The sequence below is a fragment of the Roseateles sp. FW301-B2 genome (assembly GCF_058788955.1).
The window spans coordinates 93,998-139,159 of sequence record NZ_JBYTBE010000012.1; the positions used below are offsets into that span (position 1 = coordinate 93,998).

The 45,162-nt window shown below is 68.6% G+C and carries 46 protein-coding genes and 1 riboswitch (1 of these 47 running past the window's edge); of the genes, 20 read left to right on the forward strand and 26 right to left on the reverse strand.

Annotation, left to right across the window (positions count from 1 at the left end):
* A protein-coding gene (locus tag AC3WQY_RS10650) for a GspE/PulE family protein (RefSeq protein ID WP_492708156.1) crosses the window boundary here: on the reverse strand, positions 1-766 show its 5' end (the start). The gene continues 1,766 nt to the left of window position 1, outside the view; the window shows 766 of its 2,532 coding nt (coding positions 1-766); it begins with the start codon at positions 764-766; its stop codon lies off the left edge, out of view.
* Between the two features lie 230 nt (positions 767-996).
* Here AC3WQY_RS10650 and AC3WQY_RS10655 point away from each other — a divergent pair, with 230 nt between their 5' ends.
* Genes AC3WQY_RS10655 through pcp form a run of 3 tightly spaced genes read left to right on the forward strand, consistent with a single transcriptional unit; the run spans position 997 to position 5,830 of the window.
* Complete coding sequence (locus AC3WQY_RS10655; protein ID WP_492708158.1) at positions 997-1,530, forward strand: winged helix DNA-binding protein; 534 nt, start codon at positions 997-999, stop codon at positions 1,528-1,530.
* Complete coding sequence (locus AC3WQY_RS10660) at positions 1,527-5,186, forward strand: hydantoinase B/oxoprolinase family protein (protein WP_492708160.1); 3,660 nt, start codon at positions 1,527-1,529, stop codon at positions 5,184-5,186. Before AC3WQY_RS10655 ends, AC3WQY_RS10660 begins: the two co-directional genes overlap by 4 nt.
* Positions 5,183-5,830, forward strand: a complete 648-nt coding sequence (pcp, locus tag AC3WQY_RS10665) for a pyroglutamyl-peptidase I (RefSeq protein ID WP_492708162.1) — start codon at positions 5,183-5,185, stop codon at positions 5,828-5,830. Before AC3WQY_RS10660 ends, pcp begins: the two co-directional genes overlap by 4 nt.
* A 7-nt stretch (positions 5,831-5,837) precedes the next feature.
* Here pcp and AC3WQY_RS10670 read toward each other — a convergent pair whose 3' ends face one another.
* Together AC3WQY_RS10670 and AC3WQY_RS10675 are read right to left on the reverse strand one after the other, a co-directional pair.
* Positions 5,838-6,035: an anti-sigma factor family protein gene (locus AC3WQY_RS10670; protein WP_285232074.1), complete on the reverse strand. Its 198-nt coding sequence runs from the start codon at positions 6,033-6,035 to the stop codon at positions 5,838-5,840.
* Entirely contained in the window at positions 6,035-6,601 is a 567-nt protein-coding gene (locus tag AC3WQY_RS10675; protein WP_285232075.1) for a sigma-70 family RNA polymerase sigma factor, read from the reverse strand. Before AC3WQY_RS10675 ends, AC3WQY_RS10670 begins: the two co-directional genes overlap by 1 nt.
* 128 nt (positions 6,602-6,729) lie before the next feature.
* Here AC3WQY_RS10675 and AC3WQY_RS10680 point away from each other — a divergent pair, with 128 nt between their 5' ends.
* The 4 genes from AC3WQY_RS10680 to AC3WQY_RS10695 are packed head-to-tail and all read left to right on the forward strand — an operon-like array spanning position 6,730 to position 9,082.
* Positions 6,730-7,011: a BufA1 family periplasmic bufferin-type metallophore gene (locus tag AC3WQY_RS10680; protein WP_285232076.1), complete on the forward strand. Its 282-nt coding sequence runs from the start codon at positions 6,730-6,732 to the stop codon at positions 7,009-7,011.
* 21 nt (positions 7,012-7,032) lie between these two features.
* Positions 7,033-7,884, forward strand: a complete 852-nt coding sequence (locus AC3WQY_RS10685; protein WP_492708167.1) for an MbnB/TglH/ChrH family RiPP precursor modification enzyme — start codon at positions 7,033-7,035, stop codon at positions 7,882-7,884.
* Complete coding sequence (locus AC3WQY_RS10690) at positions 7,884-8,594, forward strand: HvfC/BufC family peptide modification chaperone (protein ID WP_492708169.1); 711 nt, start codon at positions 7,884-7,886, stop codon at positions 8,592-8,594. The genes AC3WQY_RS10685 and AC3WQY_RS10690 overlap by 1 nt, the downstream gene beginning before the upstream one ends.
* A complete protein-coding gene (locus AC3WQY_RS10695) occupies positions 8,591-9,082 on the forward strand; it encodes a DoxX family protein (RefSeq protein WP_492708171.1) in 492 nt (163 codons plus the stop codon). The genes AC3WQY_RS10690 and AC3WQY_RS10695 overlap by 4 nt, the downstream gene beginning before the upstream one ends.
* A gap of 3 nt (positions 9,083-9,085) precedes the next feature.
* Here the strand turns inward: AC3WQY_RS10695 and tolA are convergent, their stop codons facing one another.
* The 18 genes from tolA to AC3WQY_RS10785 all read right to left on the reverse strand — a co-directional run bounded on the left by tolA (position 9,086) and on the right by AC3WQY_RS10785 (position 23,845).
* A complete protein-coding gene (tolA, locus tag AC3WQY_RS10700) occupies positions 9,086-9,988 on the reverse strand; it encodes a cell envelope integrity protein TolA (protein ID WP_492708174.1) in 903 nt (300 codons plus the stop codon).
* 21 nt (positions 9,989-10,009) lie between these two features.
* Positions 10,010-10,456: a protein TolR gene (tolR, locus tag AC3WQY_RS10705; RefSeq protein ID WP_492708176.1), complete on the reverse strand. Its 447-nt coding sequence runs from the start codon at positions 10,454-10,456 to the stop codon at positions 10,010-10,012.
* A gap of 18 nt (positions 10,457-10,474) precedes the next feature.
* The gene (gene tolQ / locus AC3WQY_RS10710; protein ID WP_285232082.1) at positions 10,475-11,179 is read right to left on the reverse strand and encodes a protein TolQ; all 705 of its coding nucleotides are present in this window, start codon (positions 11,177-11,179) and stop codon (positions 10,475-10,477) included.
* 16 nt (positions 11,180-11,195) lie between these two features.
* On the reverse strand, positions 11,196-11,615 hold the full coding sequence (ybgC, locus tag AC3WQY_RS10715) for a tol-pal system-associated acyl-CoA thioesterase (RefSeq protein ID WP_492708180.1): 420 nt from the start codon (positions 11,613-11,615) through the stop codon (positions 11,196-11,198).
* On the reverse strand, positions 11,612-12,802 hold the full coding sequence (locus AC3WQY_RS10720; protein ID WP_492708182.1) for a pyridoxal phosphate-dependent aminotransferase: 1,191 nt from the start codon (positions 12,800-12,802) through the stop codon (positions 11,612-11,614). Before AC3WQY_RS10720 ends, ybgC begins: the two co-directional genes overlap by 4 nt.
* A 20-nt stretch (positions 12,803-12,822) precedes the next feature.
* Positions 12,823-13,317: a transcription antitermination factor NusB gene (gene nusB / locus AC3WQY_RS10725; protein ID WP_285232088.1), complete on the reverse strand. Its 495-nt coding sequence runs from the start codon at positions 13,315-13,317 to the stop codon at positions 12,823-12,825.
* A complete protein-coding gene (ribH, locus tag AC3WQY_RS10730) occupies positions 13,314-13,778 on the reverse strand; it encodes a 6,7-dimethyl-8-ribityllumazine synthase (RefSeq protein WP_285232089.1) in 465 nt (154 codons plus the stop codon). The genes nusB and ribH overlap by 4 nt, the downstream gene beginning before the upstream one ends.
* A 13-nt stretch (positions 13,779-13,791) precedes the next feature.
* Positions 13,792-14,889: a bifunctional 3,4-dihydroxy-2-butanone-4-phosphate synthase/GTP cyclohydrolase II gene (ribBA, locus tag AC3WQY_RS10735; protein WP_492708185.1), complete on the reverse strand. Its 1,098-nt coding sequence runs from the start codon at positions 14,887-14,889 to the stop codon at positions 13,792-13,794.
* Between the two features lie 59 nt (positions 14,890-14,948).
* Positions 14,949-16,085: a bifunctional diaminohydroxyphosphoribosylaminopyrimidine deaminase/5-amino-6-(5-phosphoribosylamino)uracil reductase RibD gene (gene ribD, locus AC3WQY_RS10740; protein ID WP_492708187.1), complete on the reverse strand. Its 1,137-nt coding sequence runs from the start codon at positions 16,083-16,085 to the stop codon at positions 14,949-14,951.
* Positions 16,086-16,138: 53 nt separating this feature from the next.
* Entirely contained in the window at positions 16,139-17,311 is a 1,173-nt protein-coding gene (locus AC3WQY_RS10745) for a prepilin-type N-terminal cleavage/methylation domain-containing protein (protein ID WP_492708189.1), read from the reverse strand.
* A gap of 5 nt (positions 17,312-17,316) precedes the next feature.
* Entirely contained in the window at positions 17,317-18,594 is a 1,278-nt protein-coding gene (locus AC3WQY_RS10750) for a pilus assembly PilX family protein (protein ID WP_492708191.1), read from the reverse strand.
* Positions 18,595-18,598: 4 nt separating this feature from the next.
* Positions 18,599-19,303: a PilW family protein gene (locus tag AC3WQY_RS10755; protein ID WP_492708193.1), complete on the reverse strand. Its 705-nt coding sequence runs from the start codon at positions 19,301-19,303 to the stop codon at positions 18,599-18,601.
* A complete protein-coding gene (locus tag AC3WQY_RS10760) occupies positions 19,294-19,842 on the reverse strand; it encodes a prepilin-type N-terminal cleavage/methylation domain-containing protein (RefSeq protein WP_492708195.1) in 549 nt (182 codons plus the stop codon). The genes AC3WQY_RS10755 and AC3WQY_RS10760 overlap by 10 nt, the downstream gene beginning before the upstream one ends.
* On the reverse strand, positions 19,839-20,309 hold the full coding sequence (locus AC3WQY_RS10765; protein ID WP_492708197.1) for a type IV pilin protein: 471 nt from the start codon (positions 20,307-20,309) through the stop codon (positions 19,839-19,841). Before AC3WQY_RS10765 ends, AC3WQY_RS10760 begins: the two co-directional genes overlap by 4 nt.
* Before the next feature lie 104 nt (positions 20,310-20,413).
* On the reverse strand, positions 20,414-20,974 hold the full coding sequence (locus AC3WQY_RS10770) for a GspH/FimT family pseudopilin (protein WP_492708199.1): 561 nt from the start codon (positions 20,972-20,974) through the stop codon (positions 20,414-20,416).
* A gap of 93 nt (positions 20,975-21,067) precedes the next feature.
* Positions 21,068-21,511 (reverse strand): transcriptional regulator NrdR, encoded by a 444-nt coding sequence (gene nrdR / locus AC3WQY_RS10775; protein WP_285232098.1) that lies wholly within the window; start codon positions 21,509-21,511, stop codon positions 21,068-21,070.
* 21 nt (positions 21,512-21,532) lie between these two features.
* Positions 21,533-22,780, reverse strand: coding sequence for a serine hydroxymethyltransferase (gene glyA / locus AC3WQY_RS10780; RefSeq protein WP_492708202.1), 1,248 nt, complete (start codon positions 22,778-22,780; stop codon positions 21,533-21,535).
* A gap of 57 nt (positions 22,781-22,837) precedes the next feature.
* A riboswitch (ZMP/ZTP riboswitch) is annotated at positions 22,838-22,972 on the reverse strand.
* A 54-nt stretch (positions 22,973-23,026) separates the two neighbouring features.
* Positions 23,027-23,845, reverse strand: coding sequence for a lytic transglycosylase domain-containing protein (locus tag AC3WQY_RS10785; RefSeq protein WP_492708204.1), 819 nt, complete (start codon positions 23,843-23,845; stop codon positions 23,027-23,029).
* A gap of 265 nt (positions 23,846-24,110) precedes the next feature.
* Here AC3WQY_RS10785 and AC3WQY_RS10790 point away from each other — a divergent pair, with 265 nt between their 5' ends.
* A complete protein-coding gene (locus AC3WQY_RS10790) occupies positions 24,111-25,682 on the forward strand; it encodes a UbiD family decarboxylase (protein ID WP_492708206.1) in 1,572 nt (523 codons plus the stop codon).
* Between the two features lie 203 nt (positions 25,683-25,885).
* On the opposite strand, the gene AC3WQY_RS10795 is transcribed toward AC3WQY_RS10790, so the two are convergent.
* Positions 25,886-26,692 (reverse strand): YdcF family protein, encoded by an 807-nt coding sequence (locus tag AC3WQY_RS10795; RefSeq protein WP_492708208.1) that lies wholly within the window; start codon positions 26,690-26,692, stop codon positions 25,886-25,888.
* A 68-nt stretch (positions 26,693-26,760) separates the two neighbouring features.
* Between AC3WQY_RS10795 and AC3WQY_RS10800 the strand changes: the two genes are divergently transcribed.
* From AC3WQY_RS10800 to AC3WQY_RS10830, 7 genes are all read left to right on the forward strand, one after another.
* A complete protein-coding gene (locus AC3WQY_RS10800) occupies positions 26,761-30,519 on the forward strand; it encodes a DUF748 domain-containing protein (protein ID WP_492708210.1) in 3,759 nt (1,252 codons plus the stop codon).
* A 72-nt stretch (positions 30,520-30,591) separates the two neighbouring features.
* The gene (msrA, locus tag AC3WQY_RS10805) at positions 30,592-31,137 is read left to right on the forward strand and encodes a peptide-methionine (S)-S-oxide reductase MsrA (protein WP_285232104.1); all 546 of its coding nucleotides are present in this window, start codon (positions 30,592-30,594) and stop codon (positions 31,135-31,137) included.
* Positions 31,138-31,150: 13 nt separating this feature from the next.
* Positions 31,151-31,807, forward strand: a complete 657-nt coding sequence (locus tag AC3WQY_RS10810) for an ATP-binding cassette domain-containing protein (RefSeq protein ID WP_285235638.1) — start codon at positions 31,151-31,153, stop codon at positions 31,805-31,807.
* Positions 31,804-33,000 carry an ABC transporter permease gene (locus AC3WQY_RS10815; protein WP_285232105.1) on the forward strand — a complete coding sequence of 399 codons (1,197 nt, stop codon included), beginning with the start codon at positions 31,804-31,806 and terminating at the stop codon, positions 32,998-33,000. The genes AC3WQY_RS10810 and AC3WQY_RS10815 overlap by 4 nt, the downstream gene beginning before the upstream one ends.
* Positions 33,001-33,078: 78 nt before the next feature.
* Positions 33,079-33,594, forward strand: coding sequence for a DUF3299 domain-containing protein (locus AC3WQY_RS10820; RefSeq protein ID WP_285232106.1), 516 nt, complete (start codon positions 33,079-33,081; stop codon positions 33,592-33,594).
* A gap of 5 nt (positions 33,595-33,599) precedes the next feature.
* Positions 33,600-33,968 (forward strand): hypothetical protein, encoded by a 369-nt coding sequence (locus AC3WQY_RS10825; protein ID WP_285232107.1) that lies wholly within the window; start codon positions 33,600-33,602, stop codon positions 33,966-33,968.
* 98 nt (positions 33,969-34,066) lie between these two features.
* Positions 34,067-36,094 (forward strand): TonB-dependent receptor, encoded by a 2,028-nt coding sequence (locus tag AC3WQY_RS10830; RefSeq protein ID WP_492708213.1) that lies wholly within the window; start codon positions 34,067-34,069, stop codon positions 36,092-36,094.
* Positions 36,095-36,112: 18 nt separating this feature from the next.
* Here AC3WQY_RS10830 and pdxH read toward each other — a convergent pair whose 3' ends face one another.
* Positions 36,113-36,754, reverse strand: coding sequence for a pyridoxamine 5'-phosphate oxidase (pdxH, locus tag AC3WQY_RS10835; protein WP_285232109.1), 642 nt, complete (start codon positions 36,752-36,754; stop codon positions 36,113-36,115).
* 222 nt (positions 36,755-36,976) lie between these two features.
* On the opposite strand from pdxH, the gene AC3WQY_RS10840 reads away from it, so the two are divergent.
* Positions 36,977-37,555 carry a nucleotidyltransferase family protein gene (locus AC3WQY_RS10840; RefSeq protein WP_285232110.1) on the forward strand — a complete coding sequence of 193 codons (579 nt, stop codon included), beginning with the start codon at positions 36,977-36,979 and terminating at the stop codon, positions 37,553-37,555.
* A 71-nt stretch (positions 37,556-37,626) separates the two neighbouring features.
* Here the strand turns inward: AC3WQY_RS10840 and AC3WQY_RS10845 are convergent, their stop codons facing one another.
* Positions 37,627-38,277: a gamma-glutamylcyclotransferase gene (locus tag AC3WQY_RS10845; RefSeq protein ID WP_492708216.1), complete on the reverse strand. Its 651-nt coding sequence runs from the start codon at positions 38,275-38,277 to the stop codon at positions 37,627-37,629.
* Positions 38,278-38,385: 108 nt separating this feature from the next.
* On the opposite strand from AC3WQY_RS10845, the gene AC3WQY_RS10850 reads away from it, so the two are divergent.
* Entirely contained in the window at positions 38,386-39,318 is a 933-nt protein-coding gene (locus tag AC3WQY_RS10850) for an amino acid ABC transporter substrate-binding protein (RefSeq protein ID WP_492708218.1), read from the forward strand.
* Here the strand turns inward: AC3WQY_RS10850 and AC3WQY_RS10855 are convergent.
* Both AC3WQY_RS10855 and AC3WQY_RS10860 read right to left on the reverse strand, forming a co-directional pair.
* On the reverse strand, positions 39,315-40,658 hold the full coding sequence (locus AC3WQY_RS10855; protein ID WP_492708220.1) for a sigma-54-dependent transcriptional regulator: 1,344 nt from the start codon (positions 40,656-40,658) through the stop codon (positions 39,315-39,317). The two genes, AC3WQY_RS10850 and AC3WQY_RS10855, sit on opposite strands and share 4 nt — an antisense overlap.
* Positions 40,651-42,558: a sensor histidine kinase gene (locus AC3WQY_RS10860; RefSeq protein ID WP_492708222.1), complete on the reverse strand. Its 1,908-nt coding sequence runs from the start codon at positions 42,556-42,558 to the stop codon at positions 40,651-40,653. The genes AC3WQY_RS10855 and AC3WQY_RS10860 overlap by 8 nt, the downstream gene beginning before the upstream one ends.
* Before the next feature lie 292 nt (positions 42,559-42,850).
* On the opposite strand from AC3WQY_RS10860, the gene AC3WQY_RS10865 reads away from it, so the two are divergent.
* From AC3WQY_RS10865 to AC3WQY_RS10875, 3 genes are all read left to right on the forward strand, one after another.
* Positions 42,851-43,774: a branched-chain amino acid ABC transporter permease gene (locus AC3WQY_RS10865; protein WP_285232115.1), complete on the forward strand. Its 924-nt coding sequence runs from the start codon at positions 42,851-42,853 to the stop codon at positions 43,772-43,774.
* A 10-nt stretch (positions 43,775-43,784) separates the two neighbouring features.
* The gene (locus AC3WQY_RS10870) at positions 43,785-44,870 is read left to right on the forward strand and encodes an ABC transporter permease subunit (RefSeq protein WP_285232116.1); all 1,086 of its coding nucleotides are present in this window, start codon (positions 43,785-43,787) and stop codon (positions 44,868-44,870) included.
* 19 nt (positions 44,871-44,889) lie between these two features.
* The coding region (locus AC3WQY_RS10875) for an ATP-binding cassette domain-containing protein (RefSeq protein WP_492708225.1) at positions 44,890-45,162 on the forward strand (273 nt) is incomplete at its 3' end.

A 45,162-nucleotide genomic window follows, 5' to 3' on the forward strand; every position in this document is an offset into this window, starting at 1 on the left:
GCTGCTGCGACACCAGGTCCAGCGCCAGCAGGGCCTCGCCGATGCGCACCATGGGCATGCGGGCCTGCTGCTCGATCGCCTGCAGCAGCTGATCGGCGGTGACGATCTGCTGCGCCACCAGGATGTCGCCGACGCGGCGGCTGCGCAGCTGCAGCTGCTCGCGTGCGGCTTCCTCCACCTGCTCCTCGGTGGCCAGGGCGTCCTGCACCAGCACCTCGCCGATGCGCTCACCGAGCTCGAAGTTGCCCAGCACCTCGCGCGGTATGAAGATGCAGCGCACCGCATCGTTGCCCTCGCTCAGCGGCGGGAACAGGAACAGGCCGTTGTGGTCGTGGCAATGGCCGATGGTGCTGCCGCTGATCTCGCCGCCGCCGTTGAAATGCACCTTGAAGCTGCTGCGCGGACGCTGGTCCAGGCTCAGGCGCACATCGGGCTGGTCGGTCTCGCGCGGCGCGGCCGGGATCACCCGCATCAGCTTGAGCGCGCGGATCTGCCCGAACTTCACCATCATGGCGTTGCGCGCCGGCGGTACGTTCACCTGCAGGGTGCGTTCGGCCGCCGAGATCTGCAGCACCGAGCCGACCGTGCGGCTGTTGTTGATGCCGATGATCTCGCAGGCCTCCGGGCCCAGATGCGGGCTGGGCTCGGGGTAGGCGGCAAAGGGCGGGGTGGGCCAGTGGAACTGCGCGTCGGGCGCCGCGTCGGAGCCGCTGTCTGGCTTGGGCGCATAGGGCCAGCTCAGTGGGGCGGACAGATCTGCGGACATCGCGTGGCTCCTGCGGGAAATCGTTGGGCTGGACGGGCAGGGCGATGCAAGCGCCACGGCACCTCGTGCCCGCATGCTAAGGCCTGGGCGGCCCTTTCATCGGCGGATTTGGCGCGCAGCGCCCACTCATTTCGGCGGTCACCCGGTAACAACCCGCATGGGTCGGTGGGCAGGTTTTGGCATGATGTTCACAAATTATCGATAAATCGCAATCTTTGCCCGCCCCCCTCATGCCCGCCTCCAAACTCAAAGCCGCGGGCCGCCAGAGCGCCGGCGGCATCGTCTCCTCCTCGCATCTGGTGTCGCCGCGCAGCCTCGAGCTGAGCGAGTTCGAGTTCGGCCTGATCGTGGCCTGGAACGCCTTCTCGCGCTGGGCCATGCGCTGCATGGCGGCGGCCGGCCGCGGCGATCTGGCCATCACCGATGTGCTGGTGCTGCACCATGTGAACCACCGGGCGCGCAACAAGAAGCTGGCTGACATCTGCTTCGTGCTCAATTACGAGGACACCCATGTGGTGGCCTATGCGCTGAAGAAGCTGCTGGCGGCCGGCCTGGTGGCCGCCGAGAAGCAGGGCAAGGAGGTGTTCTACACCCCTACCGCCGACGGCGAGGCCCTGGTGGAGCGCTACCGCGAGGTGCGCGAGACCTGCCTGATGGACAATTTCGAGCAGGAGCTGAACCACGACATCGGCGCCAACGCGCGCCTGCTGCGCAGCATGTCGGGCATGTATGACCAGGCGGCGCGTGCCGCCAGCTCGCTGTGAGCGCGCCGGCGCCGCCGGCCGGGCGCTGGCAGTTCTGGGTCGACCGCGGCGGCACCTTCACCGACCTGGTGGGGCGTGCGCCGGATGGCCGGCTGCACACCCTCAAGCTGCTGTCGGAAAACCCCGAGCAATACCGCGACGCCGCGGTGGAGGGCATACGCCGCCTGCTTGGCCTGCGGGCGCACGAGACCATCTCGCCCGCCCAGGTGGAATGCGTGAAGATGGGCACCACGGTGGCCACCAATGCGCTGCTGGAGCGCAAGGGCGAGCCCACCGTGCTGGTCATCACCCAGGGCTTTCGCGATGCGCTGCGCATCGCCTACCAGGCGCGGCCGCGCCTCTTCGATCGGCATATCCAGCTGCCCGAGCTGCTCTACGAGCGGGTCATCGAGGCGCGCGAGCGCGTCGGCGCCCATGGCGAGCTGGAACAGGCGCTCGACCTGGCGGACCTGCGCCTGCAGCTGCAGGCCGCCCGCCAGGCCGGGCTGCGCGCCTGCGCCATCGTCTTCATGCACGGCTATCGCTACCACGCCCATGAGCTGGCCGCGGCGGCGCTGGCGCGCGAGCTCGGCTTCGAGCAGGTCTCGGTCTCGCACCAGGTCAGCCCGCTGATGCGGCTGGTGGGGCGCGGCGACACCACCGTGGTGGACGCTTATCTCTCGCCCATCCTGCGCCGCTATGTGGAGCAGGTGGCGGCGCAGATGCCGGGCGTGCCGCTGCTGTTCATGCAGAGCAGCGGCGGCCTCACCGAGGCGGGGCAGTTCCAGGGCAAGGACGCGATCCTCTCCGGCCCTGCCGGCGGCATCGTCGGCATGGTGCGCACCGCCCTGCAGGCCGGCCATGCCAGGGTGATCGGCTTCGACATGGGCGGCACCTCCACCGATGTCTCGCATTACGCGGGCGAGTTCGAGCGCGCCTTCGAGACCCAGGTGGCGGGCGTGCGCATGCGCGCGCCGATGATGAGCATCCACACGGTGGCCGCCGGTGGGGGCTCGGTGATCCGCTTCGACGGCGCGCGCCTGCGCGTCGGCCCGGAGAGCGCCGGCGCCCATCCCGGCCCGGCCAGCTACCGGCGCGGCGGCCCGCTGGCGGTGACCGATGCCAATGTGCTGCTGGGCAAGATCCAGCCCGCGCATTTCCCCCATGTGTTCGGACCCCGGGCCGACGCGGCGCTGGACCTGGCCGCGGCGCGGCGCGGCTTCGAGGCCCTGGCGGCGCAGATCGGTGCCGCCACCGGCCGCGGCAGCAGCGCCGAGGAGGTGGCGGCCGGCGCGCTGCAGATCGCGGTGGCCTCGATGGCCAATGCCATCAAGCGCATCTCGGTGGCCAGGGGCTATGACGTCACCGGCTACACCCTGCAGTGTTTTGGCGGCGCCGGCGGCCAGCATGCCTGCCTGGTGGCCGACGCGCTGGGCATGTCGCGCGTGTTCGTGCACCCGCTGGCGGGCGTGCTGAGCGCCTATGGCATGGGCCTGGCCGATCAGGTGGCGATGCGCGAGGCGGCGGTCGAGCTGCCGCTGGATGCCGCCGGCCTGCGGCAGGCGCAGGCCCAGCTGGCGCGGCTGGCCGAGGCGGCGCGCGCCGAGCTGCTGGCCCAGGGCCTGCCGGCCGCGCGCCTGCAGACGCGCGCCCACCTGCTGCTGCGCTACCAGGGCACGGACACCGCCCTGCAAGTGCCCGCCGCGCAAGACCTGGCCCTGCTGCAGCAGGCCTTCGAGGCCGCCTACCGCCAGCGCTTTGCCTTCCTGATGCCGGGGCGCGCCCTGGTGATCGAGGCGGCTGTGGTGGAGGCGCTGGCGCCCGGGGAAGTGGCCGGTGGTGGGGCCGCGCAAGGCGCCGATGAGCAAGGGGGCGAGCCGCACGCGGCCGCGCCGCTGGAGCAGCTGCGCATGTATTGCGGCGGTGACGGCCAGCCGGCGGGCTGGCGTGCGGCCGGCCTCTACCAGCGCGAGCAGCTGCGCCCCGGCGCGCTGGTGCAGGGGCCGGCGGTGATCGCCGAGCGCAATGCCACCACGGTGGTCGAGCCCGGCTGGCAGGCCCGCATGAGCGCGGGCGGCTGCCTGGAGCTGCAGCGCGTGCTGCCGCGCCCGCAGGCCCAGGCGCTGGGCACGCGCGCCGATCCGGTGATGCTGGAGGTCTTCAACAACCTCTTCATGAACATCGCCGAGCAGATGGGGCTGCGCCTGCAGAACACCGCGCATTCGGTCAACATCAAGGAGCGCCTGGACTTCTCCTGCGCGCTGTTCGACGGCCAGGGCCAGCTGATCGCCAACGCGCCGCATATGCCGGTGCACCTGGGCTCGATGAGCGAATCGATCAAGACCGTGATTGCGCGCAACCCGGACATGCGGCCGGGCGATGTCTATGCGCTGAACGATCCTTACCATGGCGGCACGCACCTTCCGGATGTCACCGTCGTCACCCCGGTCTACCTGGATGGTGGCGCGGCACCGGTCTTCTACGTCGCCTCGCGCGGCCACCATGCCGATATCGGCGGCATCAGCCCGGGCTCGATGCCGCCGCTGTCCACGCGCATCGAGGAGGAGGGCGTGCTGCTGGACAACCTGCTGCTGCTGCGCGAGGGCCGGCTGCGCGAGGCCGAGTTGCGCGCCCTGCTGCTGGCAGGGCCCTGGCCCGCGCGCAACCCGGAGCAGACCCTGGCCGACCTGCGCGCCCAGGTGGCCGCCAACGAGAAGGGCGTGCAGGAGCTGCGCGCCATGGTGGCGCAGTACGGCCTGGAGACCGTGAACGCCTATATGGGCCATGTGCAGGACAACGCCGAGGAGGCGGTGCGCCGCGTCATCACGGCGCTGAAGGATGGCAGCTACAGCATGGAGCTGGACAACGGCGCCCGTATCGACGTGGCGCTGCGCGTGGACCGGGCGCGGCGCAGCGCGCAGATCGACTTTGGCGGCAGCAGCGCCCAGCTGCCCAACAACTTCAATGCGCCCAAGTCGGTCACCATGGCGGCGGTGCTGTACGTCTTCCGCAGCCTGGTGGACGACGAGATCCCGCTCAATGCCGGCTGCCTCAAGCCGCTGGAGGTGATCGTGCCCGAGGGCAGCATGCTCAATCCGCGCCATCCGGCCGCCGTGGTGGCGGGCAATGTCGAGACCTCCAGCTGCGTCACCAATGCCATCTATGGCGCGCTGGGCGTGATGGCGGCGGCGCAATGCACCATGAACAACTTCACCTTCGGCAACGCGCGCTACCAGTACTACGAGACCATCTCGGGCGGCTCGGGCGCGGGGCCGGGTTTTGCCGGGACCAGCGTGGTGCAGACACACATGACCAATTCGCGCCTCACCGACCCCGAGGTGCTGGAGTTCCGTTACCCGGTGCGGCTGGAGAGCTATGCGATCCGCGCCGGCTCGGGCGGCGCCGGGCGCTGGCGCGGCGGCGATGGCGGGGTGCGGCGCCTGCGCTTCCTGGAGGCCATGAGCGCCGGCATCCTCAGCAATGGCCGCAAGCAGGGCGCCTTCGGCATGGCCGGTGGCCTGCCCGGGGCGGTGGGGGTGAACCGCGTCGAGCGCGGCGATGGCAGCATCGAGTGGCTGGACCATATCGCCACGGTGGAGATGGCGCCGGGCGATGTGTTCGTGATCGAGACACCCGGCGGCGGCGGCTATGGATCAGCGGAGGACCAGACGATATGAAGAGCGGCACCATCTTGCTGACGGGCTTCGAGCCCTTCGGCGGCGAGCACATCAACCCCTCCTGGGAGGTGGCCCGGGCGCTGGACGGCGAGCAGGTGGCCGGCGCCCGCGTGCTGGCCTGGCAGCTGCCCTGCGTGTTCGGCGCGGCGCTGCAGAGCCTGGCCAAGGCGCTGGCCCAGCATCAGCCCCAGCTGGTGCTGGCGCTGGGCCAGGCCGCCGGGCGCAGCGAACTCTCGGTGGAGCGCGTGGCCATCAATGTGGATGACGCCCGCATCGCCGACAACCAGGGTAGCCAGCCGATCGACGAGGCGGTGATCGCGGATGCGCCGGCGGCCTACTTCTCGACCCTGCCCATCAAGTCCATGGTGGCGGCGCTGCGCGTGGCGGGCTATCCGGCGGGCATCTCGCAGAGCGCCGGCACCTTCGTCTGCAACCATGTGTTCTACGGCATGCAGCACCAGCTCGCCGGCAGCGCCGTGCGCAGCGGCTTCATGCACATTCCCCTGCTGCCCCAGCAGGCGGCGCTGCACCCGGGCCAGCCCAGCATGGCACTCGAGACCATGATCGCCGGCGTGCGCTTGGCGTTGGGCGTGGCCTGGCGCGTCAGGAACGATGTGCGCCAGGGCGGTGGCACGATCGCCTGAGGGCGCGCTACTCGTTCTCGCTGTAGCTGCGCCAGCGCTCGGTGGCCCGGCGCATCAGCGCCAGCTGGTCGACGATGCGCGGGCAGGCGTCGCAGGCCATCATGTGCAGCCGCAAGGCCAGGCGCTCGCGCCAGGGCAGTTGCAGCTCCTGCGCTTGCATGACCAGCAGGCTGACTTCCTTGCAGGTGCGCTTCAACAACGACATCAGGACTCCTTGGCGAGCTGCGCGCCCGAAAACCAGTTCAGCTGCAGGCATTCCCGCAAGCGCAGGCGGGCTCGGTGCAGCATCACCCAGAGATTGGTCGGGCTGATCGCGAGTTCCTTACAGATCTCGTCGGTCTCCAGCTCCAGCCATTCGCGCATCATGAAGAGCCGGCCCTGTTGCCCCGGCAGCAGCTCCACGCAGGCCTCCAGCACGCGCATGAAGTCCACTTGCCGCAGCGCATGCTCGGGGTCGCCCCAGTCCTGCGGCTGATCGCGCCAGTGGCCGGTGCTGTCGAACAGCTCGTCCTCGATCGGCTCGTCGTCTTCGCGCGTGGTGGAGAGCTCCCGGCTGTTGCGGCGGATCTGGTCGATCAGCTTGTGCTTGAGGATGCCGATCAGCCAGGTCTTGAGCTGCGACTGGCCGGCAAAGGTCTGCGGCCGCTCGATCGCGGCCAGCAGGGTGTCCGACACCGCGTCCTCGGCCCAGGCGGCATTGCGCAATTGCAGGCGCGCGTATTTCAGCAGCTGCGGTCGCAGGCGTTCGAGTTCGGCGGAGAAATCAGCCATCGGCGGTCCGGAAGAATGATTTTGTGGGCCCGAGTGTAAGGACTGGACGCTCGCTTGCGACACAAGGCTGGCGACGCGATGATGCGTCACTCCAGCAACCCTCTCTTTATTCAACACGGAGACTTTCCATGTCCACCAACAAGCTGATCTCTTCCGCCCTGCTCGCCGCCCTGACGCTCGGCGCCGTCGGCCAGGCCGTGGCCGCCGACGACAAGGCCGCCAAGGAAAAATGCTTCGGCATCGTCAAGGCCGGGCAGAACGACTGCGCCAACCTGAGCGGCAGCCACTCCTGCGCCGGCCAGGCCAAGACCGATGGCTCGCCGGACGAGTGGAAGTACGTGGCCAAGGGCAGTTGCAAGAAGGAAATGGGCCTGACGGCCGAGGAAGCCAAGGCCAAGCTGAAGAAGTAAGCCGCCGAACCAGCAACCACCATGAAGCATCTGGGCATAGGCTGGCGACAGCCGCATTACGCGCAACTGCTGGACGAGCGGCCGGCGCTGGGGTTCATCGAGGTGCACTCGGAGAACTTCTTTGCCGCCGGCGGCGCCAGCCGCCAGTTGCTGCGCGATGCGCGCGCCAGCTATGCGCTGAGCCTGCATGGCGTGGGCCTGGCGCTGGGTTCGGCCTGCGGGCTGGATGCCTGGCATCTGGAGCGCCTGGCCGAGCTGGTGGCGGACGTGCAGCCCCTGCGGGTATCCGACCACGCCAGCTTTGCCCGCGTGCAGCTGAGTGGCGAGGTCTCGCATGGCAACGACCTGCTGCCGATTGCCTTCAACGATGACAGCCTGGCGCTGATGCTGCGCCATGTGGACCAGGTGCAGCAGCGCCTGGGCCGCCAGCTGCTGGTGGAGAACCTCAGCGCCTACCTGGGCTGGCAGGGCGACACCCTGGCCGAACCCGAGTTCTTCAACGAGCTGACGCGGCGCAGCGGCTGCGGCCTGCTGCTGGACGTCAACAACCTGGTGGTGAATGCGCTCAACGAGGGCGACTCGGAGGCGCAAGCGGTTGCGCGCGCGTCGGCCTGGGTGGATGCGATCAGCCCCGGCACGGTGGGCGAGATCCACCTGGCCGGCTATGCGCGCACGCCGGACCTGGTGATCGACGACCATGGCAGCCGCGTGCATGCACCAGTCTGGCAGGTCTACCGCCATGCGCTGCGACGCCTCGGGCCGCTGCCCAGCCTGATCGAGTGGGACACCGATGTGCCCGCGCTGGCCGTGCTGCTGGACGAGGCCGCCATGGCCCAGGCCTGCATGGCCGAGCTGACGCCGGTGGAGGCCTGATGAGCGCGGGCGAGATCGAGCGCCAGCGTCAGCTGGTCCAGGCCGTGCTTGGCGGCACTGCCGAGGGGCCCTGGCGCGCACCGGCCGGCGTGCAGGGCGGGGCGGCACGCGGCCTGCTGGCCTACCGCCTGAATGCGGCGGCGCTCGCCGAGCGCGCCCTGGCCGCGGTGTTCGCGCAGTTGCGCGAGGCCATGGGTGCGAGCGAGTTTGCTGCCATGGCCTGGGCTTTCTGGCGCTGGCGGCCGCCGCGGCTTGGCGACATGGGCGAATGGGGCGCCGATCTGCATGATTTCCTGGCCGGCCAGCCCGAGATGGAGCCCGCCTGGCTGGATCTGAGCCGGCTGGAATGGGCACTGCACGCGACCGAGCGTGCGGCCGACGCCAGCCTGGATGCCGACAGCCTGCTGCGGCTCGGCGAACCCTCGCCCGGCCTGTTGCGGCTGCGCATGCGACCGGGCCTGCGGCTGCTGCCGGCCGACAGCCAGGGTCAGGTCTTGCTGGTGTGGCGCCAGGGCTGGCGCGCCCGGGCCGAGCCGCTGCCCGCGGCCCAGGCTCTGTTGATGGCGCAGCTGCTGGCCGGCGTCGATCTGCAATCCGCGCTGGATGCCTGCTTGGCGGCGCATCCGGACTTCGACTTCACGGCCTGGCTGCATGAGGCCTTGCTGCAGCAACAGCTGTGGCGCGTGGAACCCATAGGTGAACCGACATGAAACTCAATGCCTTGATGAAGAACGCGGCCTGGCTGGGCCTGACCGACGCCGGCGTGGACGACGCTGCCCGCCTGCCCGCCTGGTTGCGGACCCTGCTGAAACAGGCCCAGGCGCTGGTGCTGCTGGGCGCCAGGCTGTATGTGGCCCAGGTGTTCTGGCTCTCGGGCCTGACCAAGATCCGCGACTGGGGCACCACGCTGGCGCTGTTCCAGGACGAATACCATGTGCCGCTGCTGCCGCCCGAGCTGGCCGCCTACCTGGGCACCGGCGGTGAGCTGTGCCTGCCGGTGCTGCTGGTGCTGGGCCTGGGTGGCCGCTTCGCGGCCCTGGGCCTGAGCGTGATGAATGTGATGGCGGTGCTGAGCCTGGAGGAGATCGCACCGGCCGCCCTGGCCGGCCACCAGCTCTGGGGCGCGCTGCTGATCGGGCTGGCGCTGTGGGGGCCGGGGCGCTGGTCGCTGGATGCCTGGATGGCGCGGCGGCGCTGAGCCTTATTCCCTGGGCTGAAAGGTGATGACCAGCAGCGAGGGCACGCGGCCATCCACATCGCGCGGCAGGGTTTCGGTCTTGTCGATCGCGCGCAGCACGGCCTTGTCCCATTCGGCATCGCCGCTGGGCTTGATGATTTTCTTGCCGATGATGGTGCCGTCGGGGGCCACGCGCACTTCGACCTCGGTGACCGGGTTGCCGCTGGGCGTGTCCGCGTAAATGATGTTGGGCCGGATGCGCGCCTTGATGCGGCCGCCGTAGCTGGCCGAGGGCCCCGAGCTCTGCAGCGCGCTGCCGGTGGCACCCGGCCCGCCCGAGGCACCGGCCATGCCCTGGATGCGGCGCAGATTCTCCTGGCGCAGCGCTTCGCGCTTGGCCTCGGCCTGCTTGGACTCCTTCGCTTCCTTGGCCTCTTTGGCGGCGGCGGCCTCGGCCTGGCGCTGCTTCAAGGCCAGTTCTTCCTTCTTGGCCTGCTCTTTCTTGGCTAGCTCCTTGGCCTTGCGCTCGGCTTCCAGCTCGGCCAGGCGCTTCTGCTCGAGGTCCTTCTTCTTTTTCTCGGCCTTGGCGATGGCGATCTCGGCATCGCGCTGCGCCTGCAGCTCGCGCGGGTCGGGCTCGGCGGGTTTGGGTAATGTCTTGGTTTCAGGCTTAGGCTGAGGCTTGGGCGCTGGCGGCTCCTCGGGCGGCAACTGCTCGCGCGGGGCGGCGGCCTGGGGCACGGCGGCCCAGAGCTCGGCCTCGTAGGTGGGCAGGGTCTGGGTACGCCAGTGCACGCCGGCGCTCAGGGCCAGCACCAGCAGCAGGTGGGCCGCCACCGCAAAGGCAAAGCCGCGGCCCAGGCCCGGTGCCTGCGGCGGACGCAGCGGGTCGCGGTCGAGGTGAAAGCGTGAGGCCAGGGCGCTCATGGCGGCTGCGTGATCGCGGGTTCAGTTCTTGTTGGCGTCGGCGGGCGGGCCGTTGCGCACCGCCAGGCCCACGCGCGCGATGCCCGCGCTCTGCAGCACGTCCATGGCCTTCACCACCGCCTCGTACTTGACGCTGCGGTCGGCCGAGATCACCACCGGGGTGTTGCTGTCGCTGCCCTGGGCGGTCTTGACGCGCTCGGCCAGTTGCTTGAGCTGCACCGACTGCGGCTCTTCCTTGTCGAGCTTGAGCTTGAGCTTTTCATCGGCGCCCACGATCACATGGATCACATGCTCGGGCTGCTGGCGGCTCTTGCCCACCGAGGGCAGGTCCACCAGGCCGGTGGTGATGAGGGGCGCGCTCACCATGAAGATGATGAGCAGCACCAGCATCACGTCGATGAAGGGCACCATATTGATTTCATTGATGGTGCGGCGGCGTCCGCGGCCGCGCGAGGCGATGGCTGCCATGCTCTGTGCTCCGGCGCCTCAGCGCGTGTTGCCCTGCTGGCCGGCGGGGGCCGGCTGGCTGGCGTTGCGCTGCAGGATGTTGGAGAACTCCTCGATGAAGGTCTCCAGCGTGATGGCGCTGCGGTCGATCTGGCGCGCAAAGCGGTTGTAGGCCAGCACCGCGGGAATGGCGGCGAACAGGCCGATCGCGGTGGCCACCAGGGCCTCGGCAATGCCGGGCGCCACGGTGGCAAGCGTGACCTGCTGAAGGTTCGACAGGCCCACGAAGGCGTGCATGATGCCCCAGATGGTGCCGAACAGGCCCACATAGGGCGAGACCGAACCCACCGAGGCAAGGAAGGAGAGGTTGCTCTCCATCGCATCGAGCTCGCGCTGGAAACTGGCACGCATGGCGCGGCGGGCGCCGTCGAGCAGGGCGGTGGGCTCGACCACGCGGCGCTCGCGCAGCTTGAGGAACTCGCGCATGCCGGAGGCGAAGATGCGCTCCAGCGGCGCGCCCACGGTCTTGCTGGCGACGCTGCTGTAGAGCTCGTTGAGGTTCTTGCCGGACCAGAACTCGGTCTCGAAGGCCTCGTTGCTGGCCTTCACCCGGCCCAGCGAGATGAGCTTGCTGAAGATCACGCTCCAGCTCGCCAGCGAGACCAGCAAGAGCGCGGCGATCACCAGTTGCACCACCAGGCTGGCGTGGGCAATGAGGCTGAAGATGGACAGGTCTTGGTTCATGTCTCTGGAGAGTGGGTCAGGGCGCAGGCACGGCGATGGCCTGCAGGATGGCAGCGGGAATGCGGGTGGGTTTGAAATCGGCCGCGCCCACGCAGCCGATGCGGATCTCGCTCTCGGCCAGCAGCGTCTGGCCGCGCCAGGCCTGCTGGGCCAGGTCCATGCTGACACGGCCGAGCTTGATCGGCTTCACGGTGACGCGCAACTGATCGTCCAGGCGTGCCGGGCTGAGGTAGCGCACCTTGGTGGCACCGACCACGAACAGCGCGCCCAGTTCGGTGCGCAGGCGCTCCTGCTCGAAACCCAGGGCACGCAGCCATTCGGTGCGGGCGCGTTCGAAGAACTTCAGGTAGTTGGCATAGAACACCACGCCGCCGGCGTCGGTGTCTTCCCAGTAGACCCGCAGCGCGAACTCGAACGCTTCGCCAGCCTGCGTCATGCGCGTGCCTGCAGATAGGCGCGGATGCGCTGCAAGGCCTCGCGCAGGTCGTCCTGGCTGCTCGCAAACGAGAGCCGCATATAGCGCTCGCCAAAGGCCGGGCCGAAATCGCGTCCGGGCGTCAGCGCCACATGGCATGCGTGCATCAGCTCGAAGCAGAAATCCCAGCTGCTGTCCGAATAGGCCGAGACATCGGCCCAGGCGTAGAAGGCGCCGTCGGGCAGCACCGGCACCGGCAGGCCCATGGCCTCGAGCGCGGGCACCACCAGATCGCGGCGCGCGCGGAACTCGGCACGGCGGCGTTCGTACCCGGCCATCGCGTCGGCCTCGAAGCAGGCCAGCGCCGCATGCTGGGCCACCGCGGAGGCGCAGATGAAGAGGTTCTGGGTCAGCTTCTCGATCGGCGCCACCAGCGCCGGCGGCAGCACCAGCCAGCCCAGGCGCCAGCCGGTCATGCCGAAGTATTTGGAGAAGCTGTTCACCGAGATCACGTCCTCGCCCAGACCCAGCACGCTGTGGCCAAAGCGCTCGTCGTAGGACAGTCCGAGGTAGATCTCGTCGACGATGCTGATGCCGCCGCGCGCGCGCACCGCCGCCACGATGGCGCGCAGCTCATCGGGGTCGATGGAGGTGCCGGTGGGGTTGCTGGGCGAGGCCAGCAGCACGCCGCGGCTGTGCTCGTTCCAGGCGCTGGCGATCTGCGCCGCGCTGGGCTGGAAGCGCTGCGCCGGCCCGGCCGGCAACAGCACGGCGCGCGCATCCGTGGCGGCGACGAAATGGCGGTTGCAGGGGTAGCAGGGGTCGGGCATCAGCACCTCGTCGCCCGCCTCGAACAGGGCCAGGCAGGCGAGCTGCAGGGCCGCCGAGGCGCCGGCGGTGATGACGATGCGCTCGGGCGCAATGGCCAGACCGAAATGCTGCGCATACCAGCGCGACAGCGCCTCGCGCAGCGCTGGCAGGCCGGTGGCCGGCGTGTATTGCGTGCGGCCTTGCGTGATGCAGGCCTGCGCGGCCGCTTGCACGGCCGGGGCCGCGGCAAAGTCGGGCTCGCCGATGTTCAGGTAGATCATGCGCCGGCCACCCTGGGCCGGGTCGCAGGCCGGGCTGCGCGCGATCTCCGCGGCGGCCTTGGCGCATTCCATCACGTAGAAGGGCTCGATGTGGTCGAGCCGCCGGGCCAGCTTCATGCCTTGACTCAGAACTTGCTTCAGGAGCGCTTGCGGGCGGCGTCAACCTCGCGCGGGCGCAGGTCGACGGCGGCACGGTCCAGCACGGCATTTACATACTTGTGGCCGTCGGTGCCGCCGAAGGACTTGGCCAGTTCCACCGCCTCGTTCACCGCCACCTTGTAGGGCACGTCCATGCAATGCTTGAGCTCGTAGGCGCCGATCATCAGCACCGCATGCTCGATGGGCGAGAGTTCGGTGGTCTTGCGGTCCACATGGCGCGAGAGCACCGCGTCGAGGTCGGCGGCCTCGAGGATGCAGCCGTGCAGCAGGGCGTCGAAATGCGCCGTGTCGCTCTTGGCAAAGCCATCCTGTTCGCGCGTGTGGGCATCGACCGAGCCGGCGTCTTCACCGGTGAGCAGCCATTGGTAGAGGCCTTGCAGGGCCAGCTCGCGGGCACGCCGGCGCGCCGATTTGGCGGGCGCACGTTTGGCCGCTGGCTTGGCCGCGGGCTTCTTGTTTTCGTTCTCGCTCACTGCAGTTCTTTCATCAAATTGGCCATCTCCACCGCCACACGGGCGGCATCTCGACCTTTTTCCTCGGTGCGTGCCCAGGCTTGTGCTTCGTTTTCGACCGTCAGCACCGCGTTCGCGATCGGGATGCTGCTGTCCAGCGAGACGCGCGTCACGCCGGCGCCGCTTTCATTGGCCACCAACTCGAAGTGATAGGTCTCACCGCGGATGATGCAACCCAGCGCCACCAGCGCGTCGTAATGCTCGCTGTCGGCCATGGCTTGCAGGGCGATGGACACCTCCAGCGCGCCCGGCACGGTGATGTGGCGGATATGGCGCTCGGGCACGCCCAGGGCCAGCAGCTCCTGGGTGCAGGCCGCGGCCAGCGCGCTGGTGATCTTGTCGTTGAAGCGCGCCTGCACCAGGCCGATGCGCAGGTTCTGGCCGTCCAGCGAGGCGGCCTGGCCCTTGTCTGATCCTTGCATGGTGTCTGCTTCCTCAGCTTGCGTTGCCAGCGGCCACAAAGCCGGTGACCTCGAGACCATAGCCCGTCATGCTGGGCATGCGGCGCGGGCTGCCCAGCAGCTTCATCTTGTGCACGCCCAGCTCGCGCAGGATCTGCGCGCCCACGCCATAGGTGCGCAGGTCCATGCTGCTGGCAGCAGGTGCGGCGGCCTCGGGCTGCAGGCGGCCCAGCAGGGCCTCGGTGTCCTCGCCGGCGTTGAGCAGCAGCGCGGCACCGCGGCCTTCGGCCTGGATCTGCGCGAGTGCCTGGGGCAGGGGCCAGGAATGGCTGCAGGGTCCGATGTCCAGCAGGTCCAGGGCCGAGAAGGGCTCGTGCACGCGCACGGTGACTTCCTCGCCGGGCTGCCAGCTGCCCAGCGTGAGGGCCAGATGCAGGGCGCCGGTGCGGTCGCGGAACACCTGGCAGTCGAAGTCGCCCTGCGGCGTGCGCATGCTGCGCGTGGCGACGCGCTGCACCAGCGATTCGTTGCGGCTGCGGTATTCGATCAGGTCGGCGATGGTGCCGATCTTGAGACCATGCTCCTTGGCGAAGATCTCCAGGTCCGGCAGGCGCGCCATGGTGCCGTCGTCCTTCATGATCTCGCAGATCACCGCGGCGGGCGTGAGCCCGGCCATCTGCGACAGATCGCAACCCGCCTCGGTATGGCCGGCACGCATCAGCACGCCGCCGTCCTGGGCCTGCAGCGGGAAGATATGGCCGGGCTGCACCAGGTCGCGGGCCTCGGCGCCACGCGCCACCGCGGCCTGCACGGTGCGGGCGCGGTCGGCCGCCGAGATGCCGGTGGTGACGCCGGTGGCAGCCTCGATGGAGACCGTGAAGGCGGTGCCATGCTTGGTGCCGTTGCGCGTGGCCATGGGCGGCAGCTGCAGGCGCTCGCAGCGCTCGCGGGTGAGCGTCAGGCAGATCAGGCCGCGGCCGTACTTGGCCATGAAGTTGATGGCCTCGGGCGTGACATGCTCGGCCGCGAGCACGAGGTCGCCCTCGTTTTCGCGGTCTTCTTCGTCAACCAGGATGACCATGCGGCCGGCCGCCAGTTCGGCCACCAGCTCGGGGATAGGGGATATCGGCATGGGCGCCATTGTAGGCGGCCCGGGACGCGGCCGACGGCTGCGGCTTGGTGCCAGCCACCTTAATGCCAGCCACCGATCGGCCGAAGGCGAAGGCGCAGGTCGCTGCCGACGCGGTCGACCGCCTGCCAATCCCAGCTCTGCACGCCGTCCAGGCTTTGCAGGGCGTCCAGCGCGGCGAGATCGCGGCCGGGGCCGATCAGCTTGGGGGCCAGATAGAGCAGCAGCTCGTCGACCAGGCGCTCGCGCAGCAGCGAGGCATTCAGCTTGTGGCCGGCCTCGACGTGCAGCTCGTTGATGCCGCGCTGCCCCAGGTGCAGCAGCAGTGCGGGCAGGTCGACCTTGCCGGCCGGACCGGGCAGGCCGACGATTTCTGCGCCGCTGTCGCGCAAGGCGCGCGCCGCGGGGCCATCCAGATCGACCTGCCCGCAGGCCAGCAGGACCTTGCCGGGCGGCTGCAGGATGCGCGCCTGCGGCGAGGTCTCGAGGCGTGCGTCCACGATCACGCGCAGGGGCTGCAGATAGGTGTCGATTCCGCGCACGTCCAGGCGCGGGTCATCCTCGCGCACCGTGCCGATGCCGGTGAGGACGGCACCGGCGCGCTTGCGCCAGCGGTGCCCGTCCAGCCGTGCCTCAGGCCCGGTGATCCATTGGCTGACACCATTCTCGAGCGCGGTGCGCCCGTCCAGGGAGGCGGCGAGCTTCATGCGCACGAAGGGGCGCCGGCGCAGCATGCGCGAGAAAAAGCCGATATTGAGCTCGCGCGCCGGCCCGGCCAGCAGGCCATGCTCGACGGCGATGCCGGCGCCGGCCAGGCGCGCCAGGCCTTGGCCGGCGACGAGGGGGTTGGGGTCGGTGGCCGCCGCCACCACGCGTGCCAGGCCCGCGGCGATCAGGGCATCGCAGCAGGGCGGGGTGCGGCCATGGTGCGAGCAGGGCTCCAGGGTCACATAGGCGGTGGCGCCGAGCGCGCTGTGGCCTCGCGCCTGCAGATCGTGCAGCGCCATCACCTCGGCGTGGGCCTGGCCCGCCGCCTGGGTGTGCCCGACCCCAAGCACCAGGCCCTTCGCATCGGTGATGACGCAGCCCACGCGCGGATTCGGCTCGCTCAGGCCGATGGCGAGCTCGGCGAGCGCCAGGGCGTGGGCCATGGCATCGCCATCATTGACGTGGTGATCGGGGAAGCTCTGCACAGACATGCGCGCAGTCTAGCCGGGCTGGCTGGACGCCCCGTCCCGCAGCACCCTCGCGCTCAGGGCTGCAGCTGGGCGGTGGCGGTGTTGATGAAGCGGCCGTTGGCGGGATCGGCGGGCTGCCCAGCGGGGCAGCTGTTGGCATAGCTCACCACCAGGAAATTCTGCCTGGACAGGGGGCTGTTGACCTTGACGTAGTCGGCCGGATGCTCGGTGTTGTCGATCGTGCCGTTGCCGTCGTAGTCGGCGCTGTAGCGGCAGACGCGGTAATTGCCGGCGCCCAGCGCGATGCCGCTCAGATTGAGCCGGCCCGACCATGTCGTGGTGGCGGCATCCTTCGTGTAGACGACACAGTAATAGGCCACCACGCTCTGCGCGCCTGCCAGCTCGGGGGCATTGTCAAAACATTCGTAGGCAGGGGTCAGATAGTCGGAGGGAACCGTGACGGCGATCTGCACATCCATCGGCAGGGCCGAGCTAGCCGGTGCCTCCGGGTCGGCCAAGGGGCCGGTGGAGAAGCGTACGAAGCCGCTTACCAGGAAACCCATGCCGATGAAGTTGGTCTTGCAGGTGGCGACATCGGCCAGCACGATGTCGTCCAGTGGCTTGTTGACGTCGCACTTGCCGGTGATCATGCCGGTCAGGTTATTGAACACCCAGACCAGCACGGAGGCATTCGCCGGCTTGAACGCGCTGTTCCCATCGCCCAGATTCTTCGCACCGGTCGGGATCTGCGCGCTGCGCTCAAGCGGCCGGCGGGCCGGCGCACCCTCAACGGGTTGCTGAAGGAATGCCGCAAGGGCAGGATCGACGCGCGACACCAGGGAATCAAGCTGCAGCACAACGGGGGCGCCCGTACGATCGCTCCAGCGCACCGTTGTGTTGACCGAGGTCACCCCGTATTGCGGCAGCGCCGCGACCTTGCGCGAGATCGAGAAGCTCGTGTTGGTGCCCGTGGACAAGGTGTCTTCACCATCGGCGATGCTGGCAAAGGCCCGCACGCCCGACGCGGGATTGGCGGGCAGCGTCAACTCGGAAAACGCGCGCTGCAACTCCACATCCTGCTGCGACAGGCGTATCGCCTCACCACGCTGCTTGGCCACATCGGCGCTGCGCCGGAAATTTGCCTGCAGGCCAGCGAGCGCAACCATGCCGAACGCCATCACGACCACCGCCACCATGGCCTCGATGAGGGTCACGCCGCGCTGGAGTTGTGCTGAGGATTTGGACATGCTGCTCAGTTGAAGGTCGGTGCCCAACTGCCGGGTACGCGCACAAAGGCGCCGTGTTGCTTGTTCAGGATCGAAATGACCTGAGGGTCGTAGGCCAGGTCAACCAGGCCGATGGCACTGAAACTTCCTTGTGTCACCATGGCGCCTATCAATTGCGAGGGCAGGGCGCTGGCGTTGGTCCAAGTCACATTGCCCGTCACATAGACGACTCCATAGATCTGGATCGGGCCGGTCACGGTCAGATTGCCGTTCACGATCATCAGCACCGGGGCAGCGGCGCTGCCAATCACCTGGTTGCTGGCCAAGGTGGCCGCGGTGTCCACCCATAAGACGTCAGCGCCCGAATTGGCAGCTGCGCCAATTGGGGGCACGCAATCGCCGGGGCACTGCACGGTCCGTACATTGGGTTGGCCCTGATAGCGGGCCAGCGACATGCCGAAGTACATGCGGAACATATTGGCAGGCAGCAGATTGGGGTCTTGCTGGACGATGGCATCCAAAGCCGGCGTGCCCGGCACGCTGGTGAGCCGATCCGAGCTGCCCAGCAGCTGGCCACCGGTCTGTAGCACCAGCCCGTTGGTGCTCGGGTCGCTGTTGTGCAGGCCCAGGTTGGCGCCCAGGTTGACATCCAGCGCAGCCACCAATGGGCTCGCTGGAGGCATGCGCAAGGCGCTCAGGAAACCGAGCCCGACGGTGACCGAGGTCTGCCCCACCGCGCTGTCCACCATGTTTTGGTTGAAGGTCGCGCAATCGGACAGCAGGCTGCTGCAGCCGATGACGTTGAGCAGCACGATATTGGATTGCGTGCCAAGGCCGGGAAAGCGCACGCCAAAACTGGGCTGCAGGATGCTGCTGTCGCGAGCTGGGCTGGCGGCCGGCCCCACGGCCGGACATTGACAGTCCCAGCTGTTTTCACCACTGGCCGTGCACCCGGCACGGCTGTAATTGACCGCAGGCAGTACCGGACCATAGCCTTGTGTGGACAAGGCCGTCAGATAGCGCTGCCTGAAACTCGTGCCCGCCGCCGCGCTGGCCTGGCAACTGGCGTTCAAATTTCCACCATTGAGCATGGCGATTGCCCACTCGATGCCAGATTCCGCCGCTTCGGCGGCAACGCCGGAGCGGAAGTAGTTGCTGGCGATGCGTTGCTCGAACACAAGGTTGCGGTTGGCATAGGCTGCCATCATGGCGAGCACGAAGAACAGCACCATCACGGTGACGAGCGTGGCCGCACCTTGCTGGGCCTTGGCGCCCGGGGCTCGAGGGAAACGAACGGTGCTCATGGCATTAGGGGCAGGCCCCAGTAATGACTTCATCGTTGCGCACCCGTGCGCTCAACGTCAGGGTACGGTCGACGGCCGCGTCGTGCGCGGCTACCCCCCGTATCCTGATTTGCACGTCGTGCACCTGCAGGGCGGGCGGGCAATTCGCCAAGCCATTGCAAGGGGACAGACAATAGTCGGGCAGCGGAACGGCTTGCGTATTGAGCGTGACGGCAAAGTCCCTCACCTCTAGCACGGCCGGATCCGTCAATGGCTGGTAGCTGCCCCCCAGGCGATATTCGAGCCTGCCACTGCGTAGCCGGAAGCCATGCTGTTCGGCGGCCAGCGGCAACACCGCCGGCGGCGCATGACTCAGCTTGTCATCGGAATACGCGTAAGTGACCTCATTGCCTGCAGTAACAACCGGAACGCCGTCGAGCAACACCCGCAGGCCGCCATAGGGATTGCTGTTGGGTGCAGTGTTGCTGGGTGCCCATACCGATGTACTCGCCGAACTCCAGGCGCCGGCACGCCGGATATCGCGCAACATCATGTCCGCGGCGGCGCGCAAGTCCTGCTGCACCTGCGTTTCCAGCACCAGACGTTTGTGATCTCCGATCTGGCTGGTGGCCATCACCACGGCACCGGCGACCACGATCATGCCGACGGCCAAACCCACCATGAGTTCGACCAAGGTCATGCCGTGCTGCAGCGTGCGTCTCACTGACATGGCGCAACTCCTGGCATGGACTGGTCGGGCGAGCAGGTGGCAATACGTCCGAGCGGATTCATGCTGATCAGCAATTGCCCGACCCGCCTGCCCTGGACCAGCACAGCGAAGTTGCTGGGAATTGGCGCCAGCTGGGGGCCGCTGAACCTCATCTTGTCGCCCGCCTGCGGCTTTAATTCCACGCCGGTCTGGCTTGCGACCGCAACCGTTTTTGACTCGGTCTGCTGGAAGTTGCAGGCCGAGGCCGGGGCGCGCGTGCAGTCACAGCTGCCCAGCGGGCCGATGGACATCGCCACCGTGTAGCAGCTTTGGCTGGCATTACGACCAAACCAAAGCTGCAATTCCGTTGCTCTGAGCCCCGCCTCGGAGCGTGCATAAGCGAGATTGGCGCGCAATTCGGCAGCGACGGCCTCGACGCGGTAACGCGACAGCATATCGGCCAGATTCGGCCACGCCACGCCCAGCAGCACGCCGAGGATGGCAAGTGCCACCATCACCTCGACGAGGCTGACGCCGCGATGTTGATGTTGTACGCTCATTTGGGCCAACACTTGTCCGAGCTATCCGCGCTGGATCCATCCACGGCCTGGTACTTCGCCGTGCCTCCCTTCATCGTGATGGACAGGTTGGCGCAGTCGCTGTCTGCCGTTTGCAGGCCGCCAGCGCGGGGCGTGGCGACAAGCGTGTAGCCCGTTGCCGACGCATTCTGGATGGCAATGTCGTAGTGTTTGGCTGCAGCGTTGGCCAGCAGGCCCAACTCCGCCATGGAGTCTGTGTAGGCTGGTTTGTTGGCGCGCCAGCGCTCCTGCGCCTGCTGCACCGTGGCCAGTGCGGAATAGGCATCGGCGCGGCGGCTTTTGGATACGTACTGGCGGTAGGTGGGTAGGGCGACCACGGCCAGTATCACCAAGATGCTCAGCGTGACCATCAGTTCAACCAGGGTGAATCCAGCCTCAACCGTGGCTACACGATGCCATTTTTGCGTGGAAGGGGGCTGCTTGCTCACGGCCCGATTATTTGGTGTTGACTCGTGACAAGCTGCACGAATTGGCGCCGCCTGTCAGCTCGGGCGCACCGCTCATCCATACCCCCCCTTGCTTGAGGGGGGGCTTAGCAGCGGGGCAGGGCGCCCCGGTCGGTATCCGGCGAACAGGACCTGATCCGTCCCATGATGCTGACGATGTGCCGCACCATGGCGCCGTCCCTGAGTCGCACGTCTATCGTGCCGGCGGGGCTGGCCGTGCCCTGTTCACCCTTGAAGGTTATGCGGTTGACATTGGCGCGTATGCTCATTGCACCGTTGCTGGGCAGCCAAGCGGCTCGAATCAATGCGCCCGCGTCGCCACAGCTGACCTTGCCGGCGTTGTCGCAACTGCAGTCTGTCGTCTGGCCGATATGCATCCAATAGCAGGAGCCTTCGGCTGTGTCGGCAAAGCTAAGATGGATGCTGTTGCCGCTGCGTATCGATTCACTGCGGGCTAATTGCAGGTCCACGTAGAGTTGCGAGGCAATTGCATGCAGACGGTTGCGCTCGCGCAAGGCCCTCATGGCTTGCAGCGCGGGCAGCGACAGCAGGCACAGTATCGCGAGGCAGATGCAGATTTCCAGCAAGGAGACACCGCTGGAGTTGCGCAACGGGGCCGAGCGTCGCTGCTGTCTTGAGCCGTTCATGTAGCACCTCGCCGTTCAAGCCTTGGCGGTGCTGAAAACTTAGCTCGCCGTGTTCGGTGTTTCATTCACACCGAAGAGGGAGCGGGGCGAAGCTCAGATCTCGCGAATCAACTGGCGGAACTCGTCCACATCCTCGAAGCTGCGATAGACCGAGGCAAAGCGTACATAGGCCACTTTGTCGATGCGCTTGAGCTCGCGCATCACCAACTCACCCAGCCGGGTGGAGGGGATTTCCTTGGCACCGCTGGCGAGCAGTTTTTCGTGGATGCGCTCCAGGGCCGCATCGATCTGCTCAATGCTCACCGGACGCTTGCGCAGCGCCAGTTGCATGGAGGCGCGCACCTTGCTCGGATCGAACTCGGCGCGCGTGCCATCCTTCTTGACCACCGCGGGCATGGCGATTTCCGCCCGTTCGTAGGTGGTGAAGCGTTTCTCGCAGCCCTGGCAGCGGCGCCGCCGACGCACCACGTCGCCCTCGTCGGACTCCCGGGTCTCGGCAACCTGGGTTTCGTGATGTCCGCAGAAAGGGCAACGCATGCGACGGGGCGGCTCGTTGGCTCAGCGGTAGACCGGGAACTGACGCGTCAGTGCGGCCACCTTGGCGCGCACGGCTTCCAGATTCGCCTCGTCGCCCGGCTTGTCCAGCACATCGGCGATCAGGTGCGCGGTCTGGCGCACCTGATCTTCCTTGAAGCCGCGCGTCGTCATGGCCGGCGTGCCCAGGCGGATGCCGCTGGTCACCATGGGCTTTTGCGGATCGTTGGGAATGCCGTTCTTGTTGCAGGTCATGTGGGCCTTGCCCAGCAGGGCCTCGGCCTCCTTGCCGGTCAGGCCCTTGGGCCGCAGATCCACCAGCATGACGTGGCTTTCGGTACCGCCGGAGACGATGCGCAGGCCGCGCGCGATCAGGGTCTCGGCCAGCACCTTGGCGTTCTTGACCACCTGTTCCTGGTAGGTCTTGAATTCCGGCGTGAGCGCCTCCTTGAAGGCCACCGCCTTGCCAGCGATCACATGCATCAGCGGGCCGCCCTGGATGCCGGGGAAGATCGCGCTGTTGATCTGCTTGGCCACATGCTCCTTCATCAGGATGATGCCGCCGCGCGGGCCGCGCAGGCTCTTGTGGGTGGTGGAGGTCACCACATCGGCATGCGGCACCGGGTTGGGGTAGACGCCCGCGGCGATCAGGCCGGCGTAATGCGCCATGTCCACCATGAAATAGGCGCCGATCTCCTTGGCCACCTTGGCAAAGCGCTCGAAATCGATGCGCAGGCTGAAGGCCGAGGCGCCGGCGATGATGAGCTTGGGCTTGTGCTCGCGCGCCAGGCGCTCCATTGCGTCGTAATCGATGTCTTCCTGCTCCGTCAGGCCGTAGCTGACGACCTTGAACCACTTGCCGCTCATGTTCAGCGGCATGCCGTGGGTCAGGTGGCCGCCTTCGGCCAGGCTCATGCCCATGATGGTGTCGCCCGGCTGCAGCAGGGCGAAGAACACGCCCTGGTTGGCCTGCGAGCCCGAGTTGGGTTGCACATTGGCGTGCTCGGCGCCGAACAACTGCTTGACGCGGTCGATCGCCAGTTGCTCCACCACGTCCACGTACTCGCAGCCGCCGTAGTAACGCTTGCCGGGATAGCCCTCGGCGTACTTGTTGGTGAGCTGGCTGCCCTGCGCCTGCATGACGGCGGGCGAGGTGTAGTTCTCCGAGGCGATCAGCTCGATGTGGTCTTCCTGGCGCTGGTTCTCATTCAGCACGGCGGCCCACAGGTCGGGATCTACGTTGGCGAGAGTCGAAAGGCTGCGGTCAAACATGGTGTGATGCTGGCTGTACTCTAGGGTTGGAGCCCGGCGGCCACGTCACGACGTGGTGCAGGCTGCCCAGGCGAACGGCGGAAAAGCTGACACGAACCAGGGCCCATGGCAGTTCGCGCTCCCCGGTGGTCAACCACCTCGGGCCGGCATAACAGGGTATAGCGGCCTTCATCGCCAGTCGCGCGAAGGCTGCAGTGTAGCGGACGATTCCCGGCGGATTAGGGTTGCGCCGGGTGGGACAGTGCATCAATGTGCCAGCGCGATCCGCTCGTCCGACACGGCCGGCGCTGCCGGCTTGGCAACCGGCGGCCGGCCATTGGCCACCGCCTTGAGCTGCTCGTGCTCGGCCAGCACGCGGCCGGTATAGCCGGCGTCGTCCGGCAGGTTGGCGGCACCAACGTAATAGCGCAGACCTTCCTCCACACCGCCGGCGCGCTGGATGCATTCCTTCAGCACTTGCACGCCGACGCGCAGATTGGTGATGGGGTCGAACGCGGCGTGGTTGCCGCCGAAGACTTCGTACTTGTCGTCATGCACCCGGGTCATGACCTGCATCAGGCCCTGGGCGCCCACGGCGCTCTGCGCGAACGGGTTGAAGCCGGATTCGATGGCCATGATGGCCAGGATCAGCGTCGGTTCGACATGGGCGCGCTGCCCGATCTCGAAAGCCTCCTTGACCAGCCTGCTGACGGGCTCGGGCGCCACCTTGTAGCGGCGTGCCAGCCACATGGCCACGGCGGCCTGCTGACGCGGCAGTTCCTTGGGGTCGGTGGCGGTGGCGCGGCCGATCGCGTCAGGCTCGGCCAACGTGCTCAGCATGTCGCCGGAGGCCTCGGCACGGGCCTCCTGGCGTGCATGCAGCCAGCCAAAGACCTCGCCTTCCAGACGCTGGCGCAGATCGGCCTGGCTGTAGAACACCATCAAGGCAGCAACCAAGGCAAAACCCAAAAGGGCAAACGTGTTGTGGCTCACCACCAGCAGACCCTGGCCGATGTCCTTGACGAACAGGGACAGGGCAGTGCCGGTATCGCGGGCCAGGGATATCAGACTTTGACGCGCTGTCATGCGACTCCTTTCTTCTCCGTCCGGCGGCGAGCCCTGGCACTCGGCCATGGCTGTTTGCCCGACAGTGATAATGGGCCGGCTTGTCGCAACGCGGATCCGGTCGGATCCAGGCGCTGCTGCTCGGCGTCCATCGGCAGCGGGGCGTCTGCAAGCTCCCACACTCGCAGACACGGGTTATCCCTGAATGATCTCAGGAATGGGCGGATTCTAGGTGGCAAAAATAACCCGTCAAGCTTATGGCTGTGGTCTCTAATTACTATTTGTTATGAAATACAGAGATCTGCGCGACTTCATGGCTGGTCTGGAACGCATCGGAGAATTGCGCCGAGTCGACCAGCAACTGTCGGTCAAGCTTGAAATGACCGCTTTGAGCGACAGAGTATTGCGCGCCGAAGGGCCTGCCTTGCTGTTCGAGCGGCCCGAGGGCTATGCGATTCCGGTTCTCGCCAATTTGTTTGGTACCCCTAAACGGGTGGCGCTGGGCATGGGCGCCGACAGCCTGGCCGAGTTGCGCGACGTCGGTCATGTGCTGGCCAGCCTGAAGGAGCCCGAGCCGCCCAAGGGGCTCAAGGATGCGGGGCGGCTATTGCAAATGGCCAAGGCGCTGTGGGACATGAAACCGCAGCTGGTGCGGCATGCGGCCTGCCAGGAAGAGGTGTTCGAAGGGGCGGACGTGGACCTGAAGCGCCTGCCGATCCAGACCTGCTGGCCCGGCGACGTGGGGCCGCTGCTGACCTGGGGCCTGGTGGTGACGCGCGGCCCGCAGGCCGTGCCGCACGCGCGACTGCGCCAGAACCTGGGCATCTACCGCCAGCAACTCATCGGCAGGCGCCAGCTCATCATGCGTTGGCTGGCGCACCGCGGAGGCGCGCTGGATTTTCGCGATTTCGGCCGTGCCAATCCCGGCCAGGCCTTCCCGATCGCGGTTGCCCTGGGTGCCGATCCGGCCACCATCCTGGGCGCGGTCACGCCGGTGCCCGACAGCCTGTCCGAGTACCAGTTTGCCGGCCTGCTGCGAGGGGGCCGTACCGAATTGGTGAACACCTCGGTTGGCGAGGCCGGGCGCCTGCTGCAAGTGCCCGCCAGCGCCGAGATCGTGCTGGAGGGGCATATCCCGGCAGCGCCCAAAGGCTATGTCGGGCAGAGCGAGGACGGCATCCCGCTGAAGGAGCTGAACGGCTATCTGCACGCGCTGGAAGGCCCGTTTGGAGACCACACCGGCTACTACAACGAGCAGGACTGGTTCCCCGTGTTCGAGGTGCAGCGTCTGACCCAGCGCCACGAGCCCATCTACCACTCCACCTATACCGGCAAACCGCCCGATGAACCCGCCGTGCTGGGCGTGGCGCTCAACGAGGTGTTCGTGCCCATCCTGCAGAAGCAGTTCAGCGAGATCGTGGACTTCTACCTGCCGCCCGAGGGTTGCAGCTACCGCATGGCGGTGATCTCGATCCGCAAGGCCTATCCGGGCCATGCCAAGCGCCTGATGTTCGGGCTCTGGAGCTTCCTGCGCCAGTTCATGTACACCAAGTTCATCGTGGTGGTGGACGAGGACGTCAATATCCGCGACTGGAAGGAAGTGATCTGGGCCATCACCACGCGCATGGATCCGGTGCGCGACACCACCCTGGTGGACCAGACGCCGATCGACTACCTGGACTTCGCCTCGCCGGTGAGCGGCCTGGGCGGCAAGATGGGCTTGGATGCCACCAACAAATGGCCCGGCGAGACGGCGCGCGAATGGGGTCGGACGATCAGCATGCCTGCGGCCGTGGAAGCACGCGCGGCCGATCTGTTTGCGCAGCTGTTCGATTCGACCCAGGTCAAGCCCGGATAAACCAGGGGCCGCTTGGCCTTGAAAGCCCTGCGGCACTCACCTACTGTTGGAGGGCCTTTTCAGGCAAAACCTCTGGCGCAGTCTCTGCGCGCCAGGAGCCCTGCGGCAGCTAGCTGTAGAGCCCCAACCGGCGGCGTCAGCCGTCCACCCCTTCCAGGCGCAGGCTTGGGAGGGGTTTCTATTTGTACTGGCTGTACTGGCGCTCAATGTCCCAGCCTCAGTGCCAGCCACTCGTACACCGCATAGCGTGTCCTGGCCAGGCCTTCGCTGGATGGCAAGCAATCCAGCAGTTCGATGGGGGCATCGGGGGCGCGCAGCCCCACCGGAGCGGCGATCAGTTCGACCTGCTCACCGAAGGCGAGGCGGAAGTGATGCAGGGCGCGCGGCATATGCTGGGCATGTGTCACCAGCACCAGGCGGCGCAAGCCCGTCGGCTTGAGCAGGGCGGCGCTGAAGCGTGCATTGTCTCGGGTGTCTTTCGCCTGGCTCTCGAGCCACTGCAGCCGTAGGCCCAACAGTTCGCGGGCATAGACCTCGGCAAGCTCGGCCTCGCTCTTGTCCCCCGGCTGGCTGTGGCGACTCAGGCCGCCCGTGAATGCCAGCGGCAGCTGGGACTGCTTGGCCAGCCAAGCGCCATAGTTGAGCCGTTCGATCGAGAGGGGCTTGAGCCAGCCCGACCGAACCTCGGGCACATCCTGGCGCGCCCCGCCGCCCAGCACCAGGATGGCGGTGTGTTGCGCCAGCTGCGGGTCGGCCGGCGCCGGCAGGGGCCATTGCAGCGCCGGTGCTTGCGGCCCGAGCAGCAGGCGCGTCACCGCGACGGCGCCCACCTCGGTACAAGACAGCCAGACCCCGCCTAAACCAAGGACCACCAAGACGCTCGCCCAAGCGCGGGCGCGCTGCCGCAGCAACCAAGCCAGCCAGATCAGCAGCAGCAGCGGCGCCGGTGGCAGGCTGAGGGCTTGCGCCAGGTTCCGCAGGCTGGCCCCGAGGCTTTCATCAAGAATCATTGCCGGCAGTATCGCGTAGCCGCGTAGCCTCGGGATAATGGTGGTCGACTCCCGCCATCAAGACACACATGACCCTGACGAAACGCGCCCTCTGGTTGAAACGCTTGGGCGCTGCGGCGCTGGCCTTGCTGGGCCTGCTTTTGCTGCTCAGCTGGGCCCTGCCGCGCTGGATTGAAAGCCGCGGCGTCGAGCAGGCCAGCCAGATGCTGGGCCGGCCCGTGCACCTGGAGTCGGCGCGCTTTGAACCCTGGCGCCTCGGCCTGGTGCTGAACGGCCTGCGCATCGATGGCCCGGCCGGCAGCGATGCGCCGCTCTTGAGCCTGCGCCGTCTGGATGCGGCGCTCTCGCTGCGCTCGATCTGGCATTTCAGCCCGGTGCTGGCCTCGCTCCAGATCGAGGCGCCGGTGCTGCGCCTGAGTCGCCTGGCGCCGGGGCGCTACGACATCGACGACCTGATCCAGCGCTTCGGTGCCAGCGCGACGCCCGACCAGGCGTCATCGTCGTCGGGCGTTGCGCTCTACAACATCCAGCTCAGCGAGGGTCAGGTCTTGCTGAACGATGTGCCGGCAGGCGGCCAGCATGCCTTGAGCGAGCTGCGCCTGCACCTGCCCTTCATCTCCACCCTGGAGACCGACGTCGAGGTGCATGTGCAGCCGCTGCTGTCCGGCCGGCTGAACGGGGTGCGCTTCCAGAACAAGGCCGATGCCCAGCCCTTTGCCAAGACGCGCAGCGCACAGCTGACGCTGCATCTGGACGAGCTCGACCTGAAGCCGTATCGCGGCTACTGGCCCAAGGCCTTGCCGGTGAGCCTGAGCCAGGGCCTGGTGGCGGCGGATCTCGCCGTCAACTTTGCCAAGCCCGAGGGGAAGCTGCCCAGCGTCTCCATCAGCGGCAGCATCCGAACCCGCGACCTGGCGCTGCAGCAGGGCGAGCAAGCCCTGCTGGCATGGCAGGCGCTGACGCTGCAACTGGCCGATGTGCAGCCGCTGCTGCGCAGCGTCAAGCTGGCCGAGCTGAGCTGGCAGGCGCCGGTGCTGCAGCTGCGCCGGCGCGCCGACGGGCGGCTGGCCCTGCCTGGCCTGACCGATGCATCGGCCCCTGCATCGGTCCCCGCAGCAGCGCTGGCGGCCCCGTCAACCGATCGCCCCTGGCGCCTGCAGCTGGATCGCTTCACCCTGGCCGGCGGGCAGCTCGGCTGGCGCGACGAGAGCAGCAAGCCCGCGGCCGAGCTGGGCCTGCGGGACCTGAATCTGAAGCTCGCGCAGCTGCAATGGCCGCTGGCCGGCGAGGCAAGCCTGGAACTGCAGGCGCTGCTGTCGCCCCCTAACGCCGCCGACACGGCCCGCCTCAGCGCCCAGGGCCGCCTGCGCCCGGCGGGTATGGATGTCGACGCCGCGCTGCAAGGCCTGCAACTGGGCTGGTTCGCGCCCTATACGGCGGCCCTCTCGCCGCTCAAATTGCAGGGCCTGGCGCAGGCCGAGGCACACCTGGCCTGGCCCATCGGGGACAGCGCTGGCGTCGCGCCGAGCCTCACGCTGAACAAGCTGAGCCTGGAAGGCTTGAAGGCCTGGGAGCGCGCCGATGGTGGCGCCGCGGCCCGCGCCGTGCCCAGCCTGCAATGGGCCTCCGTGCAGCTGGACCAGGCTGAATTCGACCTGGGCAAGCGCAGCGCCAGCCTGGGTCAGCTGAGCATCGCGGAGCCGCGCCTGGCGCTGCGCCGGGCGGCCGACGGGCGCTGGAACCTGCAATCCTGGCTGTCCGCCGGGGCGGCGGCCCCGAGTTCCTCCAACTCGGCTACCTCGGCCGCAACGCCTGCCACAGCGCCACCACCCTGGGCCGTCAAGCTCCGCGCCCTGCAGCTCAGCAAGGGGCGCGTGAGCCTGCAGGATGCCCTGGCGCATCCGGTGGACGAGCATGCCGCCGCCGAGCAAGGCATCCTGGTCGATGAATTGAAGCTGGAGCTGGCCGATCTGGCCTGGCCGGCCAACGCCAAGTCGCCCAAGCTGCCGGCCTCGCTGAGCCTGGCGCTGGCGCCGCTGGGCGCTTCCGCGGCCAAGCCCGCCGAGCGCGGCCGGCTCAGCTGGCGGGGCAAGCTGGGCTTGCAGCCCTTCGCGCTGCAAGGCGCTTTGCGCGCCGAGCGCCTGCCGCTGCAACTGCTGGACGCCTATCTGGATCCCCAGCTGGGCCTGCACCTGGCGCATGCCGAGCTGGGCCTGAAGGCCCAGCTGAGCCTGGCCAGCGCTGCCGAGGGCCTGCAGGCCCAGCTGGATGGCGATCTGCTGCTGGGCGATCTGCGCCTGCAGCAGGCGCGCTTGCGCGAGGGGCAGCGCGTGCTCGGCGAAGACCTGCTGAACTGGCAGGCACTCAATCTGGCGGGGCTCAAGCTCGCGCTGCAGCCCGGCCAGGCGCCGCGCGTGCAGGTCGAGCAGGCCAGCCTGAGCGACTTCTATGCGCGCCTCATCATCAACGAGGAGGGCCAGTTCAATCTGCGCGACCTCGGCACGGCCGAGCGCCAGCAGGTGGCGGAGGTGGCCGCCGCTGCATCCGCGGCCGCCTCGGCCGCCGCCGCCGCGGCGAGCGCGCCCGCGGGCCTGGGCAAGCCCGTCATCAGCGTGGCGCAGACGCGCGTGTTGAACGGCCGGGTCGATTTCAGCGACCGCTTTATCCGCCCCAACTACAGCGCCAAGCTGAGCGATCTGAATGGCGCTCTGGGCGCCTTCAGCTCGGAGCGCAGCGAGATGGCCGAGCTCAACCTGAAGGGGCGCGTGGCCGGCACCGGCCTGCTGGACATCAGCGGGCGCATCAACCCCGGCGTCTCGCCGCCCACCATGGACCTGAAGGCCAGCGCCACCGACATCGAGCTGGCGCCGCTCTCACCCTATGCCGGCAAGTACGCGGGCTACGCGATCGAGCGCGGCAAGCTCTCGACCCGGCTGCAATACCGCATCGAGCCGGGCGGGGCGCTGCAGGCCGAGAACCAGGTGATCCTGAACCAGCTCACCTTCGGCGAGCGCATCGACAGCCCCGACGCCACCAAGCTGCCGGTGCTGCTGGCGGTGGCCCTGTTGAAGGACAGGCATGGCGTGATCGACGTCAACCTGCCCATTAGCGGCTCGATCAACGATCCGCAATTCAGCGTCGGCGGCCTGGTGTTCAAGCTGATCCTGAACCTGCTCGGCAAGGCGCTGACGGCGCCGTTCTCGCTGCTCGCGGGCGGCGGCGGGCCGGATCTGAGCCAGGTGGAATTCGTTCCCGGCGCGCCGCGCCTGGCCGAGGCCGCCGCGCCGGCGCTAGACAAGCTGGCGCGTGCCCTGCTGGACCGCCCGCAGCTCAACCTCACCGTCACCGCCTACGCCAATCCGGCCGCCGAAAGCCAGGCCATGCAGCAGCTGCATGTGGAGCAGCTGCTGGTGCAGGAGCGGCGCCGCGAGCTGCAGCGCCAGCAGACCGCCCAGGCCCAGGCCGACGCCGAGAGCGGCAGCATCAGCCTCAGCGAGGCCGAGCGCCAGCGCCTGCTCAAGCAGGTCTATGGTGCCGCCAAGCTGCCGGGCAAGCCGCGCAATGTGATCGGCCTGGCCAAGGACATCCCGCCGGCCGAGATGCGCGCGCTGCTGGCGGCCGACCACAAGGTCACGCCCGAACTGCTGCGCCAGCTGGCGCTGGAGCGCGGCGTGGCGGTGCGCGACGCATTGATCGCGCGCGGCGTGCCCAACGAGCGCTTGTTCGTGGCCTCGCCCAAGCTGGTTGCTGCCGAAGAGAAGGCCGAGGCGGGTGGCGAAGCCAAATCCTGGATGCCGCACGCGGACCTGACGCTGGCCGCACAATGAGCGCTCATGCCGGGCTATGCTGCCCGGCAACCTGAATGGAGATCCTGCAACGTGGGCCATGCCGCTAATTCCATGAACGACGACGGCGAACAACTCATCACCCTGGGTGGTGGCTGCTTCTGGTGTCTGGAGGCCGTGTACGAACGCGTGCAGGGCGTGCTGGGCGTCGAGTCGGGCTACAGCAATGGCCATGCCCAGCAGCCCGCGTACGAGCAGGTCTGCTCGGGCTCCACCGGCCATGCCGAGGTGGTGCGGGTGCGCTTCGACACGCAGCAGATCAGCCTGCGCGAGATCCTGGAAATTTTCTTCGTGATCCACGACCCGACCACGCTGAACAGCCAGGGTGCCGACGTCGGCACGCAGTACCGCTCGGGCATCTACTTCCACAACGCCGCGCAGGAACAGCTGGCGCGCGAGGTGCTGGACGAGGTGCAGCATCTGCATCACGGCCGTGCCGTCACCGAGCTGCAGCCCGAGCGCAACTACTGGCCCGCCGAGGCCTATCACCAGCATTACTACGCGCGCCATCCCGACCAGGGCTACTGCGCCTTCGTGGTGGCCGCCAAGGTGGATAAATTCCTCGCCACCTTTGCCCGCCTGGTGCGCCGCGCTTCCTGAGGCCGCGCGCATGATGATCGAGACCAGGCGGCTGGCCTACGCCTATGCCGGGGGCGCGCGGCTCGGCTTTCCCGACCTGTGCTTGCCCGCCGGCGGCCACCTGCTGCTGCAGGGCCCCTCGGGTTGCGGCAAGAGCACCTTGCTGGCCCTGCTGGCCGGGCTGCTGAGCGCAAGCGAGGGCGAGCTGCGCGTGGCCGGCACCGAGCTGGGGACGCTCAGCGCCCGCGCGCGCGATGCCTGGCGCGGCCGGCAGCTGGGCTTTGTGCCGCAGCGCCTGCACCTCAGCAGCAGCCTGAGCGTGCGGGAGAACCTGGCGATGCCCTATGTGGCGGCCGGCCTGCCGCCCGACGCGGCGCGCACCGCCAGCCTGTTGGCGCGGCTGGGCATTGCCGCGCTGGCGCAGCGGCGCCCGCACCAGCTCAGCGTGGGCCAGGCGCAGCGCGTGGCGCTGGCGCGTGCGTTGTTGCGCCAGCCGCGCCTGCTGCTGGCCGACGAACCCACCGCCAACCTGGATGACGCCGCCGCCGCGGCGGTGTTAAACCTGCTGGCCCAGTCGGCCGAGCAGGAGGGCCTGAGCCTGGTGCTGGCCACCCACGACGCCCGCGTGGCCAGCATGATGGCCGCCTTGCCGGGCCTGCAGACGCTGCGCCTCGCAGGAGTATCGGCATGAGGCTGGCGGCGCTGGCCTGGCGCTATCTCTGGTCGCGGCCGCTGGCCAGCCTGCTGAACCTGGCGCTGCTGAGCCTGGGGCTGGCGGCGATGAGTTTCGTGATGCTGTGCAGCGAGCAGCTGGAGGCCGGGCTGCGGCGCGACCTGGCCGGCATCGACCTGGTGGTGGGCGCCAAGGGCAGCCCGATGCAGATCATGCTGGCGGGCGTGTTCCACCTCGATGTGCCGACCGGCAACATCCCCCTACAGACATTGACGCAACTGCGCGCCCAGCCGCTGGTGGCGCGCGCCATTCCGCTTGCGCTGGGCGACAGCCTGCGCGGCTACCGCATCGTTGGCACCGAGCCCGACTACCTGGCCCAATACCAGGCCGAGCTGGCGCAGGGCGCACTGTGGCAGCAGCCGCTGCAGGCGGTGCTGGGCGCCGAGGTGGCGCGCCGGACCGGGCTGCGCGTGGGCGACCGCTTTGCCGGCAGCCATGGCCTGGGCAGCGAGGGCGAGGCCCATGCCCAGCGGCCCTACCAGGTGGTGGGCGTGCTGAAGGCCACGGGCAGCGTGCTGGATCGCCTGGTGCTGACCGATCTGGCCTCGGTCTGGGCGCTGCACGGGCATGAGGGAGACGCGGAAGAAGCGAACGCGGTGGATGAGCGCGAGATCACCATGCTGCTGCTGAGCTACCGCAGCCCGCTGGCGGCGGTGAGCCTGCCGCGCTGGGTGAATGCACAGCCGGGGCTGCAGGCGGCCGCACCGGCGCTGGAAACCGCGCGCCTGTTCCGCATGCTGGGCGTGGGCGCCGAGGTCTTGCGCGGTTTCGCCATCGTCTTGCTGCTGGCCTCGGCGCTGTCGGTGTTGGTGGGCCTGCTGAGCGCGGTGCGCGAGCGGCAGGGCGATCTGGCCATGCTGCGCATGCTGGGCGCGCCGGCCTGGCGGGTGGCGGCCCTGGTGAGCCTGGAGGCCGTCTGGCTGGCGCTGCTTGCCAGCGGCCTGGGGCTGGCGCTGGGCCATGCCTTGGCCGAAGGCCTGGGCCTGCTGCTGGCCGAGCAGCAATCGCTGCGCCTTGGCGGCGCCTGGTGGAGTGCCTGGGAATGGGCGGTGCCGGGCCTGGCCCTGCTGCTGGCGCTGGCGAGTGCGGCCTGGCCGGCCTGGCGCGCCTTCCGCCTCGACGTCACCGAGCTGCTGCAGAGCCCGCGCTAAGTTCCTGTTCGCCCCCCGTTCAGCCGCCGCGGCGGCCGTAGCGGCAACAAGGCACAATGAGGTCGTGAGGATGTATCCATGAATTCCAGACGCTGCTTTTCGATCGTCGCTGTCCTAGCCCTGACGCTGGCCCTGATGCAGGGCATGGCGGGAGCGCAGGCGCAGAGCCCCGCCATCGGCCAGGGCCCCGGCTATCACGACCCGCGCAGCCCCTTCAAGCCCCTGCAGGAGCGCGAGGGCATCGTTGCCTGGCAGTTGCTGTCCTCGGTGACGACCAAGGCCGAGAAGAACCGCCTCGTGCCGACCTTCCCGGGCTCGGTGCAGGCGCTGGACAAGCAGAAGGTCAAGGTGCAGGGCTTCATGCTGCCGCTGGAGCCCGGTGACAAGCAGCGCCATTTCCTGCTCTCCTCGGTGCCCACCAGCTGTTCCTTCTGCGTGCCCGCCGGCCCCGAGGGCCTGGTGGAGGTGCGCAGCAAGAATCCGGTGCGCTACACGCTCGAGCCGGTGGTGGTGGAGGGCACGATGGCGGTGCTCAGCGACGACCCTTACGGCATGTACTACCGCGTCAGCGACGCGCAGCAGCAAGGCAACTGAGGCGCATGCCGCAGCAGCCGCAACACCATCCCCGGTCATCGCGCCTGCGTGCGCAGTGGCTGGCCTGGTGCTGCGCCATCAGCCTGCTGGCCTTGCAGGGCCTGGGCCTGTGGCACCGCACGGTGCACATGCCCGCGCTGGCCAAGACGGTGCAGCTGGCCGCGGCGGTGGCGGGCGAAAGCCTGGGTCACAAGATCGGCAGTGCCGATTGCCAGCTGTTCGACCAGTTCACCCAGTTCGACCTGCTGTGCGCCCATGCGGCGCCGGCCCTGGTCCTTGATGCGCCCGCCGTCCCGGCGGCGCGGGCGCCGGCGGCAAGCCCGCTGCAGCGCCATTGGTCGCGCGCGGCGCGCGGCCCGCCCGCACTCGCCTGAGCCTTAGCCCAGGTTCCGCCCGGCCCGCCCGGGTGGCGTCGCCCATGCAGGCCCGCGCGCGCCGGCCTGCCCGGGCGTCTCATCGAGTGTCTCTTCATATGCCCATTCTCAATTTCCGGCCTGGCCTGCTGGCCCTGGCCCTGGCCGCCATCTATCCCCATGCCGCGTCGGCGCAGGGCGCGGCGGCCGACAAGGAACGCCTCAGCACCGTGGTGGTGACCGGCAATCCGCTCGGCAGCCAGGAGCTGGCGCCGGCCAACCATGTGCTCAGCGGCGATGCCCTGGTGCTCAGCCGCGGCGCCAGCCTGGGCGAGAGCCTGGAGGGCCTGAGCGGCGTGGCCTCCACCTATTTCGGCCCCAATTCCAACCGCCCCAGCATCCGCGGCCTGGACGGCGACCGCGTGCGCATGCTCAACAACTCGGGCGCCTCGGTGGACGCCTCCAGCCTCAGCTTCGACCATGCCGTGCCAGTCGATCCGCTGGTGATCGATCGCATCGAGGTGCTGCGCGGCGCCGCCGCCTTGCTCTATGGCGGCAATGCCATCGGCGGGGTGGTCAACACCCTGGACAACCGCATCCCGCGCCTGGCCCAGCCCGGCCTGGGCGGCGCGGCCGAATTGCGCCTGGGTGGCGCCGCCCGCGAGCGCAATGCCGCGCTGGTGCTGGACGGCGGCGCCGACAGCCTGGCCTGGCATGCCGATGTCTCGGGCCGCCGCGCCGGCGACCTGTCGGTGCCGCGCTTCGGCAACGCGGAGGCGGGCTGGTCCGACCATGTGCGCAACTCCGCCAGCGACAGCCACAGCGCCGCGCTGGGTGCCTCCTGGGTCCAGCCCCAGGGCTATGCCGGCCTGGCGCTGGACGACTACCGGCAGGATTACGGCGTCACCGTCGAGCCCGATGTGACGGTGCGCATGCAGCGCCAGCGCATCGCCAGCGCCGGTGAATGGCGTGTGGCCGACGGCCCGCTGCGCAAGCTGCAGTGGCAGCTGAGCCGCTCGCGCTACGAGCACCAGGAAGTGGAGGGCGACGGCGCGGTGGGCACCACCTTCAAGAGCCGCGGCACCGATGCCCGCGTCGAGGCCGCGCATGCGCCGCTGGGCGCCTGGCATGGCGTGCTGGGTCTGCAGGCCGAGCGGTCCGACTTCTCGGCGCTGGGCGAGGAGGCCCTGGTGCCGGCCACGCATACCGCCGCGGACGCGGCCTTCGTGCTGGAGCAGGCCAAGTTCGGCGCCGCCGGCATCGCGCTGGGCCTGCGCGCGGAGCGCGTGCGCGTCGCCTCGGACGGCGATGCGGACACGGGCGCGGCCGCCGAGCCCAGGTTCGGCGCCGCCGCGACGCGCCGCTTCAGGCCGCACAGCTTCTCGCTGAGCGGCAGCCTCGAACTGCGGCCGGGCTGGACGCTCAGCGCCAACCTTAACCGCAGCCAGCGCGCACCGATGTATTACGAGCTCTTTGCCAATGGCCAGCATGTGGCCACCGGCGCCTTCGAGCGCGGCGACAGCGCGCTCGCGCTGGAGAGTGCCAACGCCGGCGAGCTGGGCCTGCGCTGGGCCGAGGGTGCCAACAGTTTCTCGGCGCAGCTCTACGAAACCCGCTTCGGCAACTACCTGGCGCTGGCGGCCACCGGTGCCAGCGAGGAGGTCGGGGGTCAGGTCTTGCCGGTGTACCAGTACCAGGGCGTGCGCGCGCGCCTGCGCGGCTTCGAGCTCGAGTTCAAGCATGCGCTGCCCGCGCTGGCCGCCTGGCAGCTGGGCCTGGCGGCGCAGCTCGACGCGGTGCGCGGCGAAGACCTCAGCCATGGCCAGCCGCTGCCGCGCCTGGCACCGCTGCGCGCCGGCCTGACGCTGGATGCCCAGCGGGGCCCCTGGAGCCTGAAGCTGGACTGGCGCCTGGCCGCGCGCCAAAGCCGCGTGCCGGCCCTGGATCAGCCCACCGCCGGCTACGGCCTGCTGCGCCTGAGCCTGGCGCGCCAGCTGCGCTACGGCGATCTGGACGCGCTCTGGTACCTCAAGCTCGACAATCTGGGCGACAAGCTTGCCTACAGCGCCAGCAGCATTGCCACCATCCGCGCGCTGGCACCGCTGCCGGGGCGCAGCATCCACACCGGGCTGCAAGTGCGCTTCTGAGCGGCGCGCCGGGCTCGATCAGGGAGCCAGGCGCTCCTGCAACCAGCTGCCATCCGCCTGCAGGCGGTAGCGCAGCCGGTCGTGCAGGCGCGACTTGCGCCCCTGCCAGAACTCCCAGCTGTCGGGCACCAGGCGGAAGCCGCCCCAGTGCGGCGGCCGCGCCGGGCTGAGCCCATGTTGGACGGCGGCCTTGGCGGCATTGGCCACCAGCACCGCGCGCGAGCTGATCACCTGGCTTTGCGGCGAGGCCCAGGCGCCCAGGCGCGAATCGAGCGGCCGGCTGGCGTAATAGGCATCGGACTCGGCGGCGCTGACGCGTTCCACGCGGCCCTCGATGCGCACCACCCGCTCCAGCTCCACCCAATGGAACTGCAGCGCGGCAAAGGGGTGCGCGGCCAGCTCGCGGCCCTTGCGGCTGTCGTAATTCGTGTACCAGACGATGCCGCGGGCGTCATAGTCCTTGATCAGCACCACCCGTGTGGAGGGTCGCCCATCCGCGCCCACGGTGGCCACCGTCATCGCATTGGGCTCCGGCACCTCGGCCGCCAGGGCTTCGGTGAGCCAGCGCCGGAACTGCTCCAGCGGCGCCTGGGCCAGGGTGGATTCGTCGAGTTCGGCGCGTTCGTAGCTCTTGCGCAGGTCGGATAGCTTTTGACTCATGCCTCTAGTATCCGTCCCCGCAACCGGTGACGGTAGAAAGCCTTAAGTGAAGTTACCACTAGGCCCTGCAGGGGGCGGCGGGCATGCTTGCCGCAGGAGATACGCCCGCGGGCTTGTACAGAAGACGTTTGAACGAATGCGGGTGGTCGAGGGGTAGATGGAAGGACGATCCAGATGACAAAGCGGCGACCTGCAGTCGTCGTGCTTGCGGCGGGACGCGGCATGCGTTTTCGCGGCGCAGGGCACAAGCTGGAGCAATCCCTGGGCGACGAGACCGTGCTGGCCCGCACCATCGGCCAGGCCATTGCCAGCGGCATGCGCGTGGTGGTGGTGACCACGGCTGCGCTGGAGCCCAGCGTGAAACGCATGGTCGCGGCACGCGAGGTGGTGCTGGTGCCCGAGCTGAATGCGCGCGGCCAGCCCAATCCGCTCGGCATGGGCTTTTCGATTGCGGCCGGTGTCAGCGCCACCGGCGACGCCGACGGCTGGCTGATCGTGCCGGGCGATATGCCGATGCTGCGTGCCAGCAGCATGGTGGCGGTGGCACAGGCGCTCGAGCAGTACCCAGTGGCCTATGCGCAGTACCGCGGCCAGCGCGGCCATCCGGTGGGTTTCAGCGCCGAGCTCTATTCCGAGCTGGTGGGGTTGCAGGGCGACGAGGGCGCGCGCCGCCTGGTGGCGCGCTATCCGGCCCAGGCGGTGGATCTGGACGACCCCGGCGTGCTGCTGGATGTCGATACCGATGAGGACCTGGCGCGCGTGCGCGCCCACGCGGCCAGTCAACCCACCGGCGCTTCCTGAAGGCCCCCAAACCTGCCGCTGCGCGTCAGGCCCCCCGAGGGGGTCAAGCAAACTCGGGAGCGGCCCTTCGTTTACTTGAGAACGCCGGCCGGCAGCAGCCCATGCGCCATCGCCAGCGCCAGCTGGCGTTCCATTTCATGGTCGTGGATGCCGTGCTCGCGCAGGCCGGCGACCGAGCGCGCCAGATAGTCCAACGTGCTGCCATAGCGCCCCTGCGCGTGGCGCAGGATGTGCAGCAGCTCCGCATCGGCGATCGCGCCCACATAGCCGGGGCTCTTGCGCGAGAGCGTGAAGCTCAGGCCCTTGAAGCTGCCCGCCGGCGTGCGGCAATCCAGCCAGCGCGGGTCGTAGGAGCCCACCACCATCTCGCGCGCCCACAGCGCTTCCAGGACCTGCTGGCTGTGCGCCGGCGCCACGCGGTAGAGCAGGCCGCGGCAGCTGCCGCCCGACAGCAGGGTCAGCACCAGGCCCGGCTGGGTGCGGCTGCCGCGGTTCACCAGCGAGCGCAGGCGCAGCGCGCGGTGGTAGCCATGCACGGCGGCGGGCCAGCGCTCCAGCGCGCTGAAGCCGGGTTTCCAGATCAGCGATCCGTAGGCGAATACCAACAGGCCGCGCCGGCGGTCCCATTGCTGGCTGGCCAGCGCCAGCAGCCGCTGGCTGCGCGGGGGCAGGGCGTGCAGGAGATCGGCCAGGGCGCTGGGGTCGGCGGTGCTTGAGGACATGACGCTCATGCTGCCATAAGTGGCCCTGAGCACGACCGGCTTCGCCGGCGCCCTGGGGCTTGCCCGCTTGCCAGGCGCACGGCTGCGGCGAGAATGCGCGGCTCCGCCATGAATTCCAAGCTTCTTGCCCCACTGTTGCGCCTGAGTGCCGCGCTGACGCTGTGCGCCGGCCTGGCCGCGCCCGCGGCCGCGCAGGGCGAGGAGGCCTCGGCCACGCTGCGCAAGGTGCGCGACACCGGCGTGATCGTGCTGGGCTACCGCGTCGCCTCGGCGCCATTCTCCTACCTGGATGCCAAGCTCAAGCCGATCGGCTACTCGATCGACCTCTGCCAGCGCGTCATCGAGGCGGTGAAGAAGCGTCTGGAGCTGCCCGACCTGGAGGTGAAGCTGATCGCGGTGAGTTCGGCCACCCGCATGCCCCTGGTGGCGAATGGCAGCGTGGACCTGGAATGCGGCATCACCACCAATACCGCCGAGCGGCAGAAGACCCAGGCCTTCTCCATCACCACCTTCGTGGCCGAGAGCCGCCTGCTTTCCAAGCGCAGCGCCGAGATCCGCGGCCTGGAAGACCTGCGCGGCAAACCGGTGGCCACCACCATCGCCACCACCAGCATCCAGTTCCTGCACCAGGTGAACCAGAGCCGCCGCCTGGAGATGAAGATCCTGGGCGGCATGGACGACAAGGATGCCTTCCGCCTGCTGCAGACCGACCGTGCGGTGGCCTACGCGATGGACGATGTGCTGCTGCGCAGCGCGCTGGCCGGGGTGGCCAACCCGGGCGACTACGTGATCTCGGACGAGGCGCTCACCGTCGAGCCCTATGCGCTGGGCCTGCCGCGCGACGATGCGGGCTTCAAGCAGCTGGTCGACGGGGTGCTGGCCGACCTCTACAAGCGCGGCGAGATCCACGCCATCTACCAGCGCTGGTTCCTCGCGCCGATACCGCCGCGCGGCATCAATCTGCAGCTCGCCATGAACGAGGCCTTCAAGCGCGTCATCGCCAGGCCCACCGACTCGGCGGACCCGAACCACTATCGCTAACGGAACTTCTCCAGGTCGATGGCGTGGCGGTGCAGCTTGTCGTAGAGCGTCTTCTTGGCAATGCCAAGCATCTCCATCGCCACCGGCACCTTGCCGCCGGCGCGCCGCAGGGCCTGCTCGATGAGCGCTTTTTCCACCAGGTCCATGTGCTGGGCCAGGCTGGGCAGGCCGGCGCCGGCCTCGGCCGCGCTCACGCCCTCGCCGCTGCCGATCGCCAGCACGAAGCGGTCCGCAGCATTGCGGATCTCGCGCACATTGCCGGGCCAGTCGTGCGCCATCAGCTCGCGCAGGCGCTGCGGCGTCAGCTCCGGGGCAGGGCGCTCGTAGCGCGCGCAGGCCTGGGTCACGAAATGCTCGAACAGCAGCGGGATGTCCTCGCGCCGCTCGCGCAGCGGCGGCAGCTCCAGCGTCGCCACGTTGAGGCGGTAGTAGAGGTCGCCGCGGAACTTCTGCGCCTCGCTCAAGGCGCGCAGATCGGCCTTGGTGGCGGCGATGAAACGCACATTGATGGGCAGCTCGTCGTTGGAGCCCAGGCGCTCCAGGCGGCGCTCCTGCAGCACGCGCAGCAGCTTGATCTGCAGCGTGATCGGCATGGTCTCGATCTCGTCCAGCAGCAGGGTGCCGCCATTGGCATGCTCGATCTTGCCGATGCGGCGCTTGGCCGCCGAGGTGAAGGCGCCGGGCTCATGGCCGAACAGCTCGCTCTCGAACAGGGCCTCGGGCAGGCCACCGCAGTTGATGGCGACGAAGTGGCGGTCGCGCCGGTGGCTCTGGTCGTGCAGGCAGCGCGCCACCAGCTCCTTGCCGGTGCCGGTCTCACCCAGGATCATCACGTCCGCCGAGGTGTCGGCGAGGTTGAGGATCTGCGCGCGCACCTGCTCGATCGCGGCCGACTTGCCCAGCAGCACCGCCTCGATGCCGCTGCGCCGCTGCAGCTGGGCGCGCAGCTCGTCCACCGCCACGCGCAGCACGCGCTTGTCGAGCGCGCGCTTGACGGTCTCGACGAAGCGCTCGGGCGCGAAGGGCTTCTCGATGAAATCGTAGGCGCCGCTGCGCATCGCGCGCACCGCCATCGCGATGTCGCCATGGCCGGTGATCAGCACCACCGGGATGCCGGCGTCGGTGGCCATCACATGGTCAAGCACCGCCAGGCCGTCCATGCCGGGCAGGCGCACGTCCGTCACCACCACCAGCTGCGCGCCGGGCTGTATCGATGCCAGCGCCTCCTCGGCCGAGCCGCAGGCCTGCACCTCCAGGCCTTCCAGCTCGAGCGTCTGCGCCAGGCTGGCGCGCACCGGTGGGTCGTCCTCGATGAAGAGGACCTTGTAACCTTCAAACATGGGCATCCCTGTCGACCGCCTTGAGGTCGAAAACAAAACTCATCCCGGCGGCATGCGGGCCGCGACGCGCCCGCAGCGTGCCGCCGAACTCATGCACGATTTTCGTTGAGATCACCAGGCCCAGGCCGAGCCCCTGGCCGGCCGGCTTGGTGGTGAAGAAGGGCTCGAACAGGCGCGCGATCGCGGCGTCGTCCATGCCGGTGCCGGTATCGCTGACGCGCACCACCACGCGGTCGCCGGCGCGCGCCGCGCTGATGCCGACCCAGCGCTCGTTCGAATCCTTCACCGCGTCGAGCGCATTCGCCAGCAGGTTCACCAGCACCTGCTCGAGGCGGTTGCCGTCGCAATGCACCAGCAGCTCCTCGTGCACCTCGACGCGCAGGCGCACGCCTTCGGATTCGATGCGGTGCTCCATCAGCAGGCGCACATTGGTCACCGCCTCGGCCAGCGAGACCGGCGCATAGACCACCTCGGCCTTGCGCGCAAAGCTCTTCAGCTGGCGCGTGATGCGGCTCATGCGCTCGACCACGTCGTCGATCATGCGCAGGTTGTCGGCCACCGACTGGTGGCGGCCCTTTTCCAGCAGCTGCAGGCTGTTGCGCGAGAGCGCGCGCAGCGCGGTGAGCGGCTGGTTGATCTCGTGCGTGATGCCGGTGGACATCTGGCCCAGCACCGCCAGCTTGCCGGCCTGCATCAGCTCGTCCTCGGCCTGGATGCGCTGCGCGATCTGGCGTTTCAGCTCCTCGTTGGTGCTGCGCAGCTCGCGCGTGCGCTCGGCCACCACCCCCTCCAGCTGGCCATGCGCGAGCTGCAGCTCGTCGCGGGCGCGCGAGAGCTGCAGCAGCGCGCGCTTGCGCGAGGCCAGGTAGAGCGCCAGCATGCCCACGCTGGCGCCCACCGCGCCGCCGCCCCAGCCGGCATAGCGCGCCTGGGCCCAGACCTCGCTGGGGTCGGACAGCGCCAGCAGGCGCACGCCGGCAGTCACCGCGGCGCGCTGCTGCGCCAGCAGCTGGCGTGGCCGGCGGCCGACATCGGCATCGTCGCGCGGCGCCGGCACCAGGCTGCTGTCTTCCTGCTCCAGCACCTCGGGTGTCAGGCCGATGGGCTCCAGCGTCGCGCCGGCATAGCGCCCGCTGGCCTCGAGCTCGCGCCGGCGTTGTTCGTCGAGTTCGCCCAGCACGCGGTACTTCCAGCGCGGCACCGAGGACATGATGACGACGCCGCGCTCATCCACCACCAGCAGCTTCTCGCCCTGCGAGCGCAGCCCCAGGTCCACCCAGGTCGCCTCCAGCGGCGCGAGGTCCAGCTTCACCACGATCAGCGCCTGCAGGCGCTGGCCGCGGCGCACCGGATGCACCAGGTAGTACTCGGTGCTGGCCTGCTCGCGGTTGGCCGCAAAGAAATGGCCGGGCGCCTCGTTGAGCGCCAGCGCCTGCTTCAGCACCCCCGGCTCCACCGCCACATTGGCCTGGGCCTGGCTGCTGGACAAGACCTGACCCTGGGGGTTGGCGATGAAGCTCATCAGCGCGCCGGCACGCACATTGATGCGTGCCAGGCGCAGGCTGGCGCGCTGGCGCAGCGCGGCGTCGCCGGGGGCCTCGAGCATTGCCGCCACCTCCTCGTCGATGGCGATCAGGCTGGGCAGATAGGCATGGCGGGCCAGTTCGGCCTCCAGCATGGCCGCATACAGCTCCAGGCGCTCCGCCGCCACCGCGTTGAGCTGTGAGATGCCGTTGCGCTCGCTCCAGCGCTGGCCCAGCCAGAGCCCGGCGCCCAAGAGGATCAGGGTCAGCCAGACCATGAAGCTGGGGCGCAACAGCCGCCGCTGCAGCCGGGCCAGCCAGCCGGGCGTGAAGGCAAAGCGCAGGCCGCGCCAGGAGGAGGAATCTGCGAACACCATGAGCTTGCGTAGTGTGCCCAACATTCGGGCCGCCGGCGGCATGCCCCGCTGTCGCTCGCCATCGCCCGGCGCCGCCGTTCGCCCGGCCGGGCGCTGGTTTGTGCCGAAGTCCGCACGGTGCGGCGGGCGCCAGTGTCGATTTCCGCCCTCCCGGGCGGCGGTCGGGGGCGTGCCGGGCCCTTGGGCCCTGGGTGATCTCGGTGATTACCCGAAGCTTGTGATTTTTGGCACGGGTGTTGCAAACCCTGGCACCAGTCTGACGGCTCATCCGTCACAAAAAGGAAGTAAGCAGATGGAGACTTTTTTGCAACAGATCATCAATGGTCTGGTGCTCGGGAGCATGTATGCGCTCGTGGCACTGGGCTACACGATGGTCTACGGCATCATCAACCTGATCAATTTCGCCCATGGCGAGATCCTGATGGTGGGGGCACTCGTGAGCTGGACCGTGGTCAGCGCCCTGGCTGACACCGGCCTGCCGGGCTGGGCCCTGATGTTGGTGGCACTGCTGTGCGCCATCGTCGTGTGCACCCTGCTCAATTTCGCGGTCGAACGCATTGCCTACCGGCCGCTGCGCAACGCGCCGCGCCTGGCACCGCTGATCACCGCGATGGGCATGTCGCTGCTGCTGCAGACCCTGGCGATGATCGTCTGGAAGCCCAATCCCAAGCCCTTCCCGCTGCTGCTGCCCTCGGTCGCGATCGACCTGGGCGGGCCGGTGATCACGGTCACGCAGATCCTGATCCTGGTCATCACCGTCATCATCCTGGGCGGCCTGCTCTGGCTGGTGAACCACACCAAGCTGGGCCGCGCGATGCGCGCCACCGCCGAGAACCCGCGCGTGGCGGGCCTGATGGGCGTGAAGCCCGATGTGGTGATCTCGGCCACCTTCGTGATCGGTGCGGCGCTGGCCGCCGTGGCCGGCCTGATGTGGGCGGCCAACTACGGCACGGTGCAGCACTCGATGGGCTTCATGCCCGGCCTGAAGGCCTTCACCGCCGCGGTGCTGGGCGGCATCGGCAACCTCGCCGGCGCGATGCTGGGCGGGGTGGTGCTGGGCCTGATCGAGGCCATCGGTGCCGGCTACCTGGGTGACCTCACCGGCGGCGTGCTGGGCAGCCATTACGCCGACATCTTCGCCTTCGTGGCGCTGATCCTGGTGCTGACCCTGCGCCCCTCGGGCCTGCTGGGCGAGCGCGTGGCCGATCGTGCCTAAGGAGTACACGATGCAAAACAACAAACTGTTCGTCTTTCTGGCGGCCGCCATCGGCCTGCTGATCGTGCCGCTGTTCGTGCAGCAGCTGGGCAACGGCCCGGTGCGCATCCTGGACCTGGCCCTGCTCTATGTGATGCTGGCCCTGGGTCTGAACATCGTGGTGGGCTACGCGGGCCTGCTGGACCTGGGCTATGTGGCCTTCTACGCGGTGGGCTCCTACATGTTCGCGCTGCTGGCCAGCCCGCACCTGAGCGAGAACTTCGAGTCCATCCTGGCGATGTTCCCGGGCGGCCTGCATTCGCCGCTGTGGGTCATCATCCCGCTGGGGGCAGGTCTTGCCGGCTTGTTCGGCGTCTTGCTGGGCGCTCCGACGCTGAAGCTGCGCGGCGACTACCTGGCCATCGTGACCCTGGGCTTCGGTGAAATCATCCGTGTGTTCCTCAACAATCTGGAGCATCCGGTCAATATCACCAACGGCCCGCGCGGCATCGGCCAGATCGACGCGATCCACTTCTTCGGCATCGACCTGGGCAAACCGCTGGAAGTGTTCGGCTTCACGCTGCCGTCGGTGACGCTGTATTACTACCTGTTCCTGGCGCTGGTGGTGTTCACCGTGATCATCTGCTACCGCCTCGAGAACTCGCGCATCGGCCGCGCCTGGATGGCGATCCGCGAGGACGAGATCGCCGCCAAGGCGATGGGCATCAACACCCGCAACCTGAAGCTGCTGGCCTTCGGCATGGGCGCCACCTTCGGCGGCGTGGCCGGTTCGATGTTCGCGTCCTTCCAGGGCTTTGTGTCGCCCGAGTCCTTCAGCCTGCAGGAGTCGGTGATGATCGTGGCCATGGTGGTGCTGGGCGGCATCGGCCATATCCCGGGCGTGATCCTGGGTGCGCTCTTGCTGTCGGCGCTGCCCGAGGTGCTGCGCTATGTGGCCGGCCCGCTGCAGGAGATGACCGGTGGCCGCCTGGACGCCGCCATCCTGCGCCAGCTGCTGGTGGCGCTGGCGATGATCGGCATCATGCTCTCGCGCCCGCGCGGCCTCTGGCCCGCGCGAGAACACGGCAAGGGTGCGCCCCAGCCGGTGAGCAAGTGAGCAGCAAGGAGAGCAAAGCATGAGCCAACAAGAAACCGTATTGAAAGTCGCCGGCGTCTCCAAGCGCTTTGGCGGCCTGCAAGCCCTCTCCGAGGTGGGCATCCAGATCAACAAGGGCCAGGTCTATGGCCTGATCGGCCCCAACGGGGCCGGCAAGACCACCTTCTTCAACGTCATCACCGGCCTCTACACGCCCGACGCTGGCACCTTCGAGCTGGGCGGCGCGCCCTATGCGCCGACGGCGGTGCACCAGGTTGCCAAGACCGGCATTGCGCGCACCTTCCAGAACATC

Coding starts and splice junctions, on each gene's coding strand:
- AC3WQY_RS10855 (WP_492708220.1), bottom strand. CDS start 40,658: ATGTTTGAAGGTTACAAGGTCCTCTTCATCGAGGACGACCCACCGGTG.
- AC3WQY_RS10800 (WP_492708210.1), top strand. CDS start 26,761: ATGACCCTGACGAAACGCGCCCTCTGGTTGAAACGCTTGGGCGCTGCG.
- ribBA (WP_492708185.1), bottom strand. CDS start 14,889: ATGCCGATATCCCCTATCCCCGAGCTGGTGGCCGAACTGGCGGCCGGC.
- AC3WQY_RS10785 (WP_492708204.1), bottom strand. CDS start 23,845: ATGACAGCGCGTCAAAGTCTGATATCCCTGGCCCGCGATACCGGCACT.
- pcp (WP_492708162.1), top strand. CDS start 5,183: ATGAAGAGCGGCACCATCTTGCTGACGGGCTTCGAGCCCTTCGGCGGC.
- AC3WQY_RS10655 (WP_492708158.1), top strand. CDS start 997: ATGCCCGCCTCCAAACTCAAAGCCGCGGGCCGCCAGAGCGCCGGCGGC.
- AC3WQY_RS10685 (WP_492708167.1), top strand. CDS start 7,033: ATGAAGCATCTGGGCATAGGCTGGCGACAGCCGCATTACGCGCAACTG.
- AC3WQY_RS10720 (WP_492708182.1), bottom strand. CDS start 12,802: ATGAAGCTGGCCCGGCGGCTCGACCACATCGAGCCCTTCTACGTGATG.
- AC3WQY_RS10750 (WP_492708191.1), bottom strand. CDS start 18,594: ATGAGCACCGTTCGTTTCCCTCGAGCCCCGGGCGCCAAGGCCCAGCAA.
- AC3WQY_RS10670 (WP_285232074.1), bottom strand. CDS start 6,035: ATGTCGTTGTTGAAGCGCACCTGCAAGGAAGTCAGCCTGCTGGTCATG.
- AC3WQY_RS10850 (WP_492708218.1), top strand. CDS start 38,386: ATGAATTCCAAGCTTCTTGCCCCACTGTTGCGCCTGAGTGCCGCGCTG.
- nrdR (WP_285232098.1), bottom strand. CDS start 21,511: ATGCGTTGCCCTTTCTGCGGACATCACGAAACCCAGGTTGCCGAGACC.
- AC3WQY_RS10690 (WP_492708169.1), top strand. CDS start 7,884: ATGAGCGCGGGCGAGATCGAGCGCCAGCGTCAGCTGGTCCAGGCCGTG.
- AC3WQY_RS10830 (WP_492708213.1), top strand. CDS start 34,067: ATGCCCATTCTCAATTTCCGGCCTGGCCTGCTGGCCCTGGCCCTGGCC.
- AC3WQY_RS10790 (WP_492708206.1), top strand. CDS start 24,111: ATGAAATACAGAGATCTGCGCGACTTCATGGCTGGTCTGGAACGCATC.
- AC3WQY_RS10795 (WP_492708208.1), bottom strand. CDS start 26,692: ATGATTCTTGATGAAAGCCTCGGGGCCAGCCTGCGGAACCTGGCGCAA.
- AC3WQY_RS10695 (WP_492708171.1), top strand. CDS start 8,591: ATGAAACTCAATGCCTTGATGAAGAACGCGGCCTGGCTGGGCCTGACC.
- AC3WQY_RS10755 (WP_492708193.1), bottom strand. CDS start 19,303: ATGTCAGTGAGACGCACGCTGCAGCACGGCATGACCTTGGTCGAACTC.
- AC3WQY_RS10815 (WP_285232105.1), top strand. CDS start 31,804: ATGAGGCTGGCGGCGCTGGCCTGGCGCTATCTCTGGTCGCGGCCGCTG.
- ribH (WP_285232089.1), bottom strand. CDS start 13,778: ATGCAAGGATCAGACAAGGGCCAGGCCGCCTCGCTGGACGGCCAGAAC.
- pdxH (WP_285232109.1), bottom strand. CDS start 36,754: ATGAGTCAAAAGCTATCCGACCTGCGCAAGAGCTACGAACGCGCCGAA.
- glyA (WP_492708202.1), bottom strand. CDS start 22,780: ATGTTTGACCGCAGCCTTTCGACTCTCGCCAACGTAGATCCCGACCTG.
- AC3WQY_RS10760 (WP_492708195.1), bottom strand. CDS start 19,842: ATGAGCGTACAACATCAACATCGCGGCGTCAGCCTCGTCGAGGTGATG.
- tolR (WP_492708176.1), bottom strand. CDS start 10,456: ATGGCAGCCATCGCCTCGCGCGGCCGCGGACGCCGCCGCACCATCAAT.
- AC3WQY_RS10680 (WP_285232076.1), top strand. CDS start 6,730: ATGTCCACCAACAAGCTGATCTCTTCCGCCCTGCTCGCCGCCCTGACG.
- AC3WQY_RS10770 (WP_492708199.1), bottom strand. CDS start 20,974: ATGAACGGCTCAAGACAGCAGCGACGCTCGGCCCCGTTGCGCAACTCC.
- ybgC (WP_492708180.1), bottom strand. CDS start 11,615: ATGACGCAGGCTGGCGAAGCGTTCGAGTTCGCGCTGCGGGTCTACTGG.
- AC3WQY_RS10675 (WP_285232075.1), bottom strand. CDS start 6,601: ATGGCTGATTTCTCCGCCGAACTCGAACGCCTGCGACCGCAGCTGCTG.
- AC3WQY_RS10860 (WP_492708222.1), bottom strand. CDS start 42,558: ATGGTGTTCGCAGATTCCTCCTCCTGGCGCGGCCTGCGCTTTGCCTTC.
- AC3WQY_RS10865 (WP_285232115.1), top strand. CDS start 42,851: ATGGAGACTTTTTTGCAACAGATCATCAATGGTCTGGTGCTCGGGAGC.
- msrA (WP_285232104.1), top strand. CDS start 30,592: ATGAACGACGACGGCGAACAACTCATCACCCTGGGTGGTGGCTGCTTC.
- AC3WQY_RS10820 (WP_285232106.1), top strand. CDS start 33,079: ATGAATTCCAGACGCTGCTTTTCGATCGTCGCTGTCCTAGCCCTGACG.
- AC3WQY_RS10745 (WP_492708189.1), bottom strand. CDS start 17,311: ATGTCCAAATCCTCAGCACAACTCCAGCGCGGCGTGACCCTCATCGAG.
- AC3WQY_RS10825 (WP_285232107.1), top strand. CDS start 33,600: ATGCCGCAGCAGCCGCAACACCATCCCCGGTCATCGCGCCTGCGTGCG.
- tolA (WP_492708174.1), bottom strand. CDS start 9,988: ATGAGCGCCCTGGCCTCACGCTTTCACCTCGACCGCGACCCGCTGCGT.
- AC3WQY_RS10840 (WP_285232110.1), top strand. CDS start 36,977: ATGCGTTTTCGCGGCGCAGGGCACAAGCTGGAGCAATCCCTGGGCGAC.
- AC3WQY_RS10845 (WP_492708216.1), bottom strand. CDS start 38,277: ATGTCCTCAAGCACCGCCGACCCCAGCGCCCTGGCCGATCTCCTGCAC.
- AC3WQY_RS10870 (WP_285232116.1), top strand. CDS start 43,785: ATGCAAAACAACAAACTGTTCGTCTTTCTGGCGGCCGCCATCGGCCTG.
- ribD (WP_492708187.1), bottom strand. CDS start 16,085: ATGTCTGTGCAGAGCTTCCCCGATCACCACGTCAATGATGGCGATGCC.
- AC3WQY_RS10810 (WP_285235638.1), top strand. CDS start 31,151: ATGATCGAGACCAGGCGGCTGGCCTACGCCTATGCCGGGGGCGCGCGG.
- tolQ (WP_285232082.1), bottom strand. CDS start 11,179: ATGAACCAAGACCTGTCCATCTTCAGCCTCATTGCCCACGCCAGCCTG.